Annotated in this window: 52 protein-coding genes and 2 pseudogenes (1 of these 54 only partly in view); 28 read left to right on the top strand and 26 right to left on the bottom strand. The window is 72.0% G+C overall.

Annotated features, from left to right (window positions below; all coding sequences use genetic code 11):
- Positions 1-388: the 5' portion of an SDR family oxidoreductase gene (locus tag ACZ499_RS29070; protein ID WP_468679246.1), read on the bottom strand. 365 nt of this gene lie to the left of the window's left edge; only the first 388 of its 753 coding nucleotides appear in the window; its start codon is at positions 386-388; the stop codon falls past the left edge of the window.
- A 92-nt stretch (positions 389-480) separates the two neighbouring features.
- Between ACZ499_RS29070 and ACZ499_RS29065 the strand changes: the two genes are divergently transcribed.
- A complete protein-coding gene (locus ACZ499_RS29065) occupies positions 481-1,083 on the top strand; it encodes a TetR/AcrR family transcriptional regulator (protein WP_468679245.1) in 603 nt (200 codons plus the stop codon).
- 295 nt (positions 1,084-1,378) lie between these two features.
- A complete protein-coding gene (locus tag ACZ499_RS29060; protein WP_468679294.1) occupies positions 1,379-2,845 on the top strand; it encodes a sensor histidine kinase in 1,467 nt (488 codons plus the stop codon).
- 157 nt (positions 2,846-3,002) lie between these two features.
- On the opposite strand, the gene ACZ499_RS29055 is transcribed toward ACZ499_RS29060, so the two are convergent.
- Both ACZ499_RS29055 and ACZ499_RS29050 read right to left on the bottom strand, forming a co-directional pair.
- Positions 3,003-3,260, bottom strand: coding sequence for a WhiB family transcriptional regulator (locus tag ACZ499_RS29055; protein WP_004937597.1), 258 nt, complete (start codon positions 3,258-3,260; stop codon positions 3,003-3,005).
- 315 nt (positions 3,261-3,575) lie between these two features.
- Positions 3,576-4,544, bottom strand: a complete 969-nt coding sequence (locus tag ACZ499_RS29050; RefSeq protein WP_468679244.1) for a diacylglycerol/lipid kinase family protein — start codon at positions 4,542-4,544, stop codon at positions 3,576-3,578.
- Positions 4,545-4,637: 93 nt separating this feature from the next.
- Between ACZ499_RS29050 and ACZ499_RS29045 the strand changes: the two genes are divergently transcribed.
- Positions 4,638-5,093 (top strand): hypothetical protein, encoded by a 456-nt coding sequence (locus ACZ499_RS29045; protein ID WP_385534131.1) that lies wholly within the window; start codon positions 4,638-4,640, stop codon positions 5,091-5,093.
- A gap of 68 nt (positions 5,094-5,161) precedes the next feature.
- Here ACZ499_RS29045 and ACZ499_RS29040 read toward each other — a convergent pair whose 3' ends face one another.
- The 3 genes from ACZ499_RS29040 to ACZ499_RS29030 form a co-directional block, all read right to left on the bottom strand.
- Positions 5,162-6,067, bottom strand: coding sequence for an RNA polymerase sigma factor SigF (locus ACZ499_RS29040; protein WP_385534255.1), 906 nt, complete (start codon positions 6,065-6,067; stop codon positions 5,162-5,164).
- 53 nt (positions 6,068-6,120) lie between these two features.
- Positions 6,121-6,534, bottom strand: coding sequence for an ATP-binding protein (locus ACZ499_RS29035; protein ID WP_003966375.1), 414 nt, complete (start codon positions 6,532-6,534; stop codon positions 6,121-6,123).
- A 304-nt stretch (positions 6,535-6,838) separates the two neighbouring features.
- Positions 6,839-7,099, bottom strand: a complete 261-nt coding sequence (locus ACZ499_RS29030; RefSeq protein WP_468679243.1) for a UBP-type zinc finger domain-containing protein — start codon at positions 7,097-7,099, stop codon at positions 6,839-6,841.
- A gap of 40 nt (positions 7,100-7,139) precedes the next feature.
- On the opposite strand from ACZ499_RS29030, the gene ACZ499_RS29025 reads away from it, so the two are divergent.
- Positions 7,140-8,738: a Na+/H+ antiporter gene (locus tag ACZ499_RS29025; protein ID WP_468679242.1), complete on the top strand. Its 1,599-nt coding sequence runs from the start codon at positions 7,140-7,142 to the stop codon at positions 8,736-8,738.
- 225 nt (positions 8,739-8,963) lie between these two features.
- On the opposite strand, the gene ACZ499_RS29020 is transcribed toward ACZ499_RS29025, so the two are convergent.
- The 4 genes from ACZ499_RS29020 to ACZ499_RS29005 all read right to left on the bottom strand — a co-directional run bounded on the left by ACZ499_RS29020 (position 8,964) and on the right by ACZ499_RS29005 (position 12,366).
- Positions 8,964-9,866, bottom strand: a complete 903-nt coding sequence (locus ACZ499_RS29020) for a 1-aminocyclopropane-1-carboxylate deaminase/D-cysteine desulfhydrase (protein WP_468679241.1) — start codon at positions 9,864-9,866, stop codon at positions 8,964-8,966.
- A gap of 22 nt (positions 9,867-9,888) precedes the next feature.
- Positions 9,889-10,479, bottom strand: a complete 591-nt coding sequence (locus tag ACZ499_RS29015) for an N-acetylmuramoyl-L-alanine amidase (protein WP_468679240.1) — start codon at positions 10,477-10,479, stop codon at positions 9,889-9,891.
- Between the two features lie 150 nt (positions 10,480-10,629).
- Positions 10,630-11,829, bottom strand: a complete 1,200-nt coding sequence (locus ACZ499_RS29010) for a globin domain-containing protein (protein WP_468679239.1) — start codon at positions 11,827-11,829, stop codon at positions 10,630-10,632.
- A 78-nt stretch (positions 11,830-11,907) separates the two neighbouring features.
- Positions 11,908-12,366, bottom strand: a complete 459-nt coding sequence (locus tag ACZ499_RS29005) for an RrF2 family transcriptional regulator (protein WP_468679238.1) — start codon at positions 12,364-12,366, stop codon at positions 11,908-11,910.
- A gap of 196 nt (positions 12,367-12,562) precedes the next feature.
- On the opposite strand from ACZ499_RS29005, the gene ACZ499_RS29000 reads away from it, so the two are divergent.
- The 3 genes from ACZ499_RS29000 (at position 12,563) to ACZ499_RS28990 (ending at position 16,170) form a co-directional block, all read left to right on the top strand.
- A complete protein-coding gene (locus ACZ499_RS29000) occupies positions 12,563-13,960 on the top strand; it encodes a family 2B encapsulin nanocompartment shell protein (RefSeq protein ID WP_468679237.1) in 1,398 nt (465 codons plus the stop codon).
- A gap of 156 nt (positions 13,961-14,116) precedes the next feature.
- Entirely contained in the window at positions 14,117-15,148 is a 1,032-nt protein-coding gene (locus ACZ499_RS28995) for a family 2 encapsulin nanocompartment cargo protein polyprenyl transferase (protein ID WP_468679236.1), read from the top strand.
- A 395-nt stretch (positions 15,149-15,543) separates the two neighbouring features.
- Positions 15,544-16,170 carry a GNAT family N-acetyltransferase gene (locus tag ACZ499_RS28990; protein ID WP_468679235.1) on the top strand — a complete coding sequence of 209 codons (627 nt, stop codon included), beginning with the start codon at positions 15,544-15,546 and terminating at the stop codon, positions 16,168-16,170.
- Positions 16,171-16,205: 35 nt separating this feature from the next.
- On the opposite strand, the gene ACZ499_RS28985 is transcribed toward ACZ499_RS28990, so the two are convergent.
- Positions 16,206-16,778, bottom strand: coding sequence for a TetR/AcrR family transcriptional regulator (locus ACZ499_RS28985; RefSeq protein WP_468679234.1), 573 nt, complete (start codon positions 16,776-16,778; stop codon positions 16,206-16,208).
- 140 nt (positions 16,779-16,918) lie between these two features.
- On the opposite strand from ACZ499_RS28985, the gene ACZ499_RS28980 reads away from it, so the two are divergent.
- The 4 genes from ACZ499_RS28980 (at position 16,919) to ACZ499_RS28965 (ending at position 19,461) form a co-directional block, all read left to right on the top strand.
- Positions 16,919-17,494 carry a dihydrofolate reductase family protein gene (locus ACZ499_RS28980; protein WP_468406394.1) on the top strand — a complete coding sequence of 192 codons (576 nt, stop codon included), beginning with the start codon at positions 16,919-16,921 and terminating at the stop codon, positions 17,492-17,494.
- Between the two features lie 58 nt (positions 17,495-17,552).
- Positions 17,553-17,996 (top strand): DUF6304 family protein, encoded by a 444-nt coding sequence (locus tag ACZ499_RS28975; protein WP_468406392.1) that lies wholly within the window; start codon positions 17,553-17,555, stop codon positions 17,994-17,996.
- 143 nt (positions 17,997-18,139) lie between these two features.
- Positions 18,140-19,105 carry a DUF1648 domain-containing protein gene (locus ACZ499_RS28970; protein WP_468679233.1) on the top strand — a complete coding sequence of 322 codons (966 nt, stop codon included), beginning with the start codon at positions 18,140-18,142 and terminating at the stop codon, positions 19,103-19,105.
- A complete protein-coding gene (locus ACZ499_RS28965; protein ID WP_468679232.1) occupies positions 19,105-19,461 on the top strand; it encodes a GntR family transcriptional regulator in 357 nt (118 codons plus the stop codon). The genes ACZ499_RS28970 and ACZ499_RS28965 overlap by 1 nt, the downstream gene beginning before the upstream one ends.
- 9 nt (positions 19,462-19,470) lie before the next feature.
- Here ACZ499_RS28965 and ACZ499_RS28960 read toward each other — a convergent pair whose 3' ends face one another.
- From ACZ499_RS28960 to sodN, 7 genes and pseudogenes are all read right to left on the bottom strand, one after another.
- Positions 19,471-19,878, bottom strand: a complete 408-nt coding sequence (locus ACZ499_RS28960) for a VOC family protein (RefSeq protein WP_468679231.1) — start codon at positions 19,876-19,878, stop codon at positions 19,471-19,473.
- A gap of 10 nt (positions 19,879-19,888) precedes the next feature.
- Positions 19,889-20,533, bottom strand: a complete 645-nt coding sequence (locus ACZ499_RS28955) for a hypothetical protein (RefSeq protein WP_468679230.1) — start codon at positions 20,531-20,533, stop codon at positions 19,889-19,891.
- A 14-nt stretch (positions 20,534-20,547) separates the two neighbouring features.
- On the bottom strand, positions 20,548-21,105 hold the full coding sequence (locus ACZ499_RS28950; RefSeq protein ID WP_468679229.1) for a hypothetical protein: 558 nt from the start codon (positions 21,103-21,105) through the stop codon (positions 20,548-20,550).
- The gene (locus tag ACZ499_RS28945) at positions 21,105-22,691 is read right to left on the bottom strand and encodes a hypothetical protein (protein ID WP_468679228.1); all 1,587 of its coding nucleotides are present in this window, start codon (positions 22,689-22,691) and stop codon (positions 21,105-21,107) included. Before ACZ499_RS28945 ends, ACZ499_RS28950 begins: the two co-directional genes overlap by 1 nt.
- Before the next feature lie 223 nt (positions 22,692-22,914).
- Positions 22,915-23,793 carry a helix-turn-helix domain-containing protein gene (locus ACZ499_RS28940; RefSeq protein WP_468679227.1) on the bottom strand — a complete coding sequence of 293 codons (879 nt, stop codon included), beginning with the start codon at positions 23,791-23,793 and terminating at the stop codon, positions 22,915-22,917.
- Between the two features lie 155 nt (positions 23,794-23,948).
- Positions 23,949-24,487 (bottom strand): annotated as a pseudogene (locus ACZ499_RS28935) (NUDIX hydrolase).
- A gap of 125 nt (positions 24,488-24,612) precedes the next feature.
- Positions 24,613-25,008, bottom strand: a complete 396-nt coding sequence (gene sodN / locus ACZ499_RS28930; protein ID WP_361386951.1) for a superoxide dismutase, Ni — start codon at positions 25,006-25,008, stop codon at positions 24,613-24,615.
- Between the two features lie 106 nt (positions 25,009-25,114).
- On the opposite strand from sodN, the pseudogene sodX reads away from it, so the two are divergent.
- Positions 25,115-25,462 (top strand): annotated as a pseudogene (sodX, locus tag ACZ499_RS28925) (nickel-type superoxide dismutase maturation protease); the annotation flags it as partial.
- Between the two features lie 17 nt (positions 25,463-25,479).
- On the opposite strand, the gene ACZ499_RS28920 reads toward sodX, so the two are convergent.
- The 4 genes from ACZ499_RS28920 to ACZ499_RS28905 all read right to left on the bottom strand — a co-directional run bounded on the left by ACZ499_RS28920 (position 25,480) and on the right by ACZ499_RS28905 (position 29,093).
- Complete coding sequence (locus ACZ499_RS28920) at positions 25,480-26,133, bottom strand: CGNR zinc finger domain-containing protein (RefSeq protein WP_468679226.1); 654 nt, start codon at positions 26,131-26,133, stop codon at positions 25,480-25,482.
- A gap of 222 nt (positions 26,134-26,355) precedes the next feature.
- Positions 26,356-27,117 (bottom strand): amino acid ABC transporter ATP-binding protein, encoded by a 762-nt coding sequence (locus ACZ499_RS28915; RefSeq protein WP_468406372.1) that lies wholly within the window; start codon positions 27,115-27,117, stop codon positions 26,356-26,358.
- Positions 27,114-28,055, bottom strand: coding sequence for an amino acid ABC transporter permease (locus ACZ499_RS28910; RefSeq protein ID WP_468406370.1), 942 nt, complete (start codon positions 28,053-28,055; stop codon positions 27,114-27,116). Before ACZ499_RS28910 ends, ACZ499_RS28915 begins: the two co-directional genes overlap by 4 nt.
- 72 nt (positions 28,056-28,127) lie before the next feature.
- Positions 28,128-29,093: an ABC transporter substrate-binding protein gene (locus ACZ499_RS28905; RefSeq protein ID WP_468406368.1), complete on the bottom strand. Its 966-nt coding sequence runs from the start codon at positions 29,091-29,093 to the stop codon at positions 28,128-28,130.
- Between the two features lie 545 nt (positions 29,094-29,638).
- On the opposite strand from ACZ499_RS28905, the gene ACZ499_RS28900 reads away from it, so the two are divergent.
- The 3 genes from ACZ499_RS28900 (at position 29,639) to ACZ499_RS28890 (ending at position 33,404) form a co-directional block, all read left to right on the top strand.
- Positions 29,639-30,853 carry an NAD(P)-dependent malic enzyme gene (locus ACZ499_RS28900; RefSeq protein ID WP_468406367.1) on the top strand — a complete coding sequence of 405 codons (1,215 nt, stop codon included), beginning with the start codon at positions 29,639-29,641 and terminating at the stop codon, positions 30,851-30,853.
- An 88-nt stretch (positions 30,854-30,941) separates the two neighbouring features.
- The gene (locus ACZ499_RS28895; protein ID WP_468679225.1) at positions 30,942-31,907 is read left to right on the top strand and encodes a zinc-binding dehydrogenase; all 966 of its coding nucleotides are present in this window, start codon (positions 30,942-30,944) and stop codon (positions 31,905-31,907) included.
- Between the two features lie 111 nt (positions 31,908-32,018).
- Entirely contained in the window at positions 32,019-33,404 is a 1,386-nt protein-coding gene (locus tag ACZ499_RS28890; protein ID WP_468679224.1) for a cellulase family glycosylhydrolase, read from the top strand.
- Between the two features lie 11 nt (positions 33,405-33,415).
- Here the strand turns inward: ACZ499_RS28890 and ACZ499_RS28885 are convergent, their stop codons facing one another.
- The 3 genes from ACZ499_RS28885 to ACZ499_RS28875 all read right to left on the bottom strand — a co-directional run bounded on the left by ACZ499_RS28885 (position 33,416) and on the right by ACZ499_RS28875 (position 36,500).
- The gene (locus ACZ499_RS28885) at positions 33,416-34,273 is read right to left on the bottom strand and encodes an MBL fold metallo-hydrolase (protein ID WP_468679223.1); all 858 of its coding nucleotides are present in this window, start codon (positions 34,271-34,273) and stop codon (positions 33,416-33,418) included.
- A gap of 468 nt (positions 34,274-34,741) precedes the next feature.
- Positions 34,742-35,635, bottom strand: a complete 894-nt coding sequence (locus tag ACZ499_RS28880; protein WP_468679222.1) for a PadR family transcriptional regulator — start codon at positions 35,633-35,635, stop codon at positions 34,742-34,744.
- 1 nt (position 35,636) lies between these two features.
- Complete coding sequence (locus tag ACZ499_RS28875) at positions 35,637-36,500, bottom strand: DUF4097 family beta strand repeat-containing protein (protein ID WP_468679221.1); 864 nt, start codon at positions 36,498-36,500, stop codon at positions 35,637-35,639.
- Between the two features lie 151 nt (positions 36,501-36,651).
- Here ACZ499_RS28875 and ACZ499_RS28870 point away from each other — a divergent pair, with 151 nt between their 5' ends.
- Positions 36,652-37,476 (top strand): hypothetical protein, encoded by an 825-nt coding sequence (locus tag ACZ499_RS28870; protein WP_468679220.1) that lies wholly within the window; start codon positions 36,652-36,654, stop codon positions 37,474-37,476.
- A 16-nt stretch (positions 37,477-37,492) separates the two neighbouring features.
- On the opposite strand, the gene ACZ499_RS28865 is transcribed toward ACZ499_RS28870, so the two are convergent.
- Positions 37,493-37,675 carry a DUF6104 family protein gene (locus ACZ499_RS28865; protein ID WP_101390066.1) on the bottom strand — a complete coding sequence of 61 codons (183 nt, stop codon included), beginning with the start codon at positions 37,673-37,675 and terminating at the stop codon, positions 37,493-37,495.
- A gap of 135 nt (positions 37,676-37,810) precedes the next feature.
- Between ACZ499_RS28865 and ACZ499_RS28860 the strand changes: the two genes are divergently transcribed.
- The 12 genes from ACZ499_RS28860 (at position 37,811) to ACZ499_RS28805 (ending at position 55,404) form a co-directional block, all read left to right on the top strand.
- Positions 37,811-38,206 carry a CU044_2847 family protein gene (locus ACZ499_RS28860; protein WP_468679219.1) on the top strand — a complete coding sequence of 132 codons (396 nt, stop codon included), beginning with the start codon at positions 37,811-37,813 and terminating at the stop codon, positions 38,204-38,206.
- Positions 38,199-40,172, top strand: a complete 1,974-nt coding sequence (locus ACZ499_RS28855) for a VMAP-C domain-containing protein (RefSeq protein ID WP_468679218.1) — start codon at positions 38,199-38,201, stop codon at positions 40,170-40,172. The genes ACZ499_RS28860 and ACZ499_RS28855 overlap by 8 nt, the downstream gene beginning before the upstream one ends.
- 487 nt (positions 40,173-40,659) lie before the next feature.
- The gene (locus ACZ499_RS28850) at positions 40,660-41,661 is read left to right on the top strand and encodes an AAA family ATPase (RefSeq protein WP_468406349.1); all 1,002 of its coding nucleotides are present in this window, start codon (positions 40,660-40,662) and stop codon (positions 41,659-41,661) included.
- Positions 41,662-41,666: 5 nt separating this feature from the next.
- On the top strand, positions 41,667-45,137 hold the full coding sequence (locus ACZ499_RS28845) for an SAV_2336 N-terminal domain-related protein (protein ID WP_468679217.1): 3,471 nt from the start codon (positions 41,667-41,669) through the stop codon (positions 45,135-45,137).
- A complete protein-coding gene (locus ACZ499_RS28840; protein ID WP_468679216.1) occupies positions 45,134-45,409 on the top strand; it encodes a hypothetical protein in 276 nt (91 codons plus the stop codon). The genes ACZ499_RS28845 and ACZ499_RS28840 overlap by 4 nt, the downstream gene beginning before the upstream one ends.
- Entirely contained in the window at positions 45,406-46,644 is a 1,239-nt protein-coding gene (locus tag ACZ499_RS28835; RefSeq protein WP_468406343.1) for an FxsB family cyclophane-forming radical SAM/SPASM peptide maturase, read from the top strand. The genes ACZ499_RS28840 and ACZ499_RS28835 overlap by 4 nt, the downstream gene beginning before the upstream one ends.
- 99 nt (positions 46,645-46,743) lie before the next feature.
- Positions 46,744-49,731 (top strand): FxSxx-COOH system tetratricopeptide repeat protein, encoded by a 2,988-nt coding sequence (fxsT, locus tag ACZ499_RS28830; protein WP_468679215.1) that lies wholly within the window; start codon positions 46,744-46,746, stop codon positions 49,729-49,731.
- 224 nt (positions 49,732-49,955) lie between these two features.
- The gene (locus ACZ499_RS28825; RefSeq protein ID WP_468679214.1) at positions 49,956-51,149 is read left to right on the top strand and encodes an acyltransferase family protein; all 1,194 of its coding nucleotides are present in this window, start codon (positions 49,956-49,958) and stop codon (positions 51,147-51,149) included.
- 57 nt (positions 51,150-51,206) lie between these two features.
- The gene (locus ACZ499_RS28820; RefSeq protein ID WP_468679213.1) at positions 51,207-51,917 is read left to right on the top strand and encodes an SDR family oxidoreductase; all 711 of its coding nucleotides are present in this window, start codon (positions 51,207-51,209) and stop codon (positions 51,915-51,917) included.
- Positions 51,918-51,969: 52 nt separating this feature from the next.
- The gene (locus tag ACZ499_RS28815) at positions 51,970-52,428 is read left to right on the top strand and encodes a carboxymuconolactone decarboxylase family protein (RefSeq protein WP_468406335.1); all 459 of its coding nucleotides are present in this window, start codon (positions 51,970-51,972) and stop codon (positions 52,426-52,428) included.
- Between the two features lie 160 nt (positions 52,429-52,588).
- The gene (locus tag ACZ499_RS28810) at positions 52,589-53,473 is read left to right on the top strand and encodes a sigma-70 family RNA polymerase sigma factor (RefSeq protein WP_468679212.1); all 885 of its coding nucleotides are present in this window, start codon (positions 52,589-52,591) and stop codon (positions 53,471-53,473) included.
- A gap of 410 nt (positions 53,474-53,883) precedes the next feature.
- Positions 53,884-55,404, top strand: coding sequence for an MFS transporter (locus ACZ499_RS28805; protein WP_468679210.1), 1,521 nt, complete (start codon positions 53,884-53,886; stop codon positions 55,402-55,404).
- Positions 55,405-55,533: the final 129 nt, after the last annotated feature.

The raw sequence follows: 55,533 nt of genomic DNA, 5'->3' as shown, positions 1-55,533 counted from the left end.
TCCGCTCCAGACCGAGCCGGGCCAGGAAGAACGGGGCCTTGGTGTTCACCGCGAACAGCCGCTCGTACTCCGCCTCCTCGATCTCCCCGAACGCGCGGGCCGTGCCGATGCCCGCGTTGTTGACCAGGATGTCCACCCCGTCGGCGTGCCGGTCGAAGGCCGCCCACAGCGCCTCGGCGTCGCCGGGGACGCCGAGTTCCTGGCCGAGGGCGAAGGCCGAGCCGCCGGCCGCCTCGATCGCGGCGACCGTCTCATCGGCGGCCGCCTCGTTGCTGCCGTAGTGGACGGCGACCCGCGCCCCGTCCCGGCCCAGCCGCTCCGCGATGCCCCGGCCGATGCCCCGGCTGCCCCCCGTGACCAGCGCCGTCCTGCCCGTGAGTGTGCCCATGGCGTATGTCCTCCCCGTGGATGTATTTCTGTAGCGGTCGCTATAGAAAGGGAACGTAGCACATTGTTTAGCGGTCGCTATAGAATTCGTCCATGACCACCGGACAGCGCGGCCGCCCCCGGTCCTTCGACCGGACCCGGGCGCTCGAACAGGCCACCCTCGCCTTCTGGGAGCACGGCTACGAGGCGACGTCCGTCGCCGATCTGACCCGGGCCATGGGGATCGGGGCGCCCAGCCTGTACGCGGCCTTCGGCGACAAGAAGGCCCTCTTCGACGAGGTTGTGCGGGGCTACGGGCAGACGCACGGGGCCTATATGGTCCGCGCGCTCGCCGAGGAGCCGACCGCGCGCGGGGCGATCGGGCGGATCCTGCGCGAGGCGGCGGCCGAGTTCACCCGCCCCGACCGCCCGCACGGGTGCCTGGTCATCAGTGCCGCCGTCAACTGCACCACCCGCGAGGTCGAGGAGGGCCTGCGCGAGCAGCGCGAAGCCAACATCGCGGAGTTCGAGCGGCGGATCGCCGCCGACGTCGCGGCCGGGCAGCTGCCCGCGGGGACGGATGCCCGCGCGCTCGCCCGGTACACCGCCGCCGTGTTCCAGGGCATGTCCGCGCAGGCCAGGGACGGGGTGAGCGAGGCGGACCTGAGGGCGGTCGCCGAGTGCGCCATGCGCGGCTGGCCGGACGGACAGCCCTAGCCCCGCGGCCCCGCTCGTGGCAGGCTCGGCACTGCCTGGAGCCGGGCCCGTAAACGGATGGACATGAGGAATGGTCTAGTCCACAATGGCCCGAAGCAGGCCTCCGGCCTCCCCGCACAGGAGGTCGGACAGAGGTACGCGGCGCTCTCTGCCCTGACAGCGCCGGGGACCTCCCGTAAGGCCGAGGGGCACCGCACACCCGTCGGCCGGCAGTTCCGGGCTGCGGTGCCGGACGGGCCGAGGGTCCCGACCCGGCGCCGTAGCCCGCGCGGGTACCCTCGCTGACGTGCCCTCCATGAACGATCTCGTACGTCAGCACACCGCTCTCAGTGAATCCGACCTGGAGTGGCTCCATCTGCTGGTCTCGGAGTGGCAGCTGCTCTCCGACCTCTCCTTCGCCGACCTCGTGCTGTGGGTGCCCACCCTGGACGGCAGCCGGTACGTCTCCGTAGCGCAGATGCGGCCCAACACCGGCCCCACCTCCTACCAGGACGACATGGTCGGCCACCTCGTCCCGCGCGGCCGCCGCCCGCTGCTCGACGCCGCGCTCGACGAGGGCCGCATCGTGCGCGAGGGCGACCCGGAGTGGCGCGAGGAGGTGCCGGTGCGGGTCGAGTCCATCCCCGTGCGCAGGGAGGGCCGCGTCCTCGGCGTGATCGCGCGCAACACCAATCTGCTCACTGTGCGTACACCCTCCCGCCTGGAGCTCACCTATCTCCAGTCCGCCTCCGACCTGGCGCAGATGATCGCCGCCGGGTCCTTCCCCTTCCCGGGGCAGCAGGTCGACATGGACGCCTCGCCGCGCGCCGGCGACGGGCTGATCAGGCTGGACGCGGACGGCATCGTCCAGTACGCCTCGCCCAACGCCCTCTCCGCGTACCACCACCTCGGGCTCGCCTCCGACCTGGTCGGCCAGCACCTCGGTGAGCTCACCGCCCAACTCGCGCCCTCGCGCGGCCCGGTGGACGAGGCCATCGCCAAGCTGGCCAGCGGCTACGCCCCGCGCGAGACCGAGGTCGAGGGCAGCGGCGGGGTGATCCAACTGCGGGCGATCCCGCTCAAGCCCAAGGGCACCCGCATCGGTTCGCTCGTCCTGCTGCGGGACGTCACCGAACTGCGCCGCCGCGAACGCGAGTTGATCACCAAGGACGCCACCATCCGGGAGATCCACCACCGGGTGAAGAACAACCTCCAGACGGTCGCGGCCCTGCTGCGCCTGCAGGCCCGGCGGATCGACTCCGAGGAGGGGCGCGAGGCGCTGAACGAGGCGGTGCGGCGGGTCGGCTCGATCGCGATCGTGCACGAGACGCTCTCGCAGAACCTGGACGAGCGCGTCGAGTTCGACGAGATCGCGGACCGGGTGCTCGCGATGGTGGCGGAGATCTCCCCGGGCAAGGTCAGCTGCCGCCGTACGGGCCGGTTCGGCATCCTGGACGCCGAGGTCGCCACCCCGCTGGCGATGGTGCTGACCGAGGTGCTGCAGAACGCCCTCGAACACGCCTTCGCCCAGGGGGAGCAGGGCACGGTGGAGGTCTCGGCGGTACGCGGCGGCACTCGCGACGACGCCCGGCTGCTGATCACCGTGCGCGACGACGGCCGGGGGCTGCCCGAGGGGTTCGACCCGCAGAAGGCCGGGAACCTCGGCCTCCAGATCGTCCGCACCCTGGTCGAGGGCGAGCTGGGCGGCGCCTTCGACATGGTGGCGGCGCCGGAGCGGGGTACCCGGGTGGTGCTCGACGTACCGGTGCGGGCGGACAAGTAACCCGTACGTCTACAGAACAGGCACAAACAGCAGCGAGCCCCGGACCGCGAACGGTCCGGGGCTCGAATGCTGTGGGTTACTTCTGCGCGCTGCGGCTCGGGGGGCGGTGAGTGCGTACTCGCTGTACGCGCCGCGCGGGCCTAGGCAGGAGGGGGGATCAGGCGGTCGCGTTGCGCGCCCGGTTGCGAGCGGCACGGCGCTTCATCGCGCGGCGCTCGTCCTCGCTGAGGCCACCCCAGACGCCGGAGTCCTGGCCGGACTCAAGCGCCCACTGCAGGCACTGCTCCATGACGGGGCAGCGGCGGCAGACGGCCTTGGCTTCCTCGATCTGCAGCAGCGCAGGACCGGTGTTGCCGATGGGGAAGAACAGCTCGGGGTCTTCCTCACGACAAACGGCGTTGTGACGCCAGTCCATGGCTGCTACCTCTCTTGGTGATGCGTATGGGTGCTTGTGAATGTGAACGCTTTCACGAATCCCCCCGCAAGGGAAGGGCCGACTTCCAGTTGGACTGGTTGTGGTCCTGAGTTGAGGAGGGGTTCTGGCTCTCACGGAGGCCGGTGTTGCGGGCCGTCCCGATCGCCATGTAGAGATTCGCAAACCTCGGCTGCGGATACAACCCCTTCAGGAAAGTTTTTTTTGATTCCTCGGTGTCGACTGGGTCACAGTCGTACTTCTATGGGGTGGGGCCTGGCCCAAACGTTCGAGTTAAAGGACTTTCGGCCCTTCCACTCACACAATCACACGCAGTGCACGGCGTACGCCTGTGAACGTCACGCTGGTACGCAGACCCAGGTGGTCGCCGTCCATCTGGAAGGGCAGCGGGGCCTTGGAATGCAAGGTGAAGTCCGTGAGGTCATGCAGTGAAACCGCGTGCTTGCCGTGTGGACCCTTCTCGGGGGTCGAGGTCAGCAGCTGGGTGGCATAACGGGCCGCCGCCGTGGTCGAGAGCCTGGAGAGGGAGAGCACGTCCAGGGCCGTCTCGAAGGATGCCTCCGGGGCCGCGTACACCGGGCGATTGCCCAGGTAGGTCCAGGGAGAGGTGTTGCAGACTATCGACATCACCAGCTCCTCGACCGGGTCGTGGCCGGGGCGCTCCAGGGTGATCGTGCCGTGCCGGCGGTGCTGCTCGGCGAAGAACTGGCGGGCCACCTGGCGGATGTAGAGGCTGTGTGTGGAGCGTCTGCCGCGTTCCCGCTGCTGTTCGACCCGGCCGACGACCCCGGCGTCGAACCCCAGTCCGGCGCAGAACGTGAACCAGCGGTCCGGGACGCCCTCGTCCTCACTGCCCGGGGTGCCGGCCGCCAGACCGAGACTCACCGTGCGGCCACGTCCCTCGCGCAGCGCGTCGAGCAGTATGCCGGTCGCCTCGACGGGTTCGTTGGGCAGTCCGACCGCACGTGCGAAGACATTGGTGGAGCCGCCGGGGACCACCGCGAAGCTCGGCAGGTTCTCCGGGTCGGGGCCGTTGTGCAGCAGACCGTTGACGACCTCGTTGACCGTGCCGTCGCCGCCGAGCGCCACGACCAGGTCGATGTCGCTGCTCTCCGCCGCCCGCCGCCCGAGGTCGCGGGCGTGCCCCCGGTACTCCGTGGTCACGGCCTCCAGCTTCATCTCGCTGGCCAGCGCGTGGATGAGGACATCACGGGTGCGGGCACTGGTGGTGGTAGCCGCCGGGTTGACCACGAGAAGTGCACGCATGGGCGCCAGAGTACCTACCGGGCGGTACCGGGCACAGTCCAGCCCCCTCTCCCCGGCCCGGGACGGGATCCTGCCGAGGGCTACCCTGCTGGGGTGAGTACTGAGCAGCACCCTGACAGCGAGAGCGGCGCCGGCACCCCCGAGGGGCCGCGCCCCGTCCGGCTGACCCAGGCCGCAGCGATCGCCGCGATCGAGGGCCTCGCCCTGGTCGGCGGCGGCCTCTTCATGCTCGTGATGGGCCTGATGGGCAAGCCCGACCAGCCGCGGCAGGCCGAGACGGGCGGCGTGACGCTGATCGTCCTCGGGATCATCCCGCTGGTCGCGGCGCGCGGGCTGCTGCTGCGGCGCCGCTGGAGCCGGGGGCCCGCGCTGATCACCCAGATCCTGGCGCTGCCGGTCGCCTGGATGTTCCTGCACGCGGACGGGCCGGCGATCCCGGTGGGCATCGCCATGGCCGTGCTCGCGGTGACCGGCCTGGTCCTGCTGGTCAACCCGGCCACCGCGGAGGCGCTCGACGTGCGCGGGGCGGGCGGGACGCGTACGCCGTAGTCCGGCGGGGCACCCGGCGCCATGGGCTTGTGGCCCGGAGCGCCCGGCCCTCCGGCGTGTGACGCGTCCTACTCCTCCACCAGCAGCTTCTCCCGCAGCTGGGCCAGGGTCCTGGCCAGCAGACGGGAGACGTGCATCTGGGAGATGCCGACCTCCTGCGCGATCTGCGACTGGGTCATGTTCCCGAAGAAGCGCAGCAGCAGGATCCGCTTCTCGCGCGGCGGCAGGTCCTCCAGGAGCGGCTTGAGCGACTCCCGGTACTCGACGCCCTCCAGCGCCTCGTCCTCCGCGCCGAGGGTGTCGGCGACCGCCGGGGACTCGTCGTCGGTGTCCGGGACGTCCAGCGACAGCGTGGAGTACGCGTTCGCGGACTCCAGGCCCTCCAGGACCTCCTCCTCGGAGATGCCCAGGCGCTCCGCCAGTTCGTGCACCGTCGGCGAGCGGCCGTGCTGCTGGGAGAGCTCCGCCGTGGCCGTGGTGAGGGCCAGGCGCAGCTCCTGGAGGCGGCGCGGCACCCGGACCGCCCAGCCCTTGTCGCGGAAGTGCCGCTTGATCTCGCCGACGACCGTCGGGGTCGCGTACGTCGAGAACTCGACGCCGCGCTCCGGGTCGAACCGGTCCACCGACTTGATCAGGCCGATGGTGGCGACCTGGGTCAGGTCGTCCAGCGGCTCGCCGCGGTTGCGGAACCGCCGGGCCAGGTGCTCGACCAGCGGCAGGTGCATCCGGACCAGCTTGTTGCGCAGCTCGGCCTTCTCCGGCGAGCCGTCCGGAAGTTTGCGCAGCTCGATGAACATCGCCCGCGCCCCGCTGCGGTCCTGCGGATGGTGCTGCTGCGTGTGCTCGATGTGCTCGCTCATGTGGGCCGCCCGCTCTGCCTGCCGCGTCTGCTCCGCCACGGCCTCTGGGCCGTCAAGTCCGTCCACCGGGTGCGGCCGCGCCTGCTGCTCCGGAATACCGACGGAGCGCGGCATCTCCGGGTGCGTCTCGGGGATGCGCCTGTCGTCCCGCACCGGACCGTCCCCGCTCACGCCGGTCCGGGTCCCGCGCCGCGCTGTTTGTACAGGCTGATGGAGACCGTACGGTCGTCGGCGACCGTGGAGTCGACCTTGCCGGCGAGCGCGGAGAGCACCGTCCAGGCGAAGGTGTCGCGCTCGGGCGCCCGGCCGTCCGTGGTCGGGGCCGAGACCGTGACCTCCAGTGAGTCGTCGACGAGACGGAAGACGCAGCTCAGTACGGAGCCGGGAACGGCCTGCTGAAGCAGGATCGCGCAGGCCTCGTCGACCGCGATGCGCAGATCCTCGATCTCGTCGAGAGTGAAGTCCAAACGTGCCGCGAGGCCGGCCGTGGCCGTACGCAGCACTGACAGGTAGGCACCCGCGGCCGGCAGCCGGACTTCCACGAAGTCCTGATTCCCGGGCTCGCCTGCGATCTGGGACACCCTCACCTCCAAGGTGGCACAAGCTCTCTCGGGCCCCGGCGGAGGGGACGCCTCCGGGGCCATGCGGTACGTAATGCGGTGATCGTCCGTCGTCCACGCGATCGTGGTGCTCGGAAGGGCGACGCTATCGCGATCCATGGTGCCGTGTCGCCGGGACCCCTCCCGGCAGGTGTCACTCATGGTAAGCATATGAGCACGGACAGTGGCTAGAGGTGTGCGGTGCCCAATTGCTGTGAACCGACGCCGGGTTGACGTACCCAGGCCGGAGACCGTCGAACCGTCCGGATCCCCCCGGCCTCCCGCGTCACACCAGTACGTTGTCCACAAAGCACCAGCGCCAGTCCTCGCCCGCCTCCTGGGTGCGCATCACCGGGTGCCCGGTCTCCTGGTGGTGGGCGGTCGCGTGCCGCATCGGCGAGGAGTCGCAGCAGCCCACATAGCCGCAGACGAGACACTGCCGCAGCTGTACGTAGTGGGTCCCGGCGTCCAGGCACTGCGGGCAGGTCTCCGTCAGCGGCGCGGGCTCGGGGCGCGGCAGTTCGGCAACGTGCGGGCACTCGCTCATGATTGCCAGGTTACGACGGTCCGGGTGTGAGGTGGCTGGGATGGACGCGTTGCCGCTGGTGGCACTGGTCGCGGGGAGCGCGGTGGTGGCCGGGGTCGCCCGCCGCACCCCGCTCCCGGCCCCGCTGCTCCTGGTGGCTGCGGGCCTTGCCGCCGCCTATGTGCCGGGCGTCCCGGACTACACGCTCGACCCGCACATCGTGCTGCCCCTGCTGCTGCCGCCCCTGCTCTACACGGCCGCGGTCGACAGCTCGTACCTCGATCTGCGGGCCAATCTGCGGCCCGTCGCGCTGCTCTCGGTCGGCTACGTTCTGTTCGCGACCGTGGCCGTGGGCTGGCTCGCCTATCTCGTGGTGCCCGATCTGCCGCTCACCGCCGCGCTGGTGCTCGGCGCGGTGGTCGCGCCGCCGGACGCGGTCGCGGCCACCGCCATCGCCCGCCGCCTCGGGCTGCCGAGCCGGATCACCACGATCCTGCAGGGCGAGTCGCTGGTGAACGACGCGACCGCGATCACCGCGTACAAGGTGGCGCTCGCGGCCGCCGTCGGGGAGGGGGCGACCTGGGCGGGCGGGGCAGGGGAGTTCGCCCTCGCCTCCCTCGGCGGGATCGGGATCGGGCTCGTCCTGATGGTGCCGATCCAGTGGCTGCGCACGCATCTGACGGAGGCGCTGCTCCAGAACACGCTCTCGCTGCTCATCCCGTTCGTGGCGTACGCGGCGGCCGAGCAGGTCGGGGCGTCCGGGGTGCTCGCGGTGGTGGTCGTCGCGCTGCATCTGGGCCACCGCTCGTGGCAGGTGGACTTCGCGACCCGGCTCCAGGAGGCGGCGGTCTGGAAGATGGTCGCCTTCGTCCTGGAGTCGTCGGTGTTCGCGCTGATCGGGCTCCAGCTGCCGGTGGTCCTCAAGGGGCTCGGCGAGTACCGGGTGGCGGAGGCGGTGCTGTACGCGACCGGGGTCTTCGCCGCGGTCGTCGCGATGCGGTTCGTCTGGGTCTTCCCCGCGACCTATCTGCCGAGGGCGCTCTCGGAGCGGATCCGCACGCGCGAGCCCGACACCGACTGGAAGGCGCCGGTGATCGTGGGGTGGGCGGGGATGCGCGGGGTGGTCTCGCTCGCCATCGCCTTCTCGATCCCGCTGACCATGCACGACGGCAGCCCCTTCCCGGCCCGCAACCTGGTGCTCTTCCTGACGTTCACCACGGTCATCGCCACCCTGGTGGTGCAGGGGCTGACGCTGCCGCCGCTGATCCGGGCGCTCAAGCTGCCGGGCCGGGACGCGCGGGCCGAGACGCTGGCCGAGGCGCAGGCCCAGAACGAGGCCTCGCTGGCCGCCGAGCGCCGTCTGGACGAGCTCCTGGCCGACGAGGCCAACGCGCTGCCGCCGCCGCTGGCCGACCGGCTGCGCACGGTCCTGGAGCGGCGCCGCAACTCCGTGTGGGAGCGGCTCGGCGGGGTGAACGCGGTGACCGGCGAGTCGGCCGACACCACTTACCGCAGGCTGTCGCGGGAGATGATCGGCGCCGAGCGCGAGGTGTTCGTCCAGCTGCGGGACGCGCGCCGGATCGACGACGAGATGCTGCGGACGCTGCTGCGCAGACTCGATCTGGAGGAGGCGGCGGCGTACCGGGAGAGCGAGTCGTGACGACTGGGGCCTGTCCGGCGGATCTGGTCGTCCGCGAGGTGCCTGCGCCTTTCGGTCCTGGTGAGCGGGGTCCTGGTGCTTCCCCAAGCTCTCGACTTCGTTCGAGCAGGGGAGACCCCAATGCTGCAAGGCGGAGGAGGGCGTCGACGCGATGGGGGTCCCCTGAGGCCTTGGGGGAGGGCGTGCCAGGACCCCGCGTCCCAGACAAGATCCGCCGGACAGGCCCTAGAGCGGCTGCCCGGTGACGACGGCCGCGACCGCCGTCCCCTCGGGGAACGCGCCCTCCTCGGCGAGGGTCAGCAGCCCGTACAGCATTTTGGCGACATAGAGACGTTCCACGGGCAGCTGGTGGAGGGCCTCGAAGCCGTCCGCGAAGGCGTCGAGTCCGGGGGTGGTACGGGCGTACCCGCCGCAGTGGAAGCGCTCGTCCAGGGACCAGTTGTCCCCGGCCGCCCCGAAGGTCTCGCGCTGCAACTCGCGTATCTCGCGCGCGAGGAACCCGCCCCGTAGCACCGGGAACCCGAGGGCCCGCTGTCCCGGGGCGAGCCCGGCGGCGAGGCCGGCGAGGGTGCCGCCGGTGCCGCAGGCCACCGCCACCACGTCGGCGAGGCCGTGCAGTTCGCGCCCGAGGTCCGTGCACCCGCGCACGGCGTGGGAGTTGCTGCCGCCCTCCGGGACGACGTACGCGGCGCCGCCGAAGCGCTCGCGCAGCGCGGCCAGCACCTCCGGCTCGGCCTTGCGCCGATAGGTCGCGCGGTCCACGAAGTGCAGCCGCATGCCGTCCGCCGCGCACCGGGCGAGCGACGGGTTGAGGGGCCGGTGGGCGAGCTCGTCGCCGCGGACCACGCCGACGGTGGGGAAGCCGAGGAGACGGCCCGCGGCGGCGGTGGCGCGCAGATGGTTGGAGTAGGCGCCGCCGAAGGTCAGCACCGGCCGCCCGGCCGCCTCGCGCAGGTTCAGCGCGAGCTTGCGCCATTTGTTGCCCGGCAGGGCCGGGTGGATGAGGTCGTCGCGCTTGAGCAGCAGGCGGACGCCGTGGCGGGTGAAGCGCTCGTCCTCGACCGGTTGCAGAGGCGAAGGAATGCGCGGCTGCAAGACGGCGGTGAGGTCGAGCGCTTCTTCGGTCATCCGTCCATTGTGACCGGCGCCCTCACTTCAGGCGTTCCCGGATCCGCTCCCGCATCCGGTCCATGCCGAAGCCCCGCGGGTCGACCTTGCCGGGCTGCCACTCCTTGTGGCCGATCACCGACCGCTCGGTCCAGCCGTAGTGGCGGCAGACGGCCGCCGCGGCCTTCTCGATCGCCAGGAGCTGGGCCTCCGGCCAGGGGTCTTCGCCGTCGCCCAGGTTCTCGCACTCGAATCCGTAGAAGCGCGCGTTGCCGTCGGTGTCGGCCTCGTCGCAGGCCGGCAGGCGTTTCTCGGCGATCACCGCGCGCAGTACGTCGCCGTCGCCCGCGCCGGCGTGGTTGGCGCGGCCGTTGCCGACCAGGTGGACCGTGCCGTCCTTGGTGATCACGCCGTCGCAGAGCGGGCCGGGCAGGCTGTCGTAGCCGTCGTAGCAGATGCGAACGGTGGCGTCGGATCCCCGGGTGGCGGTGTGATGGATCATCACGCCGTTGAGCGGGCCCCAGGCGCCGTGCCCGGCCCGGTTGTGGGTGCGCCAGTCGTCGACCTCGACGACCCGGAGGCCTTCGGCGCGCAGGGCGGAGAGGAACTGGTCAGCCGACATGGGTGAGGCCATGGCGGACTCCTTCGACGAGCGGTACCCCGGATTGCGGTACCTGGTTCGGTTCGTGCGGAATATCCCCTACCGCTTGTACCGGAACTTCCGTACCGGGGCGATCTGTTCGGGCGGCGTGCGAGCCGATCCGGACAGATCGCCCGATTACGGTCAGTTGTGTGCGAGCCAGAGGTCGGGGCCGAACACCTCGTAGTGGATGTCGGCGGCCGCGACCCCCTTGTCGAGGAGCTGGGTGCGCACCGCCCGCATGAAGGGCAGCGGACCGCACAGGTACGCGCGCGTACCCGACGGCACCGCGACCGAGGAGAGGTCCACCAGACCCGTCCGGCCGACGGGATGGCCGGATCCGGGCCGCTCGTACCAGAAGTGCGCCGCGGAGTCCGGGAGTTTGGCCGTCAGCGCCGCGTGGTCCTCGCGCAGGGCGTGGTCGGCCGGGGAGCGGTCGCCGTGCACCACGGTCACCGGGGCGCGGTGACCGGCGTCGGCCAGGTGCTCCAGCATCGACAGCATCGGGGTGCAGCCGATCCCCGCCGAGGCGAGCAGCAGCGGCGCCCCGCTGTCGTCGAGGACGAGATCGCCGTACGGGGCCGAGACGCGCAGCCGGTCGCCCTCGTGCACGCGCGCGTGCAGGTGGAGGGAGACCTCTCCGTCGAGGCTCCGGCCCTCGCCCCGGACCCGCTTGACCGTGATCGAGCGGGTGGCGGAGCCGGGGGCGGAGCTGAGGCTGTACTGGCGTATCTGACGGGCGCCGTCGGGGAGTTCGACCTGGACGGAGACGTACTGTCCGGGGCGGAAGCCGGGTGCCGGAGCGCCGTCGGCGGGCCGCAGCAGGAACGTGGCGACATCCGCCGTCTCCTCGACGCGGCCCTCGACGGCCCACTCGCGCCACACATCCCCGGCGGCGACGCCCCGCTCGGCGTAGAGCCGGGCCTCGATGGCGATCAGGGCGTTCGCCATCAGCCAGTACACCTCGTCCCAGGCGGCGGCGACCTCGGGCGTGACGGCCTCGCCGAGCACCTCGACGATGGCGGCGAAGAGGTGCTCGTGGACCAGGTCGTACTGCTCGGCCGTGATGCCCAGCGAGGCGTGCTTGTGGGCGATGCGGCCCAGCATCACGTCGGGGCGCTCGTCCGGGTGGTCCAGGAGGTGGACCGCGAAGGCCGCGATGGACCCGGCGAGCGCCTGCCGCTGGACTCCGGCGGCCTGGTTGCCCCGGTTGAACAGGTCGCGCAGCAGCCCGGGGTGGGCCGCGAACAGCCGTGCGTAGAACCGCTCGGTGATGGCGGGCAGGGCCGCGCCGACGGCGGGAAGGGTGGCGCGTACGGCCGCGGCCGACTTCTCGGACAGCAAGGGGACTCCTCTTTAATTGGAATCTAATACTCGTATTTTTGGCTGTGAAGCGGGACCCATGGGCGGGGCGGCGGTGTCTCAGCCGTCCGTCCGGCGCCCGCCCGTGAGGCCGATGAGCAGCGGGCCCGTGGGCGAGGTGACGAGGTCGGCGACGGTGATGGGATCCAGGGAGGCGTAGAACGCCTCCTGGGCGCGGCGCAGTGCCCCGCGCAGCCGGCACGCCGAGTTCAGCGGGCACGGGACGGCCCCCTCGCACTCGACCACGTCCCCGGGCCCCTCCAGCTCGCGGACCAGGCCGCCGACCGACGCCCGGCGGCCCGCCGGAGTGAGCGCGAGCCCGCCGCCGCGACCGCGCCGCGCCTCGACCAGGCCGAGGTGCTGGAGCCTGGCGACCACCTTCGCGGTGTGCGTATAGGGCACCCGCATGGTCTCGGCCACCTCGCGGGTGGTGGGCGGGGCTTCCCGCTCGCCCTCGTCGGCGACGGCCAGGCGCATCAGTACGCGAAGCGCCAGGTCCGTGAATCTCGTCAGCCGCATGGCGGCAGCCTAGATAACTTGCATATGGTGTGCAAATTTGTGGCCGGAACCGCGGGTGCCGCGGGCGGGAGAGCGCAACCTGCCCCGCCGAACTCCGTTCTAGTCCCACTCATTTGTGTAATGGCGCGCGCACGGTCCGTGCTGGAAGGCTTCTCGTGCAGGTCAGCTCATGATCGGAAGATCGAGGGGGACACACATGTCGGTCGAGGCAGGGCCCGAGAACCGCGCGCAGCAGAGTCTTGGTACCGCAGCCGCGCGGAATCTGGCGACCACCACCAAGTCCGCCCCGCAGATGCAGGAGATCACCTCCCGGTGGCTGCTGCGGATGCTGCCATGGGTCCAGGTGCAGGGTGGTACGTACCGGGTCAACCGGCGACTGAGCTACTCGATGGGTGACGGGAAGATCACCTTCATGCAGACCGGCGAGCGGGTGGCCGTCATCCCGGCCGAGCTGGGGGAGCTGCCCGCGCTGCGCGGGTTCGAGGACGAGTCCGTGCTGACCGAGCTGGCGAACCGGTGCGTGCAGCGCGACTTCGCCGCCGGGGAGGTCCTGGCCGCCGAGGGCGACCCGGTGGACACCGTCTACCTGCTGGCCCACGGCCGCGTGGAGCAGATCGGCACGGGGCCGTACGGGGACGAGGCGGTGCTCGGGGTCCTGGCGGACGGGGCGCACCTGGGCGAGCAGGCGCTGATCTCCGGAGAGGCCGTCTGGGACGCCACGGCCCGCGCCGCCACGGCCTGTACGGTCCTGGTTCTGTCCCGGTCGGACGTACTCAACCTCGCGGAGCGGGCGACCTCGCTCGGCGAGCACCTCGCGGCGCTCGCGCTCGCGCCCAGCCAGCGCACCAACAAATACGGCGAGGCGGCGATCGACCTGGCGTCCGGCCACGTCGGCGAGCCGGTCATCCCGCACACGTACGTGGACTACGAGGGCGTGCCCCGCGAGTACGAACTGTCCGTCGCGCAGACGGTCCTGAAGGTCCACAGCAGGGTCGCGGACCTCTACAACCAGCCGATGAACCAGACCGAGCAGCAGTTGCGGCTCACCGTGGAGGCGCTGCGCGAGCGCCAGGAGGACGAACTCATCAACAACCGTGAGTTCGGTCTGCTCAGCAACTGCGACTACGGCCAGCGCCTCCAGCCCCACGACGGGGCGCCCACCCCCGACGACATGGACGAACTGCTCTCCCGGCGCCGGGGCAGCAAGCTCTTTCTCGCCCACCCGCGCGCCATCGCCGCCTTCGGGCGCGAGTGCAACAAGCGCGGCCTGGTCCCGGAGAGCGTGGAGATCGGCGGCAGCCGCATCCCGACCTGGCGCGGTGTGCCGATCTTCCCGTGCAACAAGATCCCGGTCACCGACGCCCGTACGACCTCGATCATCTGCATGCGTACCGGCGAGGCCGAGCAGGGCGTCATCGGGCTCCAGCAGAGCGGCATCCCGGACGAGATCGAGCCGAGCCTGTCGGTGCGGTTCATGGGCATCGACGAGCAGGCGATCATCTCCTACCTCGTCACCGCCTACTACTCGGCCGCGATCCTGGTGCCGGACGCCCTCGGCATCCTGGAGAACGTGGAAGTGAGCCGCTGGCGCTGACCGCGCAGCACCCCGCGCGGGCGGTCGGCGGCACGGGAGGTCCGCCGGCCGTCCGCCCGGAAACCGCGTACCGCACGCGGCGCGTGAACGCGGGTGAGGGCCACGGCGTATGGAACACCACGTATCGAACACGGCGAGAGGAATGTCGAGTTGGTCATGGGGGAAGCCGTCGAGGGGCGCGAGGCCGTGGATCTGCTGGAGCGGACCCGGGCGGCGGTCAACCCGCGGCTGCGGGACACCGTGGAGTCGTTGCCCGGCTCGATGCGGCGGGTCGCGATGTACCACTTCGGCTGGGAGCACGCGGACGGCACACCGGCCGCCGGGCAGGCGGGCAAGGCGATCCGGCCCGCGCTCGTGCTCGCGGCCGCCGGGGCGCTCGGCGGCGATCCCGAGGACGCGCTGCGGGCCGCGGCCGCCGTGGAGCTCGTCCACAACTTCACGCTGCTGCACGACGACGTGATCGACGAGGACGCCACCCGGCACCACCGGCCCACCGCGTGGACGGTGTTCGGCACCCCCGACGCGATCATCGTCGGGGACGCGATGCTGGCGCTGGCACTGCGGCTGCTCGCCGAGGACGGCCACCCGGCGGCCCCGGCCGCCTCGGCCCGGCTCGCGGCCTGTGTGATCGAGCTCTGCGCCGGGCAGCAGGCCGACTGCGCCTTCGAGCAGCGCGGCCCGCAGGAGGTGTCCCTGGACGAGTGCCTGGACATGGCGATGGCCAAGACCGGGGCGCTGCTGGGGTGCGCCTGCTCGCTGGGGGCGCTGTACGCGGGGGCGGGGCCCGAGGAGGTGGCCGCGCTCGACGCATTCGGCCGCGAGGCCGGGCTCGCCTTCCAGCTCATCGACGATCTGATCGGCATCTGGGGCGACCCCGGCCGTACCGGCAAACCCGCCGGCGCCGATCTCGCCTCGCACAAGAAGTCGCTGCCGGTGGTGGCCGCCCTGACATCAGGCACCCCGGCGGCGGCCGAACTCGCCGAGCTGTACCGGGGCCCGATGGGGGCCGCCGCGGTGCGGCGGGCGGCGGGGGCGGTGGACCGGGCGGGTGGCCGCGACTGGGCGCAGATCCACGCGGCCGACCGGATGGCCCGGGCGGTGGACCAGCTGTCCCGGGCGGTCCCGGACCTCGCGGCGGCGGGCGATCTGCTGGCCCTGGCGGAGTTCGTGACCCGGCGCTCCCGCTGACCGGCCCGAGGGGGGGATGGGCCGAGGGCCTGTCCGGCGGATCGGGTCGGCTTCGGCGCGGGGTTCCCTTTTCGGAGCTGGGGAGCGGGGGTCTGGTGCTTCTCCCCAAGCTCTCGACTTCGTTCGAGCAGGGGAGACCCCAATGCTGCAAGGCGGAGGAGGGCGACATGGCGGAGCCATGGCAACCGACGACAACGCGGCCGGGGGTCCCCCCTGGCCCTTGAGGCCTTGGGGGAGGACGTGCCGGACCCCCGCGTGCCGACCAGACCCCCCGGACAGACCCTGGGGGCCCCGGGGCCGCCTCCGGGGCCCCTCGTTCCCTGACTCGGGGAGAGCCAACTCTAGGATCGTTCCGATCAGTTGAGGATGAACGGAACGCGACAAGGGCGGCCGACATGGGTACGGGACCGGGCACGGGCATACGGCGGGTCGAGCCGGACGACGAGAAGGCCGTGGAGACGGCGGTGCGCCTCCTCGACGAGGCGTTCCAGGACGACCCGGTGAGCAGCTGGGTCTTCCCTGACCCGGCGCACCGCCGCGAGGTGCACCGCCACCTCATGCGCGCCTTCCTGGAGATCTCGCTCGCCGAGGGCCACGCCGACCTCGCCGAGGACGGCACGGCGACGGCCCTGTGGATCGACGTCCCGGCCGAGCCGGAGGAGGACGGCGAGGACGGCGAGGAGGACGGCCCGGCGCAGCTGCGGGCCGCCGTCGACCCGGAGAACGAGCGCGTCGAGCTGATCGGACGGCTCACCGGCGCCGTCCATCCGCACGGCCGGGCGCACGCGTATCTGCTGCTGATCGCGGTCGCCCCGGACCGCCAGGGCCAGGGAGCGGGGGCCGCGCTGATCGCGCCCGTTCTGGAGCGGTGCGACCGGGAGGGCCTGCCCGCCTATCTGGAGGCGAGCAGCGCACGCAGCTCGCTGCTGTACGAGCGGCTCGGCTTCGCGCACCTCGGTGAGCCGCTGCGGCTGCCGGACGGCCCGCTGATGTACCCGATGTGGCGCGAGCCGCAGGGCTGAACGATTCACCACCGTACGGGGACCGGGGCCGGGGGTCAGCTCCCGAGCACCCGGTCCACGACCATCTGCACCAGCCGCTCGGCCGTGTCGTCGCCGAGCACGCCCGGCAGGGTGAGGTGCTCGACCAGCAGACCGGTCATGGCGAAGTAGAGCAGCCGTACCGTGTCCGCGTCGCCCGGCAGTCCGGCGTCCAGATGGAACGCGATGTTCGCGTCCAGGTCGGCGCGGATGGCGACGGTCAGCGCCTCCCGGAGCTCCGGCCTGCGGGTGGCCTCAAGGCGGAGCTCCAGCAGCGCGAGATAGCCGGTGCGCTCCTTGACGATCCGCCGCAGCAGCCAGTGCATCAGCGAGGCGACCAGCTCCCGCGAGGGCTCGGGCCGCATCGCCTCGCTCACCTCGGCCGGATCCGGTGTCATCCGTACGTGGATGTGCCGCCCGGCCTGGGTGAACAGGTCGTCCCTGCTGGTGAAGTAGTTGGAGGCGGTGCCCGGCGGCACCTTGGCCTCGGCGTCGACGGCGCGGAAGGTCAGCCCGCGCGCTCCCTCGCGCGCCAGCACCTCGATCGCCGCGTCCACGAGAGCGGTTCTGCGTTCCGGGTTCCTGACCATCCGAGCTCCTCCTGCTTCTTCGAAAGCCCGCGGCCTCTTCGAAAGTCCGCGACCAAAGGCCCTTGCGTAACCACTACATACAAAGTACTTTACTCGAAGTGGTTGATCGACCGACCACCCCCCGAGCCGAAGAGGCCAGTTTGCGCAAGCTTTCGTACTACATCGCCCTCACCCTCGACGGCTTCATCGCCGCCCCGGACGGGTCGTACGACTTCTATCCCCTGAGTGAGGAGTTGTTCGGCTTCATGGCCGCCGACTTCCCCGAGACCCTGCCGACCGGTGCCCGCCGGGCCCTGGGCGTCGACGAGGCGCCCAACCGGCGGTACGACACCGTGGTGATGGGTCGCGGGGCGTACGAGCCCGGCCTCAAGGAGGGCTTCACCAGCCCGTACGCCCATCTGCGCCAGATCGTCTTCTCGCGCAGCCTCGGCGAGTCCCCGGACCCGGCCGTCGAGGTCGTCTCGGGCGACCCGGTCGCGTACGTCCGTGAGCTCAAGCGGCAGGAGGGCCTCGGCATCTATCTGTGCGGCGGCGCCGACCTCGCCGGGCAGCTCGTCGACGAGATCGACGAGCTCGTGATCAAGAGCTATCCGGTCGTGGCGGGTGCTGGAATCCCCTTGTTCCGGGCGGAGTTCACGCCCCGCTCCTTCGTGCCGACGGACAGCCGTTCCTTCGAAAACGGTACAGTCGTGACCACTTACACAAGGAAGCGCTAACTCCCATTTCGGTCACACCCTGTGACGAACAGCAGGTTGCGCCGCTAATCTCCCGCCCATGACCACACAGTCCTGGGCGGGCTGGTACCGAGACCGCCATGGATCCGAAGCGCTGACGATCACCGCCGACGGGACCCAACTGCACACCCGTATCAGGGGAGTCGACTTCGCCGGAGCCGGGTTCGACTCGCTCGGCCCGGTGCCCGGCATACCGACGGGGGGCCCGTTCGCGCTCGACGGCGGCACCCTGTGCGACTTCGTCCTGGAATGGGACATGCCGGTACCGGTCGCCTCCGACGACGGCGCGGTCCACCACGCCACCCTGAGCTGCCTGCTCTCCCTCAAGCCGCCCGAGCCCGATCTGGGGCTCGCGCTGCACCTGGGGGGAGCGGTGTACGCCTCGGGGAGCGCCGAGGTCGACTTCGCGTCGGTCCTCGACGACATCCGCCGCCAGCTCCCGTACGGGGCACACCTCCAGCCGTCCGTCCTCGAAACCATCTGACCCGGGCGCGGCCGTCCGTACCGAGACCAGGTACGGACGGCCGCTTTCTTCTTCGCGTTTCCGTCAGAAAGCCGTCAAGGAACCGCAGTTGGCGTTCCCCACGGCCACATTGTTCTACTACTGTGCGAACAATGAAGGTTTCGATGAACCGTGCCCGATACCGCCTGGTGGCCGTCGTCGTGCTGCCGTTCCTGCTGGCGCTCGCCGTCGACCTGCTCCTCTTCGCCGCCCTGCGCGACCGGCTGCCGACGCGCCTGGCCACCCACTTCAGCGGCGGCGGCACCGCCGACGGCTATGCGGACCGGGGCGCGTACGTGGTGGTGAACATCGGTCTCGCGGTCGGGCTCGCCGCCGTCTGGGCGGTCATCGCGGCCACCGCCGACTTCGCGCTGCGCGGGGCGCGCTGGATGATCGGCGCCGGGTACGCGACGGCGGGCCTGACCGGCTATCTGATGGCGGCCGCGCTGTACGCCAACCTCGACGCAGCCGATGGCAGCGAGGTCCGGCTGCCGCTGTGGCAGCTCGCGGCGGGCCTCGCGGTGGCCGCGCTCGCCGCGGGCGCCGGGGCGCAGCTGCTGCGGCTCCTCGACCTCCCCGCGGTCGTGCCGTCCCCCGGCCCCGGCACGGTCGAGCGGCTCGACCTCGCGGAGGGCGAGGTGGCGGGCTGGGCCAGACGCGCCCCGTCGCGGACGCTGTGCGCGGTCGGCGTGGCGCTGCTCGTCTTCGGTGGCGCGCTGACGTACGTGTACGGCTGGGGGCGCGCCGCCGCGCCGCTGGCGTGCGGGCTGCTCATCCTCGCCTGCTCCTGCCCGTACGTGACGGTGGACCGGCACGGCCTGACCACCCGCCCGACGGTGCTGCCCTGGCCTCGGGTGCGGATACCGCTGGCGGAGGTGGACCGGGCGGTGAGCCGGGAGGTGAAGGCGCTCTCGGAGTACGGGGGTTGGGGCTATCGGGTGCGCCCCGGACGCTCGGGCCTGATCCTGCGCTCGGGCGAGGCGATCGTGGTGCGGCGCGCGAGCGGGCGCGAGTTCGCCGTCACGGTGTCCGACTCCGCGACGGCCGCGGCCCTGCTCAACACGCTGGCCGACCGGGCGGCGGTGCGCTGATGCTGTTCCGGGTGGACCCGGCGTCCGCGGTGGCGCTGGGCGACCAGATCGCCGCGTCGGTGCGCCGCGCGATCGCCGACGGCGCGGTGGAGCCGGGCGAGCGCCTGCCCGCGGCCCGCGTCCTCGCCGACTCGCTGGGCGTCAACGTCCACACGGTCCTGCGCGGCTACCAGCGCCTGCGCGAGGAGGGCCTGATCGAGCTGCGGCGGGGCCGGGGCGCGGTGGTGGTCGGGGCGACCTCGTCCCGCGCCCGGGCCGGGCTGCTTGTACGGGTACGCGAACTGGTGGAGGAGTCACGGCGGTTGGGCCTGACGGAGGACGAGCTGGTGGACCTGGTCCGCACGGGCCTCCACTGACCTGTTGCCTCAGTACGTCTGCAGCTCCACCAGATTGCCGTCGGGGTCGTGCAGATGGGCGGCCCGCAGGGTCGGCCCCCACTGCGGCCGGTCCTGCGCCGGGGCGACCACGGTGGCGCCGGCGGAGGTGCAGAGCTCGACCCCGGCGTCCAGCGCCCCGGGCCCGTCCACACGGATGACGACGGACGCCCCCACGGGCACGTTCTCCTCCCCGACGGCCGCGGCCATCGCGGCCCGGGAGAACAGCGCGAACGCGGTACGCCCCTCGCAGTCGTCCCAACTCGCATACCCCGACCCCTCGGTCCCCCGCGCCAGCGAGCACCCGCTCAGCTTGGGCAGCACGGCCGCGTAGAAGCGGAAGGTCGACTCGTAACGCTCCACCAGGAGCCGGGTGTACGGAGGTTCAAGAGGTGCCATGGCCCCGAATTTACCCCGTCTGGCGGACCGAGGCGCCGGTGATCTCGCCGTTGCGCACGGTGTACGTACCCGTGTAGCCGCGCGTACTGCCGTCCCGCTGACGGGCGTTGATGTCCACGGAGACGGTGTCGCCCTGGACGGACAGGACGGTGACGTCGGCCCGCCGGGTGTCGGCGAAGCCCGCGGCGTAGTCGGAGTAGCTGGTGGTGAGGTTCTTGCCGCCGAGGCTCCACGCGGTCTCGTAGTCACCCCTGTTGAGGGCGTCGTAGTAGGCCGTGATCGTGCCCTGGGGGCCCGGGGCGGTGGACGGGCCGGTGGTGTCGGTGGTGTCGGTGGTCGGCCCGGCGGCCGTGGTCGGTTCGTCCGTGGTCGTCGGGAACGCCGTGTCCGGGTACCCGGGGGTCGCCGTCGCCGTGTCCGTCGCGATGCCCGGGGCCGGGAGGTAGGGCGGCGACGCGGGGCCGGCGCCTCCGGTGTCGCGCGCCAGCGCCCAGATGCCGGTGCCCGCCGCCGCGCACAGCACCACCGCCACGAACACCACGATCAGCATGCGCCGCAGACCGTCGTCCGGGGGCGGCTGCCCGGGTCCCCCGTCGCCCGCGGTGGCCGTCGGGCCCTGCACCCAGCGCTGTGCGTCCGCGTCCCAGTAGCTCATGTCACCCGCGCTTCTCAGCCAGTCAGTTGGACGATGGTCTCGACGACGGCCGCGGCCGAGGCGAGCCCCGCGGCGGTCGTCGCGCCGAGGGTCAGCCGGTCGCGCAGCCACTGGAGCCGGTCGCGCCGCACCTGACCGGTACCGGCCATCGCCTGGTCGAGCTCGCTCAGCCCGGCGTCCAGCTCGGCGATCTCCGGTGTCGGCCGGAGCATGCCGAGGTGCTCGCGCAACGTCCGTACGGCAGTGGCAAGTTCGGGAGGCGCGTCGAGGAGCTGTGCCGAGGCGTCCACGGCCCGGGCGTCCTCGCCCGCCGCGGCCGCGCCGCCCGTCATCACCCCGATGCCGATGCCGCCGGGGACGCCGGTGGGCGGGGCCGCACCCGCGTACGGGGGCGGCGGCGTCCCCGTACGCCGCGAGCGGTCCTCGGCGGACGCGCGGGGCCCGGCCGCCGCCGCGCCGCCGGTCATCACACCGATGGAGATGCCACCGGACGGCGAACCCCCGGCGCCCCTTTCCCCGTCCGGTGTCTCCGGCGTCTCCGGTGTCTCCCGGCCTTCCTCGTCCACCGCCATCACTTCCCGCCTTCCATGTGCGACGCCGACGACCGTTCCCCCGTCGCGACGGCGCCCCCGCTCATCGCCCCGATGAACACCCCGCCCCCGCTCACGTTGACGATCTGCTGCTCGAAGTCGCCCGTCTCGTAGTCCTTCGCCCGCAGGGCCTCGCGCACCCCGCCGGCGATCTGGTCCTGCACCGTCCGTACGTACCGCTTGACGTCCATGTCCTGGAACACCGACAGATCGTCCGTGCTCCCCAACTCCCGCACCGACGTGGCCGGTCCGTCCGGCAGGGCGTGCCGGGGGTTCGCCAGCCAGGTGCGGAACTCGGCGACGGCCGTGCTGATCAGGGACGTCGTCGCGGCGAAGTTCGCGGTAGGCGCCGCGAGCAGACCGCGGACCGTGTCCCGCAGGACATCGCCCTCGCCGCGCGCCTCGATCACGTCGACGGCCCGGAACTCCAGCCGTACGGGGGTGAGGACGTGCGGCACCACCTCCAGGACCAGCATCCCGCCCTGGGTGTGGACGCGCACCAGCACCGAGACCACGACCTGCTCGTCCCACGTCCCGATCCGGATGCGCAGGAAGTGCCGGCGCGCCTCGCCGCCCTCGCCCACGGCCTCGTCCAGGTGCCGCCGGACCGTCGGCCGGTCGTAGGCGACCATCCAGCGGGCCACCCCGGTCGGCAGATAGACGAACTCGTCCACTTCGAGCGCGCGCAGCCGGTCGCGGCTGGTGGCCGCGGCCGAGGTGCGCAGGGCCTCCAGCTGCGGCTTGATGAGGTCGATGACCTCGCGTCCGGTGAGCGGCCCGGCCTCGGGCGCCGCGCCCCTGCGCCGCTTCAGCTCCATCACCAGCGACCACTGCTCGTCGTACGGCCGCCCGGCGCCGATGAACGGCCGGAACGGGTCGTAGATCGTGAGCGAGGCGTGCTGCTCGCGGTCGATGGCCTCGCCGATCCGCCGGTAGCGGTACGGCAGCGCCGGGCGGGGGCACCGGGCGAACGACCGGCCGCCCAGCTCCTTGCGCATCACGCCGGTGACATGGGCGCGGTACGCCCAGACGGGGAGGGCGAGCAGCAGCGGGAACACCACGCCCGTCCAGCCGTCGGCGCCGCTGAAGAGCGTGTACAGCGCGCCCGCCCAATAGACGACCGCCACCACGAACGGCATCAGCGGCAGCAGCATCCGCAGCCGTCCGCGGCTGGCCTGCCTGACCATGGTGCGGTCGAGGGTGAACACCGCGAGGCCAAGCCCGGACCCGGCGCGCACGCTCCCGAAGACGAGGCAGACGACGGCGTACGCCAGCCAGCCGGGTACGGGGAACACCGTCGCCGAACCGATCCCGGCCACCCCGAGCCCGATGAACACGCCCCACAGGCACAGCAGTGCGAGCGCGGTCTCGGCCTCCCGGCGGCGTGCGCGCAGCGCGTGCGCGAGTACGGGCAGCGCGTCGATGCCGAGCGAGAGGGCGATCGGGCGCTCCTCGTGCTGGACCAGCTCCTCGATCACCCGGCGGCGGAAGTCGCTGTCGAAGTAGACGCCCGCGCACAGCAGCCGGGTGGCCTCCCCGTCGCCGCGCTCCGGTCCCGTCGCTGTCATTGAGCCCCCTGCCCCGAGTCGGTGGGTGCGACGCTCGCGCCACTTGGGCGCCGGGCGTCCCTCCCGGACCACCACCAGCGAGGGTGGACCCTAGCGGCGGCGGCCGTACGGGTCTTGGAGAAAATTCACCTTGCGAACACAATGTTCGCAGTGCCGGTGTTCGCACGCCTGAAGTCTTCCCTTGGCGTCTTCCCTTGGCGTTCTCCCTCAGAGGGTCAGAGAGTCAGAGAGTGAGGGCCCCTTCCACCCGGCGGGCCTGCAGCATCCGGCCGGGTGTGGTGTCGGCCAGGGCACGGAACTCGCGGTTGAGGTGGGCCTGGTCGTAGAAGCCGCAGACGGCGGACGTCTCGGCCGGCGTGGCACCGCCGCGGGCGAGCATCCGCACGGCGCGGTCGAAGCGCAGCACCCGGCCGTACGTCTTGGGGGTGAGCCCGATCTGCTCGGTGAACCGGCGGATCAGGTACCCCTTGCTCCAGCCGACTTCGTCGCTCAACCGGGCGACCGGGATCGTCCCGGCGGTACGGGCGAGCAGCCGGTAGGCGTGGCCGACCTCCGGCGCGGGGTCCGGGCCGCGGCCGAGCCGGTCCAGCAGCACACCGTCCAGCAGGTCGAACCGTTCGGCCCAGTCGTGGGTGGTCGCCAGCCGCTCCACCAGCAGCTCGGCGCCGGGGCCCAGGATGTGGTGGAGTTCGACCACGTGCTGGGCCAACTGGCCCATGGGCAGGGCGAACAGGCGGTACGCGCCCAGTGGCGTCAGCTCCAGCCGGATCGCCTCCTGGCCGCCGTGGTGCCCGCACAGCGTGGGACTGTCCTCAAGCCCCACGACCAGCGAGCCGATCCGCCCGCTGCCCGTGCCGGGCGCCCCGATCCGGCGCACCTGGGCGAACGGCTCGGCGAGGTTGATCACCACGACGGCCCGCCCGGTCGGCACGACCCGCACCTCGTACGGCGAGAGCCCCGAGTCCCAGTACCCGGCGTAACTGCGCAGGAAGGGCCGCAGCCCCGGATGCCAGGCCCGGGTGACCCGCCACAGCCTCCCGGCCCGGGCGATGTCGACCCCGGCCCGGGCGACGGTCCCCCCACACGCGACGTGGAGCCCCAAGAGTCCTCCCCCTGTCCGGCCCGTACCCCCCGTGGTCCCCTGGGTGCGCGGCCGTCGGATTCTGCGTGCCCACTCCTTCATACCCAGCCGGGACGGGCTCTGGCCCGGCTCGGGGAGGTGATCGCGTTCGAGCACCGGATGCGGGAGGCTCTCGGCTAGCCGCGTGCTTCGGCCTCGTTCAGCAGGAGATAGAGCAGGCCGACCAGACTGCCGCTGCTGACGATCTCCCGGCGGTCGATCATTCCCCGGATCTGTGAGATCGGGATCCACTCGATCCGGTCCGATTCGTTCACCTCTGTCGGCGGGCCCGCGTACGTGGCGCCGTCGGCGCGGAAGAGGTGGTGCTCGGAGTCGGTGATGCCGTTCGCGGGCTGCGCGTACACCAGCGGCTTCATGGCCTCCACCCGCCAGCCCGTCTCCTCTTCGACCTCCCGGGCCGCGGCCTGCTCCGGAGTCTCGTCGGACTCGATGAGCCCCATGGGCAGTTCCCAGCCCCAGGTGTCCGTGATGAACCGGTGCCGCCACATCATCAACACGCGCTTGCGGTCATCGACCACCGCCGCCACCGCCAGGTGCCGCATGCGTACGACATGGTGCTCCCAGCGGCGCCCGTCGGGCTGCTGGACCTCCACGAGCCACAGGTTGACCCACGGTTGCCGTAGATCTGCCGCTCACCATGGACGGTCCACCGCATGGGCCCGACTCCCTCTCACCGACGCGGCTTCCAGCATGTCACTCGGGCGGGAAAAGCCGACAGCACCCGGCTCCGCGCGGATGCCGGGTGCTGCCATGTACTGCTGCCGGGATGGCGAAGGGGCGTTACGCCTTCTTCGTCTCCCAGAAGATGCGGTCGATCTCAGCGATGAGTTCGAGCGCCTTCTCGCCGGTCTTCGGGTCCGTCGACGCCTTGGCGGCCGAGAGGGCCTTCAGGGTGTCGTTGACCAGCTGGTGCAGCTGGGGGTACTTCTCGAAGTGCGGGGGCTTGAAGTAGTCGCTCCAGAGCACCGAGACGTGGTGCTTGGCGAGCTCCGCGCGCTGCTCCTTGATGACCACGGCACGCGCACGGAAGTGCGCGTCCTCGTTGGCCTGGAACTTCTCCTGGACGGCCTTGACCGACTCGGCCTCGATACGGGCCTGGGCCGGGTCGTACACGCCGCAGGGCAGGTCGCAGTGGGCGCTGACCTTCACCTTGGGGGCAAACAGGCGGGAAAGCATTGAGCTGTCCTTCCTCGTGATCGTCTTCTCAGGTGGGACATTACTCGGTGAGGGACCCGTTTTCGCGAGTGCCCCCGGGGGCTTAGGACAAAAGTCCGGGGTCACCATGGGACTCGTGGCGGAACGTACCGTGGGTGTGGACCGGGTACCGGGAGGTGGGTGGCGGATGACGGATCAGGGGCGGGAGCCGAAGGTGCCGTTGGGGATCGCGGAGGTGACGGGGACCTCCATGGTGCCGACGCTGCTCCACGGCGATCAGCTGCTGGTGCACTACGGGACCGAGCTCCGGGCGGGTGACATCGCGGTGCTGCGGCATCCGCTCCAGCAGGATCTGCTCATCGTCAAGAGGCTGATCGAGCTGCGCGAGGGCGGGTGGTGGGTGCTCGGCGACAACCCCGACGACGAGGTCGTCGACAGCCGGGCCTTCGGCACCGTTCCCGGCGAGCTGGTGCTAGGGCGGGTGCGCGCCCGCTACCGGCCGCTGATGCCCGGGCGTCGGCGCTCGCCCGGGGTGCTGCTCTCCTGGGCGGTCTCGGCGGTGCGGCCGGTGTTCGCGGACCGGTCGGTCTCCAGGCGCTTGCGCGCGCGGTAGGCGGCCACGTTCGCCCGGGTCGCGCAGCGGTCCGAGCAGTAGCGCCGGGAGCGGTTGGTGGAGGTGTCCAGGTAGGCGTTGCGGCACGGCGCCGCCTGGCAGAGGCCGAGGCGGTCGACGCCGTACTCGGTGAGGTGGAAGGCCAGGCCCATCGACGCGAGCGCCGCGTAGCCCGCGGTCGCGTTCGAGGTGTGGTCGGCCAGGTGCATGTGCCACAGCGGGCTGTCGTCCTCGTCCCGGTGGTCGTGCCCGGAGATCTGCGGGCTGACCGGGAACTCCAGAAGGAGCGAGTTCAGCAGGTCCACCGCCGGGACCTCCTCGCCCGCGTCCGCCGCCTCGAACACCGCACGCAGCCTCGCCCGGACCGCCCGCAGCCGGGGTACGTCCGCGTCGGTCGCCCGGCGGGCCGTGGTGGACTCGGAGCCGAAGAGCTCCCGGATCACCTCGACCGACGTGAGGGCATCCTTGTTACGGGCCGGCTCCTCGGTGTTGACCAGGCGCACGGCATAGTCCGAGTAATAGGCCAGTTCCACATGTAGTCCTTACGGCGGGCAGTAACGGCTGGGCGCCCTTCGAGGGTATTACGGCGAAGTGTCCTCCGGGTACGAAGTCGGCCACAGGCGAAAGGGGCGGTACAGGCCGAGTAGGCCCTGTACCGCCCCTTTCGGGACCTGGCGCGCCCCATAAGGGGCGCGGGGAACTGCGCGACCAGCCACAGCCGGCCCGCAGCCGGACAACAGCGTCCCCGCGGAGCGCTAAAGCACCTTCGACAGGAACGACTTCGTCCGGTCGTGCTGCGGGTTGGTCAGGACGTCGCGCGGATGGCCGGACTCGACCACCACACCGCCGTCCATGAAGACCAGCGAGTCGCCGACCTCGCGCGCGAAGCCCATCTCGTGGGTGACCACGATCATGGTCATACCGTCCTCGGCGAGGCCGCGCATGACGTCCAGGACGTCACCGACCAGCTCCGGGTCGAGCGCGGACGTCGGCTCGTCGAAGAGCATCAGCTTCGGCTCCATGGCCAGCGCGCGGGCGATCGCCACGCGCTGCTGCTGGCCGCCGGAGAGCTGCGAGGGGTAGTTGCGCGCCTTGTCGGCCAGGCCGACCCGGTCGAGCAGCTTCTGCGCCCGCTCGCGCACCACGGCCTTGGACTCGCCCCTGACCTGGATCGGCGCCTCCATGACGTTCTCCATGGCCGTCATGTGCGGGAACAGGTTGAAGCGCTGGAAGACCATGCCGATGTCGCGGCGCTTGAGCGCGACCTCGCTGTCCTTCAGCTCGTAGAGCTTGTCGCCCTTCTGGCGGTAGCCGACGAGCTCGCCGTCCACGTACAGCCGGCCGGCGTTGATCTTCTCCAGGTGGTTGATGCACCGCAGGAAGGTCGACTTGCCGGAGCCGGACGGGCCGATCAGGCAGAACACCTCGCCCTCGGCCACCTCCAGGTCGATGCCCTTGAGGACCTCGGTCGCGCCGAAGGACTTGTGCACGCCTTCGGACTTCACCATGGCGGTCATCGGGTCACCGCCTTGGGGGTACGACGGAGCAGGGCCAGATTGGCCTTGATCCGCTGGAACGGGGTGGGCGGGAGCGCACGGCTGGCGCCGCGGGCGTAGTAGCGCTCCAGGTAGTACTGGCCGATCGAGAAGACCGTGGTCAGGATCAGGTACCAGGCCGCCGCCAGGAACAGCATCTCCACCGCGGCACCGGAGGTCTGGCCGATGTCCTGGGCCTGCCGCAGCAGCTCGTAGAACTGCACCGCCGAGACCAGCGAGGTGGTCTTCAGCATGTTGATGACCTCGTTGCCCGTCGGCGGCACGATCACGCGCATCGCCTGCGGGATCACGATCCGTCGCAGCGTCTTGGAGTGGCTCATGCCGAGCGCGTGGGACGCCTCGGTCTGGCCCTCGTCGACCGCCAGCAGACCGGCCCGGCAGATCTCCGCCATGTACGCGGCCTCGTTGAGCCCGAGCCCGAGCAGCGCCGTGAGCAGCGGCGTCATGAACGAGGACCAGTAGTCCTTGTAGATCGGGCCGAGGTTGATGTACTCGAAGACCAGGCCCAGGTTGAACCAGACCATCAGCTGGACCAGGACCGGGGTGCCCCGGAAGAACCAGATGTAGAACCAGGAGATGGACGACGTCACCGGGTTCTTCGACAGGCGCATCACGGCGAGCAGGATGCCGCCCACGATGCCGATCGCCATGGACAGGACGGTCAGCAGCAGGGTCTGGCCGACGCCGTCGACGATGCGGTCGTCGAAGAAGTAGTCCGGGACGGCGCCCCAGTTGATCTTGCCCTGGCTGAACGCGTAGATGATCGCGGCGAACAGGGCGAGCGCGATCAGCGCGGAGACATAGCGTCCGTAGTGGCGGACCGGGATCGCTTTGATGCTCTCCGGAGCGGCGGGGGGCGGGGTGTCCGCCGGCTCCGTCTTGTTGACGTCAACAGTCACGGGTGTTGCCTTTCAGAAGCCTTCAGCCCCTCCGCCCGGGGACGGGGCGGAGGGAGCCGGGAGCGGGGAGGATCAGACGCCGCCGTTGACCTTGGCTTCCTTCACGGCGCCGGCTTCGACGCCCCACTTCGCGATGATCTTGTCGTAGTCACCGCTCTTGATGATCGCGTCGAGCGCCTCCTTGAGGGCGTCGCGCAGCTGGGTGTTGTCCTTGGAGACCGCGATGCCGTACGGAGCGGCCTCGACCTGCTCGCCGACGATCTGGAAGTCCTTGCCGCCGCCCGAGGTCTTCACCGCGTACGCGGCGACCGGGAAGTCCGAGGAGCCGGCGTCGGCGCCGCCGGAGCGCAGCCGGGTCTGGGCCTGCTGGTCGGTGTCGAAGGCCTCGATCGAGATCTTGCCCTTGTCGCCGCACTTCTCGGACTGCTTCTTGGCGAGGTCCTCGGAGACCGTGCCGCGCTGCACCACGATCTTCTTGCCGCAGAGGTCGTCCCAGGTCTTGATTCCCTGGTCCTTCCCCTTCGGAGTGTAGATCGAGACACCGGCCGTGAAGTAGTCCACGAAGTCGGCGCCCTCGCCGACCTTCTTCTTGGTCTCCGAGTCGATGCCGTTCTGGCGGTCCTTGGTGTCCGTCATGGCCGACATGGCCATGTCGTACCGCTTGGCGCGCAGGCCGGTGACCAGGGTGTCGAAGGTGCCGTTCTCGAACTGGAACTTGACGCCCAGCTGCTTGCCCAGGGCATCGGCCACATCCGGGTCGATACCGGCGGTCTTGCCGTCCTTGTCCTTGAATTCAACAGGGGCGTACGCGATGTCCGAGCCGACCTTGATGACGCCCTTGTCCTGAATGGTCTTGGGCAGCTTCGAGAAGAGCGGGGCGTTGCTGGTGCCTGCCGAGCTGGCGCCGCTGTCCTTGTCCTTGCTCTTCGTCTGGTCTCCGCAGCCGGTCAGCAGCAGGGCACCGGCGACCGCGATCGCGCCGACCGCGGCAATCCGGGACGAGGCGGCGGTCGTACGACGGGTGGTGCTTGCGGTCATGGTCGGGTTCCTCCGGCGGGTGATGGAGTGGCCAGTGAGTGAACAGTGGGCCGTGGTGCCCGTCCTTGGGCGACACGACCGTGTTGTGTCGGCATCTTGCCATTCGGACCTGCGGAATCAGGGGGGCACGCATGTCAAAATCGGATAACGGGTCACCCCCCAACCCCAACGGGCCGGTACATCAAGGCCGGACCATGTGCGGGTTTTACCTTTGCCGGCCGGAAAATCTGCGGTCCGTCTCGGGTTGCGGACGCGTTTCACGCCGCATAGCTCGCTTGTCCCGACATGCCGCTATGAGTCGTGTCACCACGGCGTTCCGCAGTCGAAATGGACTACTCGGCGGACGCCTCCGTCCGGTAAGAAGGATCCTTACACCCCTCATCCGGGGCTCAGGGCGCGTTGTGCGGCGCGCCCGCGCGTACGTACCTCCTCCTCGCGGGGCGGGCCAACCGCTCTTCGCGGGGAACGTGCGTGGTGCCCACCCACCCCTCCTCAACAAGGAGTGGCCACCCTCAACTGATGAAGACTTAAGGGGTCAAATCAAAATGGCAGCGGAGATCGTCAATCCTCGCAGCGACAGCAGTACCGACGGAGCCTCCTCGGAGGAGCCCTTCGATCCGGCCTTCGCCCTGCACCGGGGCGGCAAGATGGCCGTGCAGGCCACCGTGCCCATCCGGGACCGGGACGACCTGTCCCTGGCCTACACGCCGGGTGTGGCGAAGGTGTGCACCGCGATCGCGGAGAACCCCGACCTGGTCCACGACTACACCTGGAAGTCCCAGGTCGTCGCCGTGGTCACGGACGGTACGGCCGTGCTCGGGCTGGGTGACATCGGCCCGGAGGCGTCCCTTCCCGTGATGGAGGGCAAGGCCATCCTCTTCAAGCAGTTCGGCGGGGTCGACGCGGTGCCCATCGCGCTCGCGACCACCGACACGGACGAGATCATCGAGACCGTGGTGCGCCTGGCGCCGTCCTTCGGCGGAGTGAACCTGGAAGACATCTCCGCGCCGCGCTGCTTCGAGATCGAGCGGCGTCTGCAGGAGGCCCTGGACATTCCGGTCTTCCACGACGACCAGCACGGCACCGCCGTGGTCACCCTCGCGGCGCTGCGCAACGCGGCGAAGCTCACCGGGCGCACGCTCGGCGACCTGCGGGCCGTGATCTCCGGCGCGGGCGCGGCCGGCGTGGCCATCGCCAAGTTCCTCCTGGAGGCGGGCCTGGGCGATGTGGCGGTCGCCGACCGCAAGGGCATCGTCAGCCGGGACCGCCAGGACCTGACCGACGTGAAGCGCGAGCTCGCGGCGATCACCAACAAGGCGGGCCTCTCCGGCTCCCTGGAGACCGCCCTGGCCGGCGCGGACGTCTTCATCGGCGTCTCCGGCGGTACGGTCCCGGAGCCCGCGGTGGCCTCGATGGCGCCCGGCGCGTTCGTGTTCGCCATGGCCAACCCGAACCCGGAGGTCCACCCGGACATCGCGCACAAGTACGCGGCGGTGGTCGCCACGGGTCGTTCGGACTACCCGAACCAGATCAACAACGTGCTGGCGTTCCCGGGCATCTTCGCGGGCGCCCTCCAGGTCCGGGCCTCCCGGATCACCGAGGGCATGAAGATCGCCGCGGCGAACGCGCTGGCCGACGTCGTCGGCGACGACCTCGCCGCGGACTACGTCATCCCGTCGCCGTTCGACGAGCGGGTCGCCCCCGCCGTCACGGCCGCGGTGGCGGCGGCCGCGCGCGCCGAGGGCGTGGCGCGCCGGTAACGCCTGCGGTCAGGACGTTCCGTACGGGACGCGGCTCACACCTCGATGAGGTTCCGCCGCGTCCCGTACGCGTTCTAGGGTCAGGGCCATGTTCGCCGCCTATGCCGCACGCATCGACCGTGACCAGCCGCTCTCCGGTCTGGAGTTGGGGGAACGGCCCGCCCCCGAGGTACGCCCGGGCTGGTCCCTCATCGACGTCCGGGCGGCCTCGCTCAACCACCACGACCTGTGGTCGCTGCGCGGGGTCGGCCTCGGCGAGGACAAACTGCCGATGATCCTGGGCTGCGACGCGGCCGGGGTCGACCAGGACGGCAACGAGGTCGTCCTGCACTCCGTGATCGGCCAGACGGGCCACGGGGTGGGCCCGGGCGAGGGCCGCTCCATCCTCACCGAGAAGTACCAGGGCACCTTCGCCGAGCAGGTCGCCGTGCCGACCTGGAACGTGCTGCCCAAGCCCAAGGAGCTCAGCTTCGCCGAGGCCGCCTGTCTGCCGACCGCCTGGCTCACCGCGTACCGGATGCTCTTCACCAACGCGGGCGTGCGGCCCGGCGACTCCGTCCTCGTGCAGGGCGCGGGTGGCGGGGTCGCGACCGCGGCCATCGTGCTGGGCAGGGCGGCCGGGCTGCGGGTCTTCGCCACCAGCCGAGACGAGGCCAAGCGGAAGCGGGCGGTCGAGCTGGGCGCCCTGGAGGCGTACGAGCCGGGCGCGCGGCTGCCGCAGCGGGTCGACGCGGTGATCGAGACGGTCGGCGCGGCCACCTGGTCGCACTCGGTCAAGTCGCTCAAGCCCGGCGGCACGCTGGTCATCTCGGGCGCCACCAGCGGCGACCGGCCCGTGCACGCCGAGCTCACCCGGATCTTCTTCCTGGAGCTGAAGGTGGTCGGCTCGACCATGGGCACCAAGGACGAGCTGGAGGACCTGCTGGCGTTCTGCGCGGCGACGGGGGTACGGCCGGTCATCGACGAGGTGCTGCCGCTGGAGCGGGCCCGCGAGGGGTTCGAGAAGATCGAGTCGGGCGACGTCTTCGGGAAGATCGTGCTGACGACGTCCTGATGCCGACCCCTTGATGAGGCGCACTCGACGCTGATCTGATCTCCGGCACTCCCCCAAGGCCTGGAGGGCCAGGGAGGTACCCCCATTCGACGACGTGCCGGAGGGTGTCCCATGCGTACTCGCTCGCGTACCTGGCGTACGAACAAGTTCCTTGCGCTGCTTGGGTGTTGTGCGGTTCTGGCGGCGGGCGGTGCGGTCGCGCCCGCCGCCCACGCCCGGGAGGGGGGCGTCGTCCCCCGGCTCACCGACGAACAGGGGCGCACGCTCACGCTCCGGGGCTGGAACGTGGAGGACAAGAACCACCGGGGCGATCAGGCGCTCTCCGCGATCACCGAGCGGACCTTCCGCGACCTGCGGGCGAACGGCTTCGGCCTCGCCCGGCTGCTGGTCTTCTGGGACGACCTGGAGCCGGTGCGGGGCCAGTACAGCCAGGCGTACCTCCGCAAGATCGAACGGATCCTGGGCTGGGCGCACCGCTATGGCATCCGGGTGCTGATCGACGCCCACCAGGACGTCTTCGGCCCGGCGTTCGGGCACCGGGGCATTCCCGAGTGGGCGACGCGGACGGACGGGCTGCCGTTCACCCCGCACCCGGACGACTGGTTCTCCGAGTACTACGAGCCCGCCGTGCAGCGGGCGTTCACGCATCTGTACGGGGACGAGGACCTGCGGCGGGCGCAGGCTTCGATGTGGCAGGTGCTGGCGCGGCGGTTCGCGCACCACCCGGCGGTCCTCGGCTACGACCTGATCAACGAGCCGATGGGCGAGTTCCGGGCGGGCGAGGACCCGGCGACGGCGGCGCGCCGGATCGAGGCCGAGCAGCTCACCCCGATGTACAACCGCCTGGCGCGGGCGGTGCGTTCGGCGGACCGGCGGCACTGGGTCTTCGTGGAGCCCACCCCCGCGGTGGGGGAGGGCGTGCCGACGGGCCTGGGCAGGATCAAGGACCCCAAGGCGGTGTACGCGCCGCACTTCTACAACACCGCCATGGAGGCGGGCGCGGACTACGACCCGTCGGCGGGGTGGATCGAGTCGTACGAGTCCGCGGTGACGGCCTATCCGAAGAAGTACGGGGTGCCCGTGGTGGTGGGCGAGTGGGGCCCGCTCAACAGCGAACTCCCGCACATGGGCCGCTTCTACACCGACGCGCTCGCCTCACTGGCGCGCTACACCTCCGGGTGGGCGGGCTATGTGTGGTGCTACGGGGGCGGCTACTGCGCGGCCGACGCGGGGGGTGCGCTGCGGCCCAACAAGGCACTGACCGCGACGCCGTACGCGCGGGCGGTCGCGGGGCGGGTGCGCTCGGAGACGTACGACCCGTCGACGCGGACGTACCGCCTGGTGTACGTGGCGGGGCACGGCACGACGGAGCTGTCGGTGCCGACGGGGTTGCGGGGGTGGCGGATCCGGGTCGCCGGGCCGGGGTCGGTCCGGGGCCTGGACGTGCGGGCGGTGGCGGGGGCGACGGTCACCGTGACGGTCGCGCCCCGCGCCTGACGCCCGTGCCCTCAGCCCCGGTGCACGAGGATGAAGTCCCCGTACGGGTGGGAGCCCGGGCGGCCGTCGGTCTCGGCGAGCGCGCGGCGCAGGGTGTCCAGGTGCGCGGCGGTGAGCTCCAGGGGCGGCTCGTCCGGCTGGTGGGTGGTACCCCGGGGGTAGTCCTCGTCCGGGGTGGTGGTCATCTCGATGTGGCAGCCCAGGACATGGGCGACGGGCCGGGTGGCGCAGAAGCCGAGGAGCCGGTCGGCGGTCTCGGCGTACGCGGCGGCGTCGTCCACGTACAGCCGCCCCGGGTACAGCGAGTCGCCGGTCAGCAGGGTCCGGGTGTGCCGGTCGTAGAAGACGACGGCGGCGGGGTGGTGGCCGGGGCCGGGGACCAGGTCGAGCACGCGGCCGCCGAGGTCGAGCTCGACGGCCTGGTGCGGCCAGTCGGTGAACCCGAAGTGGCCGACCACGTCGTCGAGTCCGGGCGGCACGACGGTGGTGCGGGGGCGGTCCGCGAACTGCGCGTCGGCGGCGATGTGGTCGCCGTGGCCGTGGGTGTGGGCGACGAGCAGCTCGTACCCGGGGCGGGGGTGGCGGGTCAGCCAGTCGTCGATCAGGGCGTCGACGGTGGCCCGTAGCGGGAAGTGGGCGGGGTCGGCGCTGGCGCCGGTGTCCAGCAGGAGGGCGCGCTCATTGCCGAAGAGGAGGAAGAGGAAGGGCGCCTCGAAGTGGACGGACTTGTTCTGCCGCAGCAGGACGGTGTGTTCGGTGTAGCGGTGGATCTGGATCTCGGGGGCGGGGTCGTGCTTGGGGGAGGGCCAGCCCGCGTGCCAGTGGGCGGGGAGGGTGGGGGCGGGGGCGGTGCCGAGGAAGTCGATCACCGGTCCAGTCTGCCCCCACCCCGCCCGTTCCCTTAACCCTCCGTGGGTGGGTGGTTGAGGCGGGTTTCCCGGGGGCTGCGCCCCCGGCCCCCGTTGCGGGGCCTGCGGCCCCTGCACCCCGCTTCGGGGCTCCGCCCCGGACCCCGCTCCTCAAACGCCGGAGGGGCTGATTTTGCCCGGGCCCCGCTCCCTGCACGCCGGAGGGGCTGGATGCGCCCGGACCCCGCTCCTTGCACCCCGGAGGGGCTGGATTTGGGCCGGGCCCGCGCCTTGCACGCCGCAGGGGCTGGAGGTGCCTTTAGGGGCGCGGGGAACTGCGCGGCCAGCCACAGACAACCCGCAGACAAACCCCGGGCCGAAAAGGGGCGCGGGGCTGTGACACTGTGCGGCTCCGCCGCGTGGGCGCGACCAGCCCCCGCCGGTCCGCAGGCGAAAACGGGGTTCGGGGGCGGAGCCGCCGACAGCGGCTCAGCCCGTCCCGCTCCGCAGGATCGCCCCGATGTGGGCCGCCGCAGTCGACAAGTGGCGGCGCGTTTCACGGAGTTGGGTCTCCGTCACGCCGTGGTCGCGGGCCGCGTCGCGGATGTCGTCGCGGAAGCGGTCCAGGAGGCGGTCCAGGTCCCGGGCCGGGTTGCCGGTGGCCGGGTCGTCGGCCCAGGTGGGGGGTGCGGGCTCCTTCACCGGGGGGCGCGTGAAACGGCCGAGTTCCTTGGTGATCTCGGCCAGGCCCTCCCGTACGCCCGTCGGCCAGTCGCCCCGGGCGAAGCGGTCCTGCACCTGCTCCGCCACCCGCTGCATCTGCTCGCGCGCGGTGTCCTGGGCCTCCTTCGCCTGGCGGCGGGCCTGCTGGGCGTCCTCGCGGGCCCGGCGCGACTCGTCCTTGGCGCGGCGCGCCTGCTCCTTCCACTCCTGCTTGGCGCGCTTGAACTCCTCCTTGGCCTGCTGCCAGGACTCGCCCTCCCCGGCGTTCCCGGCTCGCGCCTCGCGCGCCTGGCGGCGCACGTCGTCGCGCAGGTCGCCCGCCGCGCCCCGTACGTCCGCGCGGATCTCGGCGGCGAGCTCGGAGACCGACTCGCGGATCTCCAGCTCCAGGTCGGCCAGCTCGCCACTGCGGCCCGCGAGTTCGGCGCGGCCCGCGTCGGTGATCGAGTACACCTTGCGGCCGCCCTCGGTGGTGTGGGTGACCAGGCCCTCCGCCTCCAGCTTGGCCAGGCGGGGGTAGACCGTGCCGGCGCTCGGCGCATACAGGCCCTGGAAGCGCTCCTCCAGGAGGCGGATCACCTCGTACCCGTGGCGCGGGGCCTCGTCGAGCAGCTTGAGGAGGTAGAGGCGCAGACGGCCGTGGGCGAAGACGGGGGGCATGTCAGAGCACCTTCTCGGTCGTGGTGGCGGCCGGGTCCGCCGTGTCGTGCGGCTCGGGGCGGCGCAGCAGGGCGATCGAGCCCGAGACCGTGGTCGCCCGCAGCGTGCCGGTGCCCGCCCCGAGCGTCCCGGCGATCCTCTTCGCACCCCACTGCCCGCTGACCCGCAGGTCGTCGAAGGCGTTGGAGACCGCGCCGCTGGTGGTGTTCGCCTCGACCCTGGCGTCCGCGGCCGGGTGCTCCAGGCGGATGGCGATCTCTCCGGACACCGTGGTCAGCTTGACGTCGGCGGGCTTCCCCGACGGGTCCAGGTCGAGCACCATGTCGCCGCTGACCGACTCCGCCCGTACGGAGGTGGCCGCGCCCTCGATCACCGTCAGATCGCCGGAGACCGACTGGAAGCGGAGGTCGCCGGTGACGGCCTGGGCCTCCACGTTCCCGGAGACGGTGTCCGCGCGGACCGAGCCGGACAGGCCCACGAGCGTGGTGTCGCCGGTGACGCCCCGTACGTCCGTACGCCCCCGGATCCCGGAGACGACGGCGGCTGCGCCCACCACGCCCACCTCGACCCCGCACCCGGACGGCACCGTGAGCGAGACGACCGCGCTGCGCCGCCAGCCCTTGCGGTCGAACCACTTGAGGAAGCCCTTCCAGGGCAGGTCCTCGTAGGCGACGGTGAGCGTCGGGCCCTCCTGGGTGACGATCAGCGGCGGTCCGTCGAGGGCGGACACCTCCAGGCGCGCGGAACCCTCCTCGGTCCCCACGACGTTCACCGTTCCCTTGACGATCCGCACGTTGAGCGCGGTCACCAGAGCGTCGAAGGTGAGTGTGCGCGGCTCCGAAACGGTCCACGTCGACTCGGCCATGGCTCTGCCCTCCCTGGGCGGGTCATACGCAACATATCGCGTCTTCTTGATAGACACGATATATCGCGGATGGGGGAAGTCAAGCAGGGGAGTGGGGTAAAAAAAGGCCATTAGTGGGTGGGAAGTAGGGAATTGCCCTAGCGTATGGATCATGTCCAGCGTCTCGGGCGCCACCCCCGCTCCCGCCCCCGGAGCCCTGCTCCTCTGCCGCGCCGAGCCCGCGGCGGTCCGTCCGGCCGCGCATCTGCTGCGCGAGCGGATGCTGCTCGCCCCGGCCGGGGACGGCTGGAGCGTCCTGGTCCCGGAGGCCAAGCCGTGGCTGGACGGCGCAGACCCGGTCGACCAGGTGCTCGCCGGATGGGCGGCCGCGCTCGCCGTCGGCGCGAGCTGGCCCGTGGTCGCGCTGTGGTGGGACGAGGGCCGGGCCGGGTGCACCCTGGCCGCCGGCTTCCGCCGCACGGTCGGCTATGTGTGGCTGGCCGACGGGACGGCGGCGGGGGAGGACGAGGCGATGCGTACGTTCGCGGCCAGGCTCGGCCTCGACCCCGTGCTCGACCTGGAGGAGCTCGACCGGCTCACCCGGCCCGACCCGGCGGCCGACGCGCGGGCCCGGCTGCTCGGGCTCACCGCCGTGCTCGCCCGCGCGGGCGTCGAGCTGCCCGCCGGGCTCTCCCCGGGCGAGCCCGCCGACCGGCTGCGGTCGGTCGCGGCGGCGACCGGCGCGGAGGCGGTGGAGTGGTCGGGCTGGCGGGACGCGGTCCGCGCGGAGCTCGACGTGGTCGAGGGCGGAGCGCTGGGGCCGTGGCTGGTCGGACCCCGCGCCCGGATCCTCGGCGCGGCCCAGCTGGCGGCGGGGCTGCCGCTGACCGCCTGGGGCCTGGCCCGCCGCAACGGGGGGTGGACGGTCGCGGGCGTGGTCCTGCTCGCGAACGGGGCGCTGGGGCTGGCGTACGACCGGGTGCGCGGGCAGGCCTGACCGCGCTGCTCAGCCCCTACTCGTCCTCGTCCTCGTCGTCCAGGCGGGCCAGCCACGTGGCGAGGCGTTCGACCGGGACCTCGAAGTCGGGGTTCAGGTCGACGAACGTGCGCAGCTGGTCGGCAAGCCACTCGAAGGTGACCTCCTCCTCGCCGCGCCGCTTCGCCAGCTCCTCGATGCCGCGGTCGGTGAAGTACACAACGTGCTCCTGTGGTGCTCCGGGATGTTCCCCTCCAGGGTATCCGGCGCTGTGAAGGGGTCCCGTGCAACCGTTCGGCCGATTACCCTCGTCATCTCAAGTCAGGGGAACATGCGACTGGTTGGGGGGCGGCCCATGGCGCACGTACGGGAGATCGAGCTGCCGGGTGGGGCCGTGGTGCTCGCCCGGGTGTCCACCGCCGGGGGGTACGCGGCGGACGACGACGACGTCGGGGTGATCGAGAACGCCGTCGCCAAGGTGGAGCGGCTCGGCGAGCTGATCGCCGGGGTGGGGCGGTCCGTGCTCGACGCGGCCGCCGCCGTACGGCCCGACGAGGCGAGCGTCAGCTTCGGCATCGAGCTGTCCGCCAAGGCCGGGGCGGCCGTCGCCGTCCTCGCCGACGGGGAGGCCAAGACGTCCATCCAGGTCACGCTGGTCTGGCGGCTGGAGGACCGGCCCGCACCCACGGTGCCGCCGCCGCCGAACCCGCCGCTCGTGTTCCCGGCCCCCGGCGGCTCGCCCGATGCCTGAGCACGCCCACGATCCCTTCATCGACGACCTGGCGCGCTCGGCCACCGTCCACCTGCTCCCGGCCGGTGGCGGCACGATGTGGGGCAGCGGCTTCTTCGTCGCCCCCGGCTGGCTGCTGACCTGCGCGCACGTCCTGCGGCCGCATCTGGGCCGGGACCGGGAGCAGGTCTTCCACGTCGGCAGCGACCGGCTCGGCGGCGACCCGCTGCCCGCCCGGCTCGCGGCGTGGCTGGTCGACGACGACCTGCGCGGCGACGACGTGCCCGTCGAACAGGACCTGGCGCTCGTCCGGCTCCTCGACGACGACGTGGAGCACGAGTGCGTCTGGCTCAGCGACTGCGCCGAGCCGCCCGGCGCGAGCGGCGCGGTGGTCTACGGCTTCCGGCCCGAGGGGCGCCCACTGGGCTGGCACAGCACCATCAACATCCGTACGTACGACGGGAGTTACGGGCTCAGGTTCAGCGAGGCCGAGTTCCCCAAAGGGGTCTCCGGCGGGCCGGTGCTCGATCCGCAGACCGGCGCCGTGGTCGCCGTGATGAAGTCCCGCCGGGTCGAGCGCGACGGCGGCCGGGCCATCGCGCTGCCGGCGCTGCGCAGGTTCGGCGACCTCTACCGGACCGTGCTCGCCGAGCACGACCGGTGGCACGGCGGCGAGCCCAGACTCAGCGGCTACAACACCTGGGTCGACCGGCAGCAGAAGTTACCCGCCGCCGGGCTGCACCACACCCCCGAGCAGTGGAGCCCGTACGACCGGCGGGCCGCCCTGAACCTGCTCGCCGCCGTCCCCGGGCCCGGCGGGGTGCCGCCGGTCGCGAAGCTGGCGCGCAAGGCGCGCGGCGGGATCGCGCCGCCGGGCAGCCTGCCCGACCCGCGCACCTGGCGCGACGGCCACGGCCTGCTCTACGAGGCGCACCGGCCGATGCCCGCCATCGCCTTCCTGCACTACCTCAAGCTCGTCGTGGAGTACGAGCGCGGGCGCGGCGGCGACCCGGCGCGGCTGGACGCCTGGGTGAGCGAGCGGCTGCGCGGGGTCCCGCCGGTGGTGCACACCGTGGTCACCGAGGCACGGCTGCCCGAGGGGCTGCTGCCGGTGCTCGGGCCCGGCGCGCCCGAGGAGATCCTGGCCGTACTGCCCTATCCCACCGTCGAGCGCGGCGGCGCCGTCGTCACGGTCGAGCTGGAGCCGCTCTCCGACGCGCCCGACCGGTTCTACTGGCGCATCCGGGTGCACGACGGCGACCGGGAGGGCTCCAGACCGGTGGCCGAGGAGTGCAGCGGCGACGGGGTGGCCCCCGGCGAGCTGATCCGGCGGCTGCGCCGACCGCTGGTCACCGCCTTCCAGAGCGTCGACACCGACGACTGCCCCGCGCCCCTGGAAGTCGCCCTGCCCGCCGACCAGTTCGACACCGCCGTGCACCGCTGGCAGCTCACCGAGATCGGGCGCCTCTACCGGCCGCCCTACCTCGGCGTGCAGCGCCGTGTGGTGCTGCGCGACCTCGACCGGCGCGGCGAGGCGGACCCCGAGTGGCGCGAGCGCTGGGACGGCCTGATGGCCGCCGAGGAGCTCGCCGCCGTGCCGGCGCCGCTCCCGGGCAAGGCGCCCCGGCTGCGCCACTTCACCGAGCTGGAGCCGGGCGCGGTGCCCGTGCTGTGCCGGCCCGCCGGGCGCGGGGTGGGCGGCGCGGCCATGCGGATGGCCCTGGACGCCGGCCACGGAGTGGCGCTGTGGCACACCGACGGCCACCCCGAACAGGGCTGCCAGGACCTCTGCGCGGCGCTGCGCGCCGGGGCGGCCGATCTGCTCGGGCAGGCGAAGGACCCCACTGAACTCCCCGACCGGCTGCGCCGTATCAGGGAGGAGATCAGCGATTCCAAGGATGCCCAGCACTGGGCGGAAGGTGTGGCGATGCTCTACGACGACCCGGGACGGCCGCTGCCGGACCTCCAGCGGCTGGACGCGCCGTGACCCGGACCAGGGCCTGTCCGGCGGATCCTGTCTGGGACGCGGGGTCCTGGCGCGCCCTCCCCCAAGGCCTCAAGGGCCAGGGGCGGGGACCCAGGGGCGTTGTCGTGGGTTGCCGACTCCCCCAAGCTCTCGACTTCGTTCGAGCAGGGGGGACCCCCACCGCGTCGACGCCCTCCTCCGCCTTGCGGCTGGACGCACCAGGACCCCGCTCACCAGGACCGAAAGGCGCAGGCACCTCGCAGGCGACCAGATCCGCCGGACAGGCCCCAGCCACGCCCCGCGCGGGCACTCCGTGCGCCGCCGTGCGCCCGGACAAGCGCTGCTGTGACCTCCCGTGCGTCCGCTCGCCCAGGTCCTGTCCGGAAAACGCATTTCGGCGGCCCGGGAGTGGGTACCTTCCGACTGGACCTCGACTCGCAACGACACGTGACGCAACGACACGTGGTCAGGAAGTGGTGCCCCGCCGACCGTCGACGAGGAGCGAGCGATGGACGACTGGCTGATCTACCGAGGCTTCGGGGCACCCGATCCGGAGCGGATCCGTGCACTGCCCCCGCCGCCCCGCTGGCGCACCTTCGGCGGCGAGCCGCGCCCGTACACGGTGCCGGACATCGACATCGCGTCCAAGCGCAGGCTCGGCGACCGCGTCTCCGAGCTGTCCGCGCACGACGCCGAGACCCTCCAACTGATCAACGCCGCGCTGTATCTGCGCCGCCCGCTGCTGATCACCGGCGAGCCGGGTTCCGGCAAGTCGACGCTGGCGCACTCCATCGCGTACGAACTCGGCCTCGGCCGGGTCCTGCAGTGGCCCATCATCAGCCGCACCGAGCTCAAGGACGGGCTCTACACGTACGACGCCATCGGGCGGCTGCACGACGCTCAGCTCGCCGACGGCCAGGCCGACGACATCGGCCGCTACATCCGGCTCGGCCCGCTCGGTACCGCGCTGCTGCCCGCCACGCGGCCGCGCGTGCTGCTCATCGACGAGCTCGACAAGAGCGACATCGACCTGCCCAACGACCTGCTGAACGTGCTGGAGGAGGGCGAGTTCCCGCTCCCCGAGCTGGAGCGGATCGCCGACCGGCCGGGCCGCGACGTGGTCGAGGTCCTCACCGACGACGGCCACCGGGTCGCGGTGCCGAACGGCAAGATCAGCTGCCAGGCCTTCCCCATCACCGTCCTGACCAGCAACGGAGAGCGCGACTTCCCGGCGCCGCTGCTGCGCCGCTGTATCCATCTGCACCTGGAGCCGCCGCGCGAGGAGCGCCTCGCGGCCTTCGTCCAGGCCCACTTCGGGCCCGGCGCCGACGAGCGCAACGTCGATCTGCTCAGCCGCTTCACCCGCGACGACGGCGACGGCGAACTGCGCCCCACCGACCAGCTCCTGAACGCCATCTTCCTCACCCAGCAGGTGAGCGAGGAGGGGCCGGAGCGGCGCGAGGAGATAGCCGAGCTGCTGCTGCGGCCGCTGGACACCAGGCAGCGGTGACCCCGATGACCGCCGCCCGGGACCCGCGCCCCGCCGAGAGCGCCGTGAGCTCCACCCTCACGGCACTGGTGGCGCGCCTCCGGGAGGCGGAGATCCAGCCGACCGCCCAGGAGCTGGCGGACGCGCTGTGGCTGGCGGGCTTCGCCGGGCCGCTCGCCCGGCCCCGGCCGCAGGTCCCGGACGCGGTGCGGCCCGTCACCGGCGGCCCCGGCGTCAAGCCGCCGGACCCCGTCGACGGCGCGGGCCCCGCCCCCGCGGAGCGCGTGCGCGAACAGGGCGTCCCCGGCGGGCCCGTGGTCCGTACGTACGAGGGCCAGGCCGATCTGTTCACCCCTGGGCCCGGCACCGGCACCGGAACCGGCCAGGGCGACGGCGCAGGGAGCACACCCGGCGGCTCCGGCGGGGTGCGGGTGGCCGCGCCCGCCGCCGCGACCCTGCCCGAACCCCTCGCCCTGCAAAGGGCGTTGCGTCCCCTCCAGTACTACCGCCCGCCCGCCCGCACCGCCGCCCGCCGCCTCGACGAGCAGGCCACCGCCGACCGGGCCGCCGACACCGGTCTGATCCTGCCGGTGCTGCGGCCCGACCGCCGCCGCCAGGCCAGGCTCGCCCTGCTGATGGACGTGTCCTCCTCGACCGTGGTGTGGGAGCAGACCCTCGACGAGCTGCGCCAGGTCTGCGAGCGGGCCGGGGCCTTCCGCGAGGTGCAGCTGCACTATCTGCACGAGGGCGCGGACGGCCGGCCGCGCGTCGGCGCCGGCGTCGCCGCAGGCGGGCACCTCGCCGACCCGTCCCAGTTCTGGGACCCGGCCGGACGCCGGCTGACCCTGCTGCTCAGCGACTGCGCGGGCCCCATGTGGCGCAGCGGGCAGCTGCACCGGCTGCTCTTCGGCTGGGCGCGGACCGCCCCGCTCGCCGTGGTCCAGCCGCTGCCGCAGCGGATGTGGCGCTCCACCCATCTGCCCACCCGGCAAGGGGTGCTGCGGCGCCGCGAAGGCCCGGCCGGGCGCCTGGAGTTCCGGCCGCGCAGGCCGGAGCGGGGGCGCGACGCCCGGGGGATACCGGTGCCGGTGCTCGCCCTGCGCCAGTCCTCGTTCGGCGCCTGGGCGCGGCTGGTGAGCGGCTCCACCGAGCAGACCATGGAGGCGGCGGTCGGCCGGGTCCGCGCCGACCACGGCCCGGCCGCCGGAAGCGCCCGTGCCGAGCAGGCGCTCGCGCCCGCCGAGCGGGTCGCCGCGTTCCGCGCCACCGCCTCGCCCGACGCGGCCCAGCTCGCCGCCTGTCTGTCCGCGGCGCCGCTGGTGCTGCCCGTGATGCAGCTGGTCCAGCGGGCGATGCTGGTCGACAGCGGGCCCGAGGTGCTGGCCGAGGTGCTGCTCAGCGGGCTGCTGCGGGTCTGCGACGAGGAGAGCGGCGGCGGGCTCCCCGGCTACGTCTTCCTGGACGGGGTCCGCGAGGAACTGCTCGAACACCTCGGCGCCGGGAGCGCGATCCTCGTCCTCAAGCACTGCTCGGAGTACGTGGAGCGGCGCTACGGACGGACCGTACGCAACTTTCCCGCGCTCGCCGCGGCCGTCCTGGCCGGGTCGGTCGACCCCGGGGGCAGCGCGCCCGCCGGGCCGTCCGACGACTCCCGGCTGCGGATCTTCGCCCGGGTCTCGGCGCAGGTGCTGCGACGCTTCGGCCGGCCCGACCAGTTCGTCCAGCCGGGCGGCGCCGACGGCGCGGGACCGCGCGAGCTGTCCGGCCGGGCCCGCGACTGCCTCGACCGGTTCCGCTCGTACGGCACGGTCCGCGACCTCGACATGGGCGTCCAGCTGCTCAGCGCCGCCGTCCGGGGCGAGCGGCAGGTCTCTGAACGGGCCTATCTGTACGGAGAGTTGGCGCAGGCGCTGCTGCTGCGCTGGGAGCTGCGCCGCCTCGGCGAGGACCTGGGCGAGGCCCTGTCCGCCGTGGAGAACGCGCTGCCGCACGAGCGCCGGGCCCATCTGACCCTCGCCCGGATCCTGGAGGCGATGGCGGACGAGGCGGAGTCGGGCCGGGCGGGCGCGGACGAGGCGTGGTGGCTGAGGGCGCTGACGGGGGCGGCGCGGGAGCCCGGCTATGCCGGGCCGGCCGGGGTCGAGCCCGGAGAGGCCCTCTTCAGCGCGTCGGGGGGCGCTTCCAACTGGCTCCACGGCATACCCGGCCGGGCTCGCGCCGCCGAGGTGCGCACCACCCGCCAGGTCGCCGTCCACCTCCTCAACCGCGCCCACAGCAGCCTCGCGCTGATCGGCGGGATCCCCCCGGCCTCCGCCACCCAGCGCGCCGACTGGCGGGCCGCCTCGCTGGCCCGGGTCCGGGTGCTGCGGCGGCTCGCCGAGCTGGAGCCGAAGTGGGCGGGCGGCTGTCTGGACACCGCGGTCCAGGTGGCCGACGCGCTCCTGAAGGAGGACCGCACCGCCGACGTCCTGCTGCTGCGCGGCGCGCTGCTGCTCGCCCTCGCCCGCCACGCGGCGGCCGGGCCCGGCGAGGAGGCGCTGCTCACCGCCCGCGCGTACGCCGAGCGCGCCGCCAGGGACCTGTACGCCGGGTTCGAGACGCCCGCGCCGGGCGCGCTGAGCGACGACGAGGTCAGCCGGGCCTGGCTCGACGTCGCCGACGCCGTGGAGCTCTCCCGGGCCGAGACCGACGACTCCACCCGGCTTACCGTGCTGCAGGCCCTCGACCAGGCCCGCCGCTACGCGGGACCCGACCGCGAGGCCCAGGCCGTGTGCCTGCTGCGGATGGCGAAGGTGCTGCGCGAGCGGTACGAGTCGACCCGCAGCCGCACCCACCTCGACTCGGCGGTGGTGGCATGGTCGGAGGCCCTGGAGCTGATGGGTCCCGACGACCCGCGCCGGGCCGCCGCCTTCACCGAGCTCGGCGACGCGCTCACCGCGCGGGCCCGGGCCAAGGAGTCCGTCGACGACGCCCGGGGCGCGGTGCGCGCGCTGCGCCGGGCGCTCGACGAGACCTCCGAGTCCGACCCCGAACTCGCCCGCCGGCGCTATCTGCTGGGCGCCGCGCACGTACGGCGCTTCCACGCCGAGGAGGTCCTCTCCGATCTGCACGAGGCCCACTGGATACTCGGCGCGGCCGCCCGGGCCACCGACCGCAGCACGGTCCTCGCCCGGATCTGGCTGCTGCGCGCCGAGGTGCTGCGGCTGCTTTCGGAGCGCACCGGCTCGCCGTCCCGGCTCGGCGAGGCGGCCGACCACGCGCTGCGGGCCGCGGAGGAGAGCAGGGCGGCCGGGGAGCCGCTGACGGAGGCCGGGGCGCGCCAGCTGAGGGCGCTGCTGCTCGAACGGACGGCGGGCCCGGCACGGGCACGGGAGGAGCACCTTGAGGTACTGCGTATCCTTTCGGCCGCGGCGGCGGCGGGACAGCCGGACGCCGAGGCGGAGGCCCTGAGCCGGGCGGAGACCGACCGGCTCGACGGCGAGCTGGGAGCGTCGTGACGGCGACCGTGACCGACGGGGGGAGGGCGCTGCCGGACTCCGCGGCATTACCGGACCTGCGCCCCCTGACGGCCCGTTCCCCGCAGGAATGCGCCCACCCCGTACTGGCCGCGGTGCTCGCGGACCTGTGTCACCGGCCCGCGGCCGACGGGCGCGCCGGGGCGTACTTCAGCGACGCGCCCGCGGCGGCGCCGACGGATGCGGCGGGGGCGTACTTCGCGGACACACCGTCGGCCCGTCCCGGCGACGCGAGCCACGAGGACGTGCCGTGACCACCGCCGAGGAGCCCCGCTGGCCGCACCGCGAACTCGCCCCGGACGCCGTGCGGCCCGTACCGCTGCGGCAGTTCGTCCTGAAGGTGCACAGCCGGTGCAACCTCGCCTGCGACTACTGCTACATCTACCGCGGCCAGGACGCGAGCTGGCGCGATCGCCCGGCCCGGGTCCCGGAGGCGACCGTGCGCCGCACCGCCCGGCGCATCGCCGAGCACGCCGCCGCCCACCGGCTCACCGCGCTCCGCATCGACCTGCACGGCGGCGAGCCGCTCCTTGGCGGGGCCGGTCCCGTCGTGGCGTACGCGGCCGAGGTGCGGCGCGCGGTGCGCGAGGCGGTCCGGGGCGTGGTGCCCGGCGGCTGCGAGGTCACCGCGACCGTGCAGACCAACGGCACCCTGTTGACCCCGCGCACCCTCGACCGGCTCGCCGCCGCCCGCGTCCGCGTCGGGCTCAGCCTGGACGGGGGCGCTGCCCGGCTCAACACCCGCCGCACCGACCGCCGGGGCCGCTCCTCCTGGCCCGCCGTCGCCGCGGCCGCGCGGCTGCTCGCCCGGCGCCCCGCCGCGTACGCGGGCATCCTGTGCACGGTCGACCTCGCCGCCGACCCCGAGGACGTCTACCGCTCGCTGCTCGCGCTCGGCCCGCCCGGCATCGACCTGCTCCTGCCGCACGGCAGCTGGGCCGCGCCGCCGCCCGGGATCGCCCCGGCCCCGGTGCCGGGGCGGCGCGCGCGCCCCACCCCGTACGGGGACTGGCTGGTGCGGGTCTTCGACCTGTGGTGGGACGCCGACCGGATGTGGACCGGGGTGCGGCTCTTCCAGGAGATCGTGGCGCTGCTCCTCGGCGTGCCGAGCTCGGTCGAGTCCGTGGGGCTCTCCCCGATGGTGGCCGTCGTGGTGGACACGGACGGCGCGATCGAGCAGACGGGCGCGCTGCGCTCGGCGTACGAGGGCGCCTCCGCGACCGGGCTCGACGTCTTCCGCCACTCCTTCGACCGGGCCCTGCGCCATCCCGGCGTGGCCGCCCGCCAGTTGGGGGCGGCGGGCCTGTCGCGGGACTGCGTGGAGTGCCCGGTGCGGGAGGTGTGCGGGGGCGGCAACTACGCGCACCGTTACGCTCCGTACAGCGGATTCCTCCACCCCAGCGTGTACTGCGCCGACCTGGAGCGGCTCATCCGCCACATCGCGGCCCGGCTGGCGGACGCCGACGGGCTGCCGCGGGGCCGCCCGTGACACCCAACTCCTCTTCACTGCCAGTCTTGTTTGTGACGCACAATGGAAAGCCGTGCGCACATCCAGCAGCTTCCGGCCCGAGCCGAGGGAGTCCGCCGCATGTCCGACCACGAGGGCGCCGTGGAGCCCACGCTGCCCGAGTCCGCTGAGGAGTCCCCCCGCGTCACCGTGCTCTTCGCCGGGCAGAGCCAGGCCTGGGCCGACTGGATCGGGCAGCAGCTGGAGCGGGCGGGCCACCCCGCCGTCCTCATAAGGTGGGACCCGCTGCACCTCAAGCCCGCCGACTCGGCGCTCGCCGATCTGCTGGAGCCGCCCGGGCACATCCTGGTGGTCCTGGACGACTGGTATCTGCGCTTCGACTCGGAGAAGTACCAGGGCTGGGCCCGGCTGCTGCGCGACACGCTGCCGCAGCACCGCGACCGCGTCGCCGCCGTCAGCGTCACCGCCAAACCGCTGCCGCCCGCCGCGGCCACCCTGCGCCCCGTCGGGCTGCGCGGGGTCGGCCCCGACGAGGCGCGCCGCCGGGTCCTGGAGTGCGCCGGGTCGCAGGGGCGCCCCGGCGGGGTCGTCCTGGAACGCCCCATCCGCTTTCCCGACGACCGCCCCGGGATCTGGAACGCACCACGCCGCAACCGCCAGTTCACCGGCCGCGAGGACGCCTTCGAGCGGGTCCACGACATCCTGGCCGCCTCCGGCGAGGAGGGCGGCCGGGTGGTGGTGCACGGTCTGAGCGGCGTCGGCAAGACGCAGGCCGCGATGGAGTACGTGCACCGGTTCGCGGGCGAGTACGACATCGTCTGGTGGGTCGGCGCCTCCGCCAAGGCCGGCGCCCGCGAGGGGTTCGCGGCGCTCGCCCCGGCTCTGGGCCTCCCCCAGGGCAGCCGGCTGGGCGAGGTCATCACGGCCGTGCGCGGCGCCCTGGAGACGACCGGCCGGCGCTGGCTGGTCGTCTTCGACGGCGCGGAGAGCCCGGAGACGGTGGGCGAGCTGATCCCGGAGGGCCCCGGGCACGTCCTGGTCACCGCCAACTCGCCCGAGTGGCCCGGCCTGAGTGCCCAGCTGGTCCAGCTGCCGCCGTTCGACCGCGAGGAGAGCGTCGCCTTCGCCCGGCGCCGCGCCGAGCGGCTCGGCGAGCACGATGCGGACCGGCTCGCCGAGGCCGTCCAGGACCTGCCGCTGCTGCTCGACCAGACCGCCACCTGGATCGCCAACAACCCGGCCGCCTCCGTCGCCGACTATGTGCGGAGCATCAGCCAGGGCGACCCGCACACCGTCTCCACCATGCCGTCCCGCGAGTACCCGGCGAGCTTCCAGGCCGCCTGGTCCAAGACGCTCAACAGCCTGCACGAGACCTCCGCCGAGGCCTGGGAGCTGCTGAAGCTCCTCGCCCACTTCTCGCCGGACGCCGTGCCGCTGCGACTCCTCCAGAACGCCCGGGTCAGCGATCTGCCGCCGCACCTCACCGCCCTGGTCACCGACCCCAGCAGCTGGAACTCGGCGCTGCGCACGCTCTCCCGGGTGACCTCGACACCGCTGGAGTACGACGACCCCGGCCGGCTCGGCACCCGTACCGTCGGCTCCCTGCGCATCCACCGGCTGCTGCACCGCTTCGTGCGCGCCAGCCTGCCCGAGCAGGAGCACGAGCGGGCCACCGCCACCGCCTGCCGGGTGCTGGTCGCCGCCGATCCGCGCGACCCGTCGGGTTCGCACAACTGGCCGCGCTACGCCGAGCTCATCCCGCACCTGGAGCCGTCCGGCGCGCTCACCTCCACCGACCCGGACGTGCGCCGCCTCGTCCTCAACTGCATCGAGTACCTGCGGGTGCGCGGAGAGTTCCGCGAGGGGCGCCGGCTCAGCGGCCTCGCCGTGGAGTCCTGGCGGCCCCTGTCGGGCCCCACCGACGGCCTCGTCCTGGTCGCCACCCACCAACTCGCCCACAACCTGCGCCAGTTGGGCGAGTACGGACGCGCCGAGGAGCTGGGCCGCGGCACCCTGCGCCGGCTGATGGCCGAGGGCCGCGGCGGCATCGAGGTGGTCCGCGCCAAGAACGGCCTGGGCGGCACGCTGATGGTGCTCGGCAAGTACGCCGAGGCGCGCGTCCTGTTCGAGGAGGCGGCGGGGGAGACCGCGGCCCTGCTCGGGGACTGGAAGGTGCCCCGGCTCCTCGCGATCCGCCACAACCTGGCGGTCACCCTGGCGCTCCAGGGCCACTACGCCAAGTCGCTCTCGCGCCACGAGGAGGTCCTGGAGGAGTGCATCTCCGTCCTGGGCGGCAAGGACCACCTCACCCTCCAGTGCGGCTCCTTCACCGCCCAGATGCTCCGGCTGATGGGGCGGTACGGGGAGGCGCTGACCATCCAGGAGTACAACCACCGCCTGCACCGGCAGGTGCTGGGCGCCGACCATCCGCAGACCCTGATGGCCCAGCACAACCTGGCGCTGTGCCTGCGCCGCGACGGCGAGCCCGAGCGGGCCAGGGGGCTGCTGCACGAGGCCCGCGAGGCGATGCTGCAGCGCACCGAGGCGACCGCGTACACCTGCGACTACGCCATGCTGCTCCGGGAGCTGGGCCGCCACGAGGAGGCGCACGAGCTGGCTTCCGAGGCGGCCGCCGGATACGAGGAGCTGCTCGGCGCGGAACACCCGTACACGATCGGCGCGTACGACAACGTGGCCCTGGTGCTGCGTGAGACGGGCGAGCACCGCGCCGCCCGCGACCTCTCCGAGCGCAACCTCAGGGCCTTCACCCGGGTCCTCGGCCACGTCCACCCCTGGACGCTGGGGAGTGCCATGAACACCGCCTCGGCCCGGGCGGCCGACGGCGATCTGCCGGGCGCGGCCGAGCTCGGCCGCTCCGCGCTGGTGCGGGCGGTCACCTCGGTCGGCCAGACACACGTCCTCTCGGTCAACCTCCAGGCGGGCCTGGCCCAGGACCTGCGGGCACTCGGCCGCCGGGCCCAGGCCGCCGAGCTGCTCCGGGACGCGGTGACGACCCTGACCATCGCCCTCGGCGAGAGCCACCGCCAGACCGCGTACATGAGGAGCGGGGCGCGGCCGTTCTGGGACTTCGAGCCGATGCCGGTGTGAGGCGACTGTGAGCAAAGCCACGTACGGCTGGATTTGACACTTCTCTGATGTTCTTCTGACGTTCCCCTGTCCTGGATCTGACAACTCCTGGACATGGACGCAGGGTTCCGTTGGTCCCCGGACGCAGTCGTACACAATCCTGAACCGGTGCGCCTTGAAGGCGTAACGGACCCCGAAGATCCTCTTTACGGCGGCACAGTCATGCCCAACAAGGGGGGAAGCTCATGGCACAGGGCGATATCGCGAACTCCACTCGCGTCCTGCGTGATGTATCGACGCGGGACGGGTGGCTGCGCCCTGCGACCAGCCGACTTCCCTCACTCACCGGATTGCGTTTCCCGGCCGCACTCCTCGTCTTCCTCAACCACACCGGTCTGCCATTTCCCGGTATGCGGCTGATGAAGGACAACGGCGACGCGATGGACTGGTTCAGCGTCACCCGGAACGCCGGCGCGCTCGGTGTCACCTTCTTCTTCGTCCTCAGCGGTTTCGTACTGAGCTGGTCCGCGCGCGAGAACGACACCCACCGCGCCTTCTGGCGGCGCCGATTCGCCAAGATCTACCCGAATTACGTGATCAGCTGGGGCCTGGCGATGATTCTCTTCGCCTCGGCCTACACCCCGACGCGCACCGCGGTCCTCAACCTGCTGATGCTGCACACCTGGGTACCCACCTGGGACATCTTCTCCAGCGTCAACACGCCCAGCTGGTCGCTCGGCTGCGAGGCCCTCTTCTACGCGTGCTTCCCGTTCCTGGACGCGCTCTTCCGTCGAGTCCGGCCGGAGCGGCTGAAGTACTGGGTCTCCGCGCTCGTCGCCGGTGTGATCGCGACACCGCTGATCACCTATGCCGTCTTCCCCGACAAGCCGTATTTCCCGGGGGGCGCGGAGACCGGCGCCCACGCGACCGTGACGCAGTACTGGTTCGCCTACTACTTCCCGCCGGTACGGGTGCTCGACTTCGCCCTCGGGATGCTGGTGGCGCACGCGGTCATGAACGGCCGCTGGCGGAACATCGGCCTCCTGTGGTCGGGACTCCTGCTCGGCGGGAGCTATGTGCTCTGCTCCCATGTGCCGTTCCTGTATTCGCAGCGCGCCGTGACCATCATTCCGATCGTCTTCCTCATCGCGGCCGCCGCGACCGCCGATGCGGAGAGCAGGTTCACCATTTTCCGCAATCGAACGATGGTCTGGCTGGGCGAAATATCCTTCGCCTTCTACCTGTTGCACTACATCGTTCTCGCCTACGGGCGTAAGTGGCTCGGCCACGACTTCTATTCGACGGGCGAGACGGTGGGTCTGCTCGTCGTCTTCTTCCTGATCAGTGTGATGGGTTCGTGGTTGCTTTACGTCCTCGTGGAGCGGCCCATCACCCGCGGCTGGTCGAAGCCCCGGCGCCCCCGGGCCGTGCTCGGCTGATCGCCCGACCCACCTGAATTCGAGTGCAGTTCAAGATTCGACTGTGAGGATCCCCCCATGAAGACCATCGCTCTCATCACAGGCGCAAACAAGGGAATCGGATTCGAGATCGCCCGTCAGCTCGGTGAGCTGGGTATCACCGCGATCGTCGGCGCGCGCGACGAGGAGCTGGGCAAGGCCGCCGCCGACAAGATAGGCCAGCCCTTCGTGCAGATCGACGTCACCGACCCGGTCAGCATCAAGAAGGCCGCCACCTATATCGACCTCGCTTACGGCAAGCTCGACATCCTGGTCAACAACGCCGGCATCACGGTCTCGCACGAGGACGGCCGACCCAGCACCACCTCGCTGGAGGCCATGCGCTCGCTCTACGAGACCAATGTGTTCGGCGTGGTCGCGGTGACCAACGCGTTCCTGCCACTGCTGCGCAAGTCGCCGGCGGGCCGGATCGTCAACCAGTCCAGCGAGATGGGCTCGCTCACCAACGTGCTGAACCAGGACCACCCGATCTGGCACGTGAACAACCTGCCGTACAACTCCTCCAAGACCGCGCTCAACATGGTCACGGTGTCCTACGCCAAGGAGCTGTGGGACACCCCGATCAAGGTCAACGCGGTCGACCCGGGCTGGTGCCGCACCGACATCACCGGGGGCGAAGGCTACAAGTCGGCCGAGCAGGGCGCGGCGATCGCCGTGAAGCTCGCCACCCTGGACGCGGACGGCCCCACCGCCACGTTCGTACAGGACCAGGGCACACTGCCCTGGTAGCGATATTTCTTACCCTCAACGCCCGTTCTGCTGAAGGAAGATGAAGGAAGCCATGTCCACTCCCCGGATGAACAACCCGGCGCAGGTGCTGCCCGACTCCATGACGGCCATCCTCGGCCTGATCAAGTCGATCCGTAAGGCCGGTGTCGAGGACGCCACCCTCGAACTGGTCCACCTGCGCGTCAGCCAGATCAACGGCTGCGGCCCGTGCCTGGACGCGTCGGCCAAGGCCGCGCAGAAGGCGGGCGTCTCCGAGGAGCGCATCTTCTCGGTGGGCGCCTGGCGCGAGACGCCGTTCTACAGCGACGCCGAGCGCGCGGCGCTGGCGCTCGCCGAGCACGTCACCCGGCTCGCGGACCGCGAGGACGCCGTGCCGGACGCCGTGTGGAACGAGGCCGCCGAGCACTACGACGAGCAGCAGCTGGCCGCCCTGGTCCTCCAGATCGGCGTGGTCAACCTGTTCAACCGCCTCAACGCCTCCACCAAGCAGCAGGCGGGCCAGGCCTGGTAGCCGCGTCGCACACCGCCGGGGACCCGGGTCCCCGGCGGTGTGCGACAGTTGGCCGGCCGGTGGGACCGGCGAACGAGCCCACCAGCGGCTGACGTTGTCACATTTGCCGGGGTCGGTTCGTCAGAGGATTGACGGAACGCGAACCAAAAGGATGTGACCGATGGACGAGCGCGAGTGGCTGGCGCAGCGGTTCGAGGAGAACCGGAGTCATCTGCGGGCGGTGGCCTATCGGATGCTCGGCTCCGTGAGCGAGGCGGACGACGCCGTCCAGGAGGCCTGGATCCGGCTGAGCCGGTCCCACAGCGACGACATCGAGAACCTGGTGGGCTGGCTGACGTCCATCGTCGGCCGGGTCTGCCTCGACATGCTGCGCTCGCGCCGGGCCCGGCGCGAGGACCCGCTGGACGCCCAGGTGACCGAACCCGCCCTCGGCCCGGACGACGCCGGCGACCCCGAGCACCAGGCGCTCCTCGCCGACTCGGTGGGCTTGGCGCTGCTCGTGGTCCTGGAGACGCTGGAGCCCGCCGAACGGCTCGCGTTCGTCCTGCACGACATGTTCGCCGTCCCCTTCGACGAGATCGCCCCCATCGTCGACCGGACCCCGACCGCGGCCCGCCAGCTCGCCAGCCGGGCCCGCCGCCGCGTCCAGGGCGCCGAGCCGGTGCCGGACCCCGATCTCACCCGGCAGCGCCTGGTCGTCGACGCCTTCCTGGCCGCGGCCCGGGGTGGCGACTTCGAGGCGCTGGTCGCGGTCCTCGACCCCGACGTGGTGGCGCGCACCGACGTGAACGCCGAGGGCCCGGGCAGGCTGTCGGTGATCCGCGGCGCGGCGGCCGTGGCCAAGCAGGCCCTCACCTTCGCCCAGTTCACCAAGGCGGCCCAGCCGGCGCTGGTCAACGGGGCACCGGGCGTCGTGGCGAACAGCGGCGGCCAGCAGTTCCGTGTGATGGCCTTCAAGTTCTCGGACGCCGTGATCGTCGAGATCGATGTGATCGCCGACCCCACGCGGCTGCGCGACATCGATCTGGCGGTGTTCCAGGACTGAGCCGCTCCGCTGGAGCTCATCGGCGTATACGCAGGTGGGAGGGCCCGGGACCGCGACCGCGGTGCCGGGCCCTCGTGCGTGAGGCCGCATCGTCGCAGGTCAGATGCCGTTCTAAAACTATTTTTCGTCCAGCGGTCACATTCGCCGTGCGGGATCCGTCATATCTGTGACGGACGAGTCCGGGCCGGTGAGCCGAGGGGGGCAGCGCCGGTGGAGCGTCCGTCGCCCTCGTTCGGGGGCGCCCGCTCGACAAGCCCCCGATGGAGAGCAGCCTTTGACACGTTCGTCCCGCGTCCGGAACAGAACTCTCGGGCGGCGTTCCGTACCGACCGCGGTTGTGTCCGGCAGCCACCCGGCATCGCCGGGGGCGCTCTCACCTACTCGATTCTGCATAGTTTAGGAGTCTCGTAATGGCTGCCGCCGACTCACTCGCGCGGTCGGGACCCGGGGCTGGTTTCAAGCCCGGTGCGATCCTGGCGTTTGTGTGCCTGGGCCAGTTCATGGTCTTCATCGACGTGTCGATCGTGAACCTCGCCCTGCCGTCCATCCAGGACGGCCTCGACATGTCCGATGTCAGTCTGAACTACATCGTCACCGCCTACTCGACCGTGCTCGGCGGCTTCCTGCTGCTCGGCGGACGGCTCGCCGACACCTTCGGTCGACGCAAGTTCCTGATGGGCGGATTCCTGGTCTTCGCCCTCGCCTCGCTCACCTCGGGTCTGGCGCAGAACGCCGCCATGCTGATCACCTCCCGCGGCTTCCAGGGCCTCGGCGCCTCGATGATCGCCCCCGCGGCGCTCTCGATCCTGACCAACACCTTCCCCGAGGGCCCGGAGCGCAACAAGGCCCTCGGTGTGTGGGGTTCGCTCGCCGGTATCGCCTCCATCCTCGGTGTGATCCTCGGCGGTGTCCTCGCCGACGGCCCCGGCTGGGAGTGGATCTTCTGGATCAACGTGCCGATCGGCATCGCGCTGGCCGTGCTCGCGCCGAAGATCGTCCCCGAGTCGAAGTCCGACGCCCCGCGCCAGCGCTTCGACTTCGCCGGCGCCGGGACCCTCACCGCCGGTCTGCTGCTCCTCATCTTCACGCTCGGTGAGGCCATCAACGTCGGCTGGGGCACCGCGCGTACGATCGGCAGCCTCATCGGCGTCGCCGTCCTGCTGATCGCCTTCCTCGTCATCGAGACCAAGGTCGAGGCGCCGATGATGCCGCTGCGCATCTTCCGCCTCAAGACGATGCGCGTCGCCAACATCTCCGCGATCCTCGTCTTCGGTACGTTCGGCGCGCTGTTCTTCTTCGCCAGCCTCTTCATGCAGCAGGCGTTCGGCTACTCCCCGATGAAGGCCGGCTTCGCCTATGTGCCGCTCGCCGTCTCGGTGGCCTTCGGCGCCGGTGCCGCCTCCGGCATCGTCTCCAAGGTGGCGGCCCGCCCGGTGCTCGCGGTCGGTCTGACCCTCACCACCAGCGGTCTGCTGCTCCTGTGGCGCGCCCCTGCCGACGGCTCGTACGTGGTCGACCTGCTCCCCGCGTTCATCCTGCTCGGCCTCGGCTGCGGCATGGTCTTCGTGACCCTGCAGATCGCCGCGTTCATCGGCATCTCGGACGAGGAGGCGGGCGTCGGCGCCGGTCTCATCAACACCAGCCAGGAGGCCGGTGGCGCCCTCGGCCTCGCCGTGATCGCGACCATCGCGTACAACGGCCTGGAGGACAAGCTCGCCAAGACCGGTGGCAACCCCGCCAAGATCCACGACATCCAGGCGACGGCCAACCACCACGCCTTCCTCGCCGCCGCGATCCTCTGCTTCGGCGCTCTCCTGGTCGCCCTGTTCTTCATGCCGAAGGGCGCGCAGTCGATGAGCTCGGCGCACGCGCACGGCGTCGGCGACGCGGAGGCCGCGGGCACGCCCGAGGCCGCCGGCGTCGAGAAGTGACCTCTGTGAACCGCCCGCTCGCCGCATAGGGCTGGGCAGGCCGTGGGGGGGGGGGGGGGGGGGGGGGGGGGGGGGAGGGGGGAAGGGGGGGGGGGGGGAGGGGGAGGAAACGAGAAGAGATGAATCTGG

This window comes from Streptomyces sp. NPDC031265 (genome assembly GCF_055570295.1).
The sequence above is the reverse complement of the archived record's forward strand: the minus strand, read 5'-3'. Positions and strand labels throughout refer to the sequence as shown.

Bases quoted from the DNA above. Each gene is read 5' to 3' on its own strand.
- ACZ499_RS28855 (WP_468679218.1), top strand. From the start codon at position 38,199: ATGCCTGAGCACGCCCACGATCCCTTCATCGACGACCTGGCGCGCTCG.
- ACZ499_RS28900 (WP_468406367.1), top strand. From the start codon at position 29,639: ATGGCAGCGGAGATCGTCAATCCTCGCAGCGACAGCAGTACCGACGGA.
- ACZ499_RS28960 (WP_468679231.1), bottom strand. From the start codon at position 19,878: ATGGCACCTCTTGAACCTCCGTACACCCGGCTCCTGGTGGAGCGTTAC.
- ACZ499_RS28850 (WP_468406349.1), top strand. From the start codon at position 40,660: ATGGACGACTGGCTGATCTACCGAGGCTTCGGGGCACCCGATCCGGAG.
- ACZ499_RS28955 (WP_468679230.1), bottom strand. From the start codon at position 20,533: ATGAGCTACTGGGACGCGGACGCACAGCGCTGGGTGCAGGGCCCGACG.
- ACZ499_RS28825 (WP_468679214.1), top strand. From the start codon at position 49,956: ATGGCACAGGGCGATATCGCGAACTCCACTCGCGTCCTGCGTGATGTA.
- ACZ499_RS29050 (WP_468679244.1), bottom strand. From the start codon at position 4,544: ATGCGTGCACTTCTCGTGGTCAACCCGGCGGCTACCACCACCAGTGCC.
- ACZ499_RS29005 (WP_468679238.1), bottom strand. From the start codon at position 12,366: ATGCGGCTGACGAGATTCACGGACCTGGCGCTTCGCGTACTGATGCGC.
- ACZ499_RS29060 (WP_468679294.1), top strand. From the start codon at position 1,379: ATGAACGATCTCGTACGTCAGCACACCGCTCTCAGTGAATCCGACCTG.
- ACZ499_RS28975 (WP_468406392.1), top strand. From the start codon at position 17,553: ATGACCACACAGTCCTGGGCGGGCTGGTACCGAGACCGCCATGGATCC.
- ACZ499_RS28875 (WP_468679221.1), bottom strand. From the start codon at position 36,500: ATGGCCGAGTCGACGTGGACCGTTTCGGAGCCGCGCACACTCACCTTC.
- sodN (WP_361386951.1), bottom strand. From the start codon at position 25,008: ATGCTTTCCCGCCTGTTTGCCCCCAAGGTGAAGGTCAGCGCCCACTGC.
- ACZ499_RS28890 (WP_468679224.1), top strand. From the start codon at position 32,019: ATGCGTACTCGCTCGCGTACCTGGCGTACGAACAAGTTCCTTGCGCTG.
- ACZ499_RS29055 (WP_004937597.1), bottom strand. From the start codon at position 3,260: ATGGACTGGCGTCACAACGCCGTTTGTCGTGAGGAAGACCCCGAGCTG.
- ACZ499_RS28845 (WP_468679217.1), top strand. From the start codon at position 41,667: ATGACCGCCGCCCGGGACCCGCGCCCCGCCGAGAGCGCCGTGAGCTCC.
- ACZ499_RS29020 (WP_468679241.1), bottom strand. From the start codon at position 9,866: ATGACCGAAGAAGCGCTCGACCTCACCGCCGTCTTGCAGCCGCGCATT.
- ACZ499_RS28950 (WP_468679229.1), bottom strand. From the start codon at position 21,105: ATGGCGGTGGACGAGGAAGGCCGGGAGACACCGGAGACGCCGGAGACA.
- ACZ499_RS29000 (WP_468679237.1), top strand. From the start codon at position 12,563: ATGTCGGTCGAGGCAGGGCCCGAGAACCGCGCGCAGCAGAGTCTTGGT.
- ACZ499_RS28810 (WP_468679212.1), top strand. From the start codon at position 52,589: ATGGACGAGCGCGAGTGGCTGGCGCAGCGGTTCGAGGAGAACCGGAGT.
- ACZ499_RS28990 (WP_468679235.1), top strand. From the start codon at position 15,544: ATGGGTACGGGACCGGGCACGGGCATACGGCGGGTCGAGCCGGACGAC.
- ACZ499_RS28965 (WP_468679232.1), top strand. From the start codon at position 19,105: ATGCTGTTCCGGGTGGACCCGGCGTCCGCGGTGGCGCTGGGCGACCAG.
- ACZ499_RS28820 (WP_468679213.1), top strand. From the start codon at position 51,207: ATGAAGACCATCGCTCTCATCACAGGCGCAAACAAGGGAATCGGATTC.
- ACZ499_RS28880 (WP_468679222.1), bottom strand. From the start codon at position 35,635: ATGCCCCCCGTCTTCGCCCACGGCCGTCTGCGCCTCTACCTCCTCAAG.
- ACZ499_RS29030 (WP_468679243.1), bottom strand. From the start codon at position 7,099: ATGAGCGAGTGCCCGCACGTTGCCGAACTGCCGCGCCCCGAGCCCGCG.
- ACZ499_RS28985 (WP_468679234.1), bottom strand. From the start codon at position 16,778: ATGGTCAGGAACCCGGAACGCAGAACCGCTCTCGTGGACGCGGCGATC.
- ACZ499_RS28895 (WP_468679225.1), top strand. From the start codon at position 30,942: ATGTTCGCCGCCTATGCCGCACGCATCGACCGTGACCAGCCGCTCTCC.
- ACZ499_RS28945 (WP_468679228.1), bottom strand. From the start codon at position 22,691: ATGACAGCGACGGGACCGGAGCGCGGCGACGGGGAGGCCACCCGGCTG.
- ACZ499_RS28860 (WP_468679219.1), top strand. From the start codon at position 37,811: ATGGCGCACGTACGGGAGATCGAGCTGCCGGGTGGGGCCGTGGTGCTC.
- ACZ499_RS28870 (WP_468679220.1), top strand. From the start codon at position 36,652: ATGTCCAGCGTCTCGGGCGCCACCCCCGCTCCCGCCCCCGGAGCCCTG.
- ACZ499_RS28970 (WP_468679233.1), top strand. From the start codon at position 18,140: ATGAACCGTGCCCGATACCGCCTGGTGGCCGTCGTCGTGCTGCCGTTC.
- ACZ499_RS28905 (WP_468406368.1), bottom strand. From the start codon at position 29,093: ATGACCGCAAGCACCACCCGTCGTACGACCGCCGCCTCGTCCCGGATT.
- ACZ499_RS28815 (WP_468406335.1), top strand. From the start codon at position 51,970: ATGTCCACTCCCCGGATGAACAACCCGGCGCAGGTGCTGCCCGACTCC.
- fxsT (WP_468679215.1), top strand. From the start codon at position 46,744: ATGTCCGACCACGAGGGCGCCGTGGAGCCCACGCTGCCCGAGTCCGCT.
- ACZ499_RS29065 (WP_468679245.1), top strand. From the start codon at position 481: ATGACCACCGGACAGCGCGGCCGCCCCCGGTCCTTCGACCGGACCCGG.
- ACZ499_RS28995 (WP_468679236.1), top strand. From the start codon at position 14,117: ATGGGGGAAGCCGTCGAGGGGCGCGAGGCCGTGGATCTGCTGGAGCGG.
- ACZ499_RS28805 (WP_468679210.1), top strand. From the start codon at position 53,884: ATGGCTGCCGCCGACTCACTCGCGCGGTCGGGACCCGGGGCTGGTTTC.
- ACZ499_RS28915 (WP_468406372.1), bottom strand. From the start codon at position 27,117: ATGACCGCCATGGTGAAGTCCGAAGGCGTGCACAAGTCCTTCGGCGCG.
- ACZ499_RS29015 (WP_468679240.1), bottom strand. From the start codon at position 10,479: ATGGCCTCACCCATGTCGGCTGACCAGTTCCTCTCCGCCCTGCGCGCC.
- ACZ499_RS29025 (WP_468679242.1), top strand. From the start codon at position 7,140: ATGGACGCGTTGCCGCTGGTGGCACTGGTCGCGGGGAGCGCGGTGGTG.
- ACZ499_RS29040 (WP_385534255.1), bottom strand. From the start codon at position 6,067: ATGCCGCGCTCCGTCGGTATTCCGGAGCAGCAGGCGCGGCCGCACCCG.